50 protein-coding genes (1 of these 50 cut by a window edge) are annotated in these 56,659 nt (G+C 67.6%); 18 read left to right on the top strand and 32 right to left on the bottom strand.

The window, feature by feature from the left end:
- On the top strand, positions 1-551 hold the end of the coding sequence (gene hpnH, locus QNJ30_10675; GenBank protein MDJ0943922.1) for an adenosyl-hopene transferase HpnH. Its footprint begins 622 nt before the window's first position; only the last 551 of its 1,173 coding nucleotides appear in the window; the start codon falls outside the window, past its left edge; its stop codon occupies positions 549-551.
- Here the strand turns inward: hpnH and QNJ30_10670 are convergent.
- The 8 genes from QNJ30_10670 to QNJ30_10635 form a co-directional block, all read right to left on the bottom strand.
- Complete coding sequence (locus QNJ30_10670; protein MDJ0943921.1) at positions 504-1,202, bottom strand: hypothetical protein; 699 nt, start codon at positions 1,200-1,202, stop codon at positions 504-506. The genes hpnH and QNJ30_10670 overlap by 48 nt on opposite strands.
- Positions 1,199-3,133, bottom strand: coding sequence for a squalene--hopene cyclase (shc, locus tag QNJ30_10665; GenBank protein MDJ0943920.1), 1,935 nt, complete (start codon positions 3,131-3,133; stop codon positions 1,199-1,201). Before shc ends, QNJ30_10670 begins: the two co-directional genes overlap by 4 nt.
- A 99-nt stretch (positions 3,134-3,232) precedes the next feature.
- Positions 3,233-4,546, bottom strand: a complete 1,314-nt coding sequence (gene hpnE, locus QNJ30_10660) for a hydroxysqualene dehydroxylase HpnE (GenBank protein MDJ0943919.1) — start codon at positions 4,544-4,546, stop codon at positions 3,233-3,235.
- On the bottom strand, positions 4,547-5,416 hold the full coding sequence (gene hpnD / locus QNJ30_10655; protein ID MDJ0943918.1) for a presqualene diphosphate synthase HpnD: 870 nt from the start codon (positions 5,414-5,416) through the stop codon (positions 4,547-4,549). It lies immediately after the preceding gene.
- A 32-nt stretch (positions 5,417-5,448) separates the two neighbouring features.
- Positions 5,449-6,348 carry a squalene synthase HpnC gene (hpnC, locus tag QNJ30_10650; GenBank protein MDJ0943917.1) on the bottom strand — a complete coding sequence of 300 codons (900 nt, stop codon included), beginning with the start codon at positions 6,346-6,348 and terminating at the stop codon, positions 5,449-5,451.
- Positions 6,349-6,358: 10 nt separating this feature from the next.
- On the bottom strand, positions 6,359-7,567 hold the full coding sequence (locus QNJ30_10645; protein ID MDJ0943916.1) for a glycosyltransferase: 1,209 nt from the start codon (positions 7,565-7,567) through the stop codon (positions 6,359-6,361).
- Positions 7,568-7,620: 53 nt separating this feature from the next.
- Positions 7,621-8,265 carry an HD family hydrolase gene (locus QNJ30_10640; GenBank protein ID MDJ0943915.1) on the bottom strand — a complete coding sequence of 215 codons (645 nt, stop codon included), beginning with the start codon at positions 8,263-8,265 and terminating at the stop codon, positions 7,621-7,623.
- An 18-nt stretch (positions 8,266-8,283) separates the two neighbouring features.
- Positions 8,284-9,039 carry an HAD family hydrolase gene (locus QNJ30_10635; GenBank protein MDJ0943914.1) on the bottom strand — a complete coding sequence of 252 codons (756 nt, stop codon included), beginning with the start codon at positions 9,037-9,039 and terminating at the stop codon, positions 8,284-8,286.
- A 195-nt stretch (positions 9,040-9,234) separates the two neighbouring features.
- On the opposite strand from QNJ30_10635, the gene QNJ30_10630 reads away from it, so the two are divergent.
- The 4 genes from QNJ30_10630 (at position 9,235) to QNJ30_10615 (ending at position 13,500) form a co-directional block, all read left to right on the top strand.
- Positions 9,235-10,194: a sulfotransferase domain-containing protein gene (locus QNJ30_10630; GenBank protein MDJ0943913.1), complete on the top strand. Its 960-nt coding sequence runs from the start codon at positions 9,235-9,237 to the stop codon at positions 10,192-10,194.
- Between the two features lie 63 nt (positions 10,195-10,257).
- Complete coding sequence (locus QNJ30_10625; GenBank protein MDJ0943912.1) at positions 10,258-11,400, top strand: ELM1/GtrOC1 family putative glycosyltransferase; 1,143 nt, start codon at positions 10,258-10,260, stop codon at positions 11,398-11,400.
- A gap of 146 nt (positions 11,401-11,546) precedes the next feature.
- Positions 11,547-12,494, top strand: coding sequence for a sulfotransferase domain-containing protein (locus QNJ30_10620; protein MDJ0943911.1), 948 nt, complete (start codon positions 11,547-11,549; stop codon positions 12,492-12,494).
- 154 nt (positions 12,495-12,648) lie between these two features.
- Positions 12,649-13,500, top strand: a complete 852-nt coding sequence (locus tag QNJ30_10615) for a hypothetical protein (protein MDJ0943910.1) — start codon at positions 12,649-12,651, stop codon at positions 13,498-13,500.
- Here the strand turns inward: QNJ30_10615 and QNJ30_10610 are convergent.
- Positions 13,464-14,366 carry a sulfotransferase domain-containing protein gene (locus QNJ30_10610; GenBank protein ID MDJ0943909.1) on the bottom strand — a complete coding sequence of 301 codons (903 nt, stop codon included), beginning with the start codon at positions 14,364-14,366 and terminating at the stop codon, positions 13,464-13,466. The genes QNJ30_10615 and QNJ30_10610 overlap by 37 nt on opposite strands.
- 704 nt (positions 14,367-15,070) lie before the next feature.
- Between QNJ30_10610 and QNJ30_10605 the strand changes: the two genes are divergently transcribed.
- A complete protein-coding gene (locus tag QNJ30_10605) occupies positions 15,071-15,742 on the top strand; it encodes a 2OG-Fe(II) oxygenase (protein ID MDJ0943908.1) in 672 nt (223 codons plus the stop codon).
- Between the two features lie 161 nt (positions 15,743-15,903).
- Here QNJ30_10605 and QNJ30_10600 read toward each other — a convergent pair whose 3' ends face one another.
- From QNJ30_10600 to QNJ30_10540, 13 genes are all read right to left on the bottom strand, one after another.
- The gene (locus QNJ30_10600) at positions 15,904-16,386 is read right to left on the bottom strand and encodes a GFA family protein (GenBank protein ID MDJ0943907.1); all 483 of its coding nucleotides are present in this window, start codon (positions 16,384-16,386) and stop codon (positions 15,904-15,906) included.
- Between the two features lie 43 nt (positions 16,387-16,429).
- A complete protein-coding gene (msrB, locus tag QNJ30_10595; GenBank protein MDJ0943906.1) occupies positions 16,430-16,858 on the bottom strand; it encodes a peptide-methionine (R)-S-oxide reductase MsrB in 429 nt (142 codons plus the stop codon).
- A gap of 64 nt (positions 16,859-16,922) precedes the next feature.
- Positions 16,923-17,273, bottom strand: coding sequence for a hypothetical protein (locus QNJ30_10590; GenBank protein MDJ0943905.1), 351 nt, complete (start codon positions 17,271-17,273; stop codon positions 16,923-16,925).
- Between the two features lie 51 nt (positions 17,274-17,324).
- The gene (gene uvrB, locus QNJ30_10585) at positions 17,325-19,463 is read right to left on the bottom strand and encodes an excinuclease ABC subunit UvrB (protein MDJ0943904.1); all 2,139 of its coding nucleotides are present in this window, start codon (positions 19,461-19,463) and stop codon (positions 17,325-17,327) included.
- 88 nt (positions 19,464-19,551) lie between these two features.
- Entirely contained in the window at positions 19,552-21,189 is a 1,638-nt protein-coding gene (locus QNJ30_10580) for a PAS-domain containing protein (protein MDJ0943903.1), read from the bottom strand.
- 860 nt (positions 21,190-22,049) lie between these two features.
- Positions 22,050-23,618 carry a GMC family oxidoreductase gene (locus QNJ30_10575; protein MDJ0943902.1) on the bottom strand — a complete coding sequence of 523 codons (1,569 nt, stop codon included), beginning with the start codon at positions 23,616-23,618 and terminating at the stop codon, positions 22,050-22,052.
- 18 nt (positions 23,619-23,636) lie between these two features.
- Complete coding sequence (locus QNJ30_10570) at positions 23,637-24,191, bottom strand: twin-arginine translocation signal domain-containing protein (protein MDJ0943901.1); 555 nt, start codon at positions 24,189-24,191, stop codon at positions 23,637-23,639.
- Between the two features lie 63 nt (positions 24,192-24,254).
- A complete protein-coding gene (locus QNJ30_10565) occupies positions 24,255-24,650 on the bottom strand; it encodes a VOC family protein (protein MDJ0943900.1) in 396 nt (131 codons plus the stop codon).
- Between the two features lie 130 nt (positions 24,651-24,780).
- Positions 24,781-25,092, bottom strand: a complete 312-nt coding sequence (locus tag QNJ30_10560) for a ribbon-helix-helix domain-containing protein (GenBank protein MDJ0943899.1) — start codon at positions 25,090-25,092, stop codon at positions 24,781-24,783.
- A gap of 113 nt (positions 25,093-25,205) precedes the next feature.
- The gene (locus QNJ30_10555) at positions 25,206-25,826 is read right to left on the bottom strand and encodes a class D sortase (GenBank protein ID MDJ0943898.1); all 621 of its coding nucleotides are present in this window, start codon (positions 25,824-25,826) and stop codon (positions 25,206-25,208) included.
- Positions 25,816-26,064: a hypothetical protein gene (locus QNJ30_10550; GenBank protein MDJ0943897.1), complete on the bottom strand. Its 249-nt coding sequence runs from the start codon at positions 26,062-26,064 to the stop codon at positions 25,816-25,818. The genes QNJ30_10555 and QNJ30_10550 overlap by 11 nt, the downstream gene beginning before the upstream one ends.
- Before the next feature lie 373 nt (positions 26,065-26,437).
- Entirely contained in the window at positions 26,438-27,364 is a 927-nt protein-coding gene (locus QNJ30_10545) for a cation diffusion facilitator family transporter (protein ID MDJ0943896.1), read from the bottom strand.
- Between the two features lie 218 nt (positions 27,365-27,582).
- Positions 27,583-28,578, bottom strand: coding sequence for an SPFH domain-containing protein (locus tag QNJ30_10540; protein ID MDJ0943895.1), 996 nt, complete (start codon positions 28,576-28,578; stop codon positions 27,583-27,585).
- A 180-nt stretch (positions 28,579-28,758) separates the two neighbouring features.
- On the opposite strand from QNJ30_10540, the gene cueR reads away from it, so the two are divergent.
- Together cueR and QNJ30_10530 are read left to right on the top strand one after the other, a co-directional pair.
- Positions 28,759-29,154 (top strand): Cu(I)-responsive transcriptional regulator, encoded by a 396-nt coding sequence (gene cueR / locus QNJ30_10535; GenBank protein MDJ0943894.1) that lies wholly within the window; start codon positions 28,759-28,761, stop codon positions 29,152-29,154.
- The gene (locus tag QNJ30_10530; GenBank protein ID MDJ0943893.1) at positions 29,147-31,432 is read left to right on the top strand and encodes a copper-translocating P-type ATPase; all 2,286 of its coding nucleotides are present in this window, start codon (positions 29,147-29,149) and stop codon (positions 31,430-31,432) included. The genes cueR and QNJ30_10530 overlap by 8 nt, the downstream gene beginning before the upstream one ends.
- Before the next feature lie 24 nt (positions 31,433-31,456).
- Here the strand turns inward: QNJ30_10530 and QNJ30_10525 are convergent, their stop codons facing one another.
- Entirely contained in the window at positions 31,457-32,011 is a 555-nt protein-coding gene (locus QNJ30_10525) for a hypothetical protein (protein ID MDJ0943892.1), read from the bottom strand.
- 203 nt (positions 32,012-32,214) lie between these two features.
- Here QNJ30_10525 and QNJ30_10520 point away from each other — a divergent pair, with 203 nt between their 5' ends.
- The 5 genes from QNJ30_10520 to msrP all read left to right on the top strand — a co-directional run bounded on the left by QNJ30_10520 (position 32,215) and on the right by msrP (position 38,443).
- Complete coding sequence (locus QNJ30_10520; GenBank protein MDJ0943891.1) at positions 32,215-33,420, top strand: aspartate transaminase; 1,206 nt, start codon at positions 32,215-32,217, stop codon at positions 33,418-33,420.
- A 330-nt stretch (positions 33,421-33,750) separates the two neighbouring features.
- A complete protein-coding gene (locus QNJ30_10515) occupies positions 33,751-35,793 on the top strand; it encodes an elongation factor G (protein ID MDJ0943890.1) in 2,043 nt (680 codons plus the stop codon).
- Between the two features lie 17 nt (positions 35,794-35,810).
- Complete coding sequence (locus QNJ30_10510; protein MDJ0943889.1) at positions 35,811-36,641, top strand: hydratase; 831 nt, start codon at positions 35,811-35,813, stop codon at positions 36,639-36,641.
- A 153-nt stretch (positions 36,642-36,794) separates the two neighbouring features.
- Positions 36,795-37,268: a Dps family protein gene (locus QNJ30_10505; GenBank protein ID MDJ0943888.1), complete on the top strand. Its 474-nt coding sequence runs from the start codon at positions 36,795-36,797 to the stop codon at positions 37,266-37,268.
- A gap of 146 nt (positions 37,269-37,414) precedes the next feature.
- Entirely contained in the window at positions 37,415-38,443 is a 1,029-nt protein-coding gene (msrP, locus tag QNJ30_10500) for a protein-methionine-sulfoxide reductase catalytic subunit MsrP (protein ID MDJ0943887.1), read from the top strand.
- Positions 38,444-38,507: 64 nt separating this feature from the next.
- On the opposite strand, the gene QNJ30_10495 is transcribed toward msrP, so the two are convergent.
- The 4 genes from QNJ30_10495 to QNJ30_10480 all read right to left on the bottom strand — a co-directional run bounded on the left by QNJ30_10495 (position 38,508) and on the right by QNJ30_10480 (position 42,479).
- Complete coding sequence (locus QNJ30_10495; GenBank protein MDJ0943886.1) at positions 38,508-40,145, bottom strand: hypothetical protein; 1,638 nt, start codon at positions 40,143-40,145, stop codon at positions 38,508-38,510.
- 99 nt (positions 40,146-40,244) lie between these two features.
- Positions 40,245-40,976 (bottom strand): class I SAM-dependent methyltransferase, encoded by a 732-nt coding sequence (locus tag QNJ30_10490; GenBank protein MDJ0943885.1) that lies wholly within the window; start codon positions 40,974-40,976, stop codon positions 40,245-40,247.
- Positions 40,901-41,950, bottom strand: coding sequence for a glycosyltransferase family 2 protein (locus tag QNJ30_10485; protein ID MDJ0943884.1), 1,050 nt, complete (start codon positions 41,948-41,950; stop codon positions 40,901-40,903). Before QNJ30_10485 ends, QNJ30_10490 begins: the two co-directional genes overlap by 76 nt.
- Before the next feature lie 121 nt (positions 41,951-42,071).
- Positions 42,072-42,479, bottom strand: a complete 408-nt coding sequence (locus QNJ30_10480) for a GtrA family protein (protein MDJ0943883.1) — start codon at positions 42,477-42,479, stop codon at positions 42,072-42,074.
- A gap of 234 nt (positions 42,480-42,713) precedes the next feature.
- Between QNJ30_10480 and QNJ30_10475 the strand changes: the two genes are divergently transcribed.
- Complete coding sequence (locus QNJ30_10475; GenBank protein MDJ0943882.1) at positions 42,714-43,700, top strand: glycosyltransferase family 2 protein; 987 nt, start codon at positions 42,714-42,716, stop codon at positions 43,698-43,700.
- A gap of 399 nt (positions 43,701-44,099) precedes the next feature.
- Here the strand turns inward: QNJ30_10475 and QNJ30_10470 are convergent, their stop codons facing one another.
- Together QNJ30_10470 and trxB are read right to left on the bottom strand one after the other, a co-directional pair.
- Entirely contained in the window at positions 44,100-44,990 is an 891-nt protein-coding gene (locus QNJ30_10470; GenBank protein ID MDJ0943881.1) for a LysR family transcriptional regulator, read from the bottom strand.
- Positions 44,991-45,048: 58 nt separating this feature from the next.
- The gene (gene trxB / locus QNJ30_10465) at positions 45,049-46,017 is read right to left on the bottom strand and encodes a thioredoxin-disulfide reductase (protein ID MDJ0943880.1); all 969 of its coding nucleotides are present in this window, start codon (positions 46,015-46,017) and stop codon (positions 45,049-45,051) included.
- A 187-nt stretch (positions 46,018-46,204) separates the two neighbouring features.
- Between trxB and QNJ30_10460 the strand changes: the two genes are divergently transcribed.
- A complete protein-coding gene (locus tag QNJ30_10460; protein ID MDJ0943879.1) occupies positions 46,205-46,687 on the top strand; it encodes an Lrp/AsnC family transcriptional regulator in 483 nt (160 codons plus the stop codon).
- A 58-nt stretch (positions 46,688-46,745) separates the two neighbouring features.
- Here QNJ30_10460 and greA read toward each other — a convergent pair whose 3' ends face one another.
- From greA to carA, 3 genes are all read right to left on the bottom strand, one after another.
- Positions 46,746-47,222, bottom strand: coding sequence for a transcription elongation factor GreA (greA, locus tag QNJ30_10455; protein MDJ0943878.1), 477 nt, complete (start codon positions 47,220-47,222; stop codon positions 46,746-46,748).
- An 87-nt stretch (positions 47,223-47,309) separates the two neighbouring features.
- Entirely contained in the window at positions 47,310-50,573 is a 3,264-nt protein-coding gene (gene carB, locus QNJ30_10450; protein MDJ0943877.1) for a carbamoyl-phosphate synthase large subunit, read from the bottom strand.
- On the bottom strand, positions 50,566-51,753 hold the full coding sequence (gene carA, locus QNJ30_10445; protein ID MDJ0943876.1) for a glutamine-hydrolyzing carbamoyl-phosphate synthase small subunit: 1,188 nt from the start codon (positions 51,751-51,753) through the stop codon (positions 50,566-50,568). The genes carB and carA overlap by 8 nt, the downstream gene beginning before the upstream one ends.
- Before the next feature lie 232 nt (positions 51,754-51,985).
- Between carA and QNJ30_10440 the strand changes: the two genes are divergently transcribed.
- The 3 genes from QNJ30_10440 to rpoD form a co-directional block, all read left to right on the top strand.
- Entirely contained in the window at positions 51,986-52,441 is a 456-nt protein-coding gene (locus QNJ30_10440) for a GatB/YqeY domain-containing protein (protein ID MDJ0943875.1), read from the top strand.
- A gap of 331 nt (positions 52,442-52,772) precedes the next feature.
- Positions 52,773-54,668 carry a DNA primase gene (gene dnaG, locus QNJ30_10435; protein ID MDJ0943874.1) on the top strand — a complete coding sequence of 632 codons (1,896 nt, stop codon included), beginning with the start codon at positions 52,773-52,775 and terminating at the stop codon, positions 54,666-54,668.
- Positions 54,669-54,748: 80 nt separating this feature from the next.
- Positions 54,749-56,659: RNA polymerase sigma factor RpoD (rpoD, locus tag QNJ30_10430; protein ID MDJ0943873.1), on the top strand; the 1,911-nt coding region annotated here is incomplete at its 3' end.

The raw sequence follows: 56,659 nt of genomic DNA, 5'->3' as shown, positions 1-56,659 counted from the left end.
CGGACCAGGAGCATTTCCTGACTCGCGAGCGGACCAAGAACCTCTTCCGCGACGTCTTCCGACGCGGCGAGGGCAAGAACTGGGACTTCAGCCAGTCGACCCTGTTCCTCGACTTCCTGGCCGGCAACCAAACCTACGAGTGCACGCCCTGGGGCAACCCGACCCGCAACATCTTCGGCTGGCAGCGGCCCTGCTACCTGCTCAACGAGGGCTATGCCGCCTCCTTCACGGAGCTGATGGAGTCGACCGACTGGGACGGCTACGGGACCGGCAACTACGAGAAGTGCGCCAACTGCATGGTCCACTGCGGTTACGAGGCGACGGCGGTGACCGACACCCTCAACAACCCGCTCAAGGCCTGGAAGCTGTCTCGCAAGGGCATCGACACCGAGGGCCCGATGGCGCCGGAGATCCCGCTCGACAAGCAGCGGCCGGCGGAGTTCGTCTTCGATGCCCTGGTCCGCGAGGCGGTCGAGGAGATCCACGCCCCCGCGGCGGGGTCTTCAGAGCGGCAGCCCGAGCCGCGGGCAAAGGCGGACAGCGCGGCCTAGGGCGTTCAGCGCGCGCCGGGTCTCGGCACCGAGCCGGATCGCCGCTGGGATTTCCCAGGGCCGGCGGCAGAGGGCCACGACTGCGGTCCCAAGCCTGACCCGGCCGTCGGGACCGGTGGCCGCCATGGCCCAGGACGGCAGGGCCCGTCCGGCGGGATCGGCGATGCTCCGCAGCACCAGGAAGGGCAGCCCGGCCGCCAGGGCGGCAGTCGCCACCGCATGGCTCTCCATGTCCACCGCCAGGGCGCCATGGCGCGCGAAGAGGGCAGCTTTCGCGTCGGGCGTGGTCACCGTCTCCGCGCTTCCCAGAAGGGGCTCCGCGAGGGCCGTGAGGCCTTGTTCCTCAAGGCAGGCACCGAGATTGTCACGCCACCGCGGGTCGGTCTCGGCCTGTTGGCCATCCGGGCAGATCACGGTCGGGGGCAGGATCAAGGCACCCGGGCGAAGTGCCGGTGACAGCGCGCCGGCGATGCCGAAGGACAAGAGCGCCCCGGCGCCCTCGGCGATCAGCCGTAGGGCGGATTCGGCGGCGCGGTCGCTGTCGGCGCCCGAGATCGCCAGCAGGGAAGCCGGCCCTTCGCCCAGCGGCTCGGCAGGAGCGATGATCTCGGCCTCTGCGGCGAGGCCGACGACCACGCCCAGCCGGGTCACATGCCGTACCTGACGCTGCGCTCGTTGGCCTGGCGGAGGTTGCGGTAGCGGGCCAGGGCCCAGAGCGGGAAGTAGGCGCTGTAGCCGTCGTAGCGGATGTAAAAGACCCGCGGGAAGCCGGTGCCCGTGTAGTGGTCTTCCTGCCACTTCGCACCCTCGCGCGGCAGGTTCAGCAGGTAGTTGACGCCGCGCTCGACCGCTGGGCTGTCGACCTCACCTGCGGCCATCAGGGCGAGCAGGGCCCAGGAGGTCTGCGACGGCGTGCTGGCCTTGACCTCCTTGCGTCGCTCGAGCCAGTAAGTCGCGCAGTCCTCGCCCCAGCCGCCGTCTTCCCGCTGCACGGTTTCGAGATATTCGACCGCCTTGCGGATGTGCGGGGCCTGCATGTCCTCGCCGGCGATGTTGAAGGCGCAGAGCGCCGACCAGGTGCCGTAGACGTAGTTGATGCCCCAGCGGCCGTACCAGGAGCCGTCCTCCTCCTGCTCGCTGCGCAGGTACGCTAGGCCGCGGGCGACAACCGGATGGTTCCGGTCGTAGCCGAGCTGGCACAGCATCGAGATGCAGCGCGCGGTGACGTCCACCGTCGGCGGATCGAGCAAGGCGCCGTGGTCGGCGAAGGGGATGTAGTTCAGATAGTCGCAGGTGTTGTCGGCGTCGAAAGAGCCCCAGCCGCCGTTGCGGCTCTGCATGCCTTCGATCCAGACCGCGGCCCGCTCGACGGCGGCGTGGTGATTGGGGGTCTTGGCCCGGTCCAGGGCGGCGACCACGACCGCGGTGTCGTCGACATCGGGATAGTGGTCGTTGCGGTACTCGAAGGCCCAGCCGCTGGGCGCTAGGTCGGGACGCTGCCAGGCCCAGTCGCCCTTGACCTCGGTGATCTCGCGGTCCAGCAGCCACTGGTAGGCCTTGCGCATGGCGCCGCCGTCCGGGTCTTCGCCGGCCTCGAGCAGGGCGTGGGCGGCCAGGCAGGTGTCCCAGATCGGCGAGAGGCAGGGCTGGCAATAGGCCTCGTCCTCGCGCACCACCAGCATCTTCTCGATGGCGTCGCGGGCAGTCGCGAAGTCGGCGTCGTCGCGCGGATAGCCCAGGGCCTCGAAGGCCATGACCGCGTTGGCCATAGCCGGGAAGATGCCGCCCAGGCCGTCCTCGCCGTTGAGCCGCGGCTTGATGAAGTCGACGGCCTTGTCGATGGCCAGCGCGCGGCTTTTCTTCGGGAATAGGGGCTCGACCGCGCGCAGCACCTTGTCGATCCCGACGAAGACCGAGCCCAGCGCCTTGCCGGTGGCGTTCATCTTGTAGTCCTCGTCCTCCGGGTCCTGGAGGAAGAGCTCGCGGATGTCGACGCCCTTGGGGTTCTTGGCCTTGGGCTTCAGGGCCATCAGCACCAGCAGCGGCGCGATCACCGTCCGCGACCAGTAGGACACCTTCGAGAGGTGGAAGGGGAACCACTGCGGCAGCAGCATGATCTCGACCGGCATGACCGGCACCGCCCGCCAAGGCACCTGGCCGAAGAGCGCCAGGGTGATGCGGGTGAAGACGTTGGCCTTGGCCGCCCCGCCCCGGGCCAGGAGCGCCTCACGCGCCCGCACCATGTGCGGCGTCTCGGGGTCGTCGCCGGCCAACTTCAGAGCGTAGTAGGCTTTGACCGTGGCGGAGACGTCCAGGTCGCCGTCGAAGAACAGCGGCCAACCGCCGTGTTCACCCTGAATGCGACGCAGATAGACGGCGATCTTCGCCTGCAACGCTTCGTCGACGCTTCCGAGGAAATGCTGCAACAGCAGATATTCCGACGGAATGGTCGCGTCCGCCTCGAACTCGAAGATCCAGTGGCCGTCGTCGCGTTGCCGCTTCAACAGCTCTTCCTTGGCGTCTTCGATGACTGATTCGAGGTTTGGGGATTCCGGTTCGATGACTCGGGCGTGGGAATCCATTGTGTGTCGACTTCCCCACTTTGTTCCTGGTAACTGCCCGCCGCGCGAGAAGGTAGAGCAGGCCGCGTTTCAGTGCAATAGCGTGAATTGGCAAGATTCTTAAGGGTTTGCAAGTTTTTTTGCTGCGGCTTGCCCCGAGCGGATGGCGCCTTCGATGGTTGCGGGGAAGCCGGTGTCGGTCCAATCCCCTGCGAGAAAGGCATTGCGCCAGCGCGTGGTGGGGCCCGGTCGGTGCGCCGCGGCCTCGGGTGTCTGGGCGAAGGTGGCGCGCTTTTCCTTGATGATGCGAATCGGCGGGACCTCGGCCGGGTCGAGCTCCAGCGCCTTGGCGGTGTCCTGCCAAAGGCGCGCGGCCACGGTCTCGTTGGGCAGCCCGGCGAGCTCTTCGGCGGCGCTCACGGTCAGGCTGACCACGTCGCCGCGCAGGAAGAGCCACTGCGCCGTGCCGCCGATCAGGCCGAGCACCGGCCCGCCTTCGGGCAGGCCGACCGGATGCGGCAGGCGGATGTGGCCGTTGACGATCGGGCGCGTCTCCAGCGGCGCGTCGAGCTCCGGCAGCAAGGCCTTGGCGCCGGGCGCGGGCAGGGCGATCACGAGAGAGTCCTGGGGACCGAGGCTGAGCCGCTGCGTCCCGAAGTCGAGCGCCGTGACGCGCACGCCGTCATCCTCGATCGAACGGAGCCGCCGGTTGAACAGGATCTCGGCGCCGCGGGCCCGGAGATGGGCCAGGGCGGGCGCGACGAAGCTGTCGGAGAGTCCCTGCTTCGCGATCAGCGGTCGGCAGGCCGCCGCGCCGCGGGCGAAGGTCTCCATCACCACAGCCCGCAGCAGCCGCGCCGAGGCCTCCTCGGGGGCGGTGTTCAGGGCGGCGACCGTCAGCGGCTCCCAGAAGCGCTCCCACAGCGGGCCCTCGGCGGCGATGCGGTCGGTCACCGTGTCCCGGTCATTGGCACGGAGGATCGCCAGGCCCCTGAGATAGTCGCCGAGGCGGCTGCCCGGAACGCGCCGCCGGGCGGAGAGGATCCACCAGGGCAGCGGCCCGTCGTTCGGGCGCAGGGTCCAGCGCTCGCCGCTGCGCAGGTCGAGGAAGGGAAAGACCGCCTCCGCCGGCCCGACCAGGCTGTCGCCGGCGCCGATGGTGTCGAGGAAGCCCAGCGCCGCCCGGTTGGCCGAGAGCAGGAGGTGGTTGCCGTTGTCGATCGGCCGATCGAGGCTCTGGTCGAAGAGCGAACGGCAGCGCCCGCCGGCCTGCCCGGCGGCGTCGTAGAGGCTGACCGCGCGGCCCCGCTCGGCCAGGGCGACTGCGCAGGCGAGGCCGGCCAAGCCGGCGCCGACGACGTGGCAGCGGCCGCCGGCGTCGGCTCCGGGGGCTTGCGCCAAAGGCGCGGTCGCCGTGGCGGTCGCGGCCATCATCTAGAGCATGCCATGGCGGACGGCGATCCAGAGCTTTTCCAGCTTCGGGACCTTGACCGGCACCTCGGGCGACGTCCAGCCGCGCGCCTCCAGCTTCTGGAGGATGCGGTCGTAGACCTCCATCATCAGGATCGCCGGCTTCAGGTGCTGCCGGTCGCAGCGGGCGATCAGGGCGCGGGAGCGCTCGAAACGCTCGCGCGCCGTGCGGGACAGCTCGGCCGCGACCGCCGGCAGCGCCGGATGGTGAAGCACCTCGGCGGGGTCGCGCGAGGCGATCCCGTGCTTGTCCAGCAGCTCGCGCGGCAGGTAGAGCCGGCCGCGCGCCGCGTCCTCGGCGATGTCGCGCAGGATGTTGGTCAGCTGCAGCGCCTCGCCCAAGGTGACGGCCAGCTCCTCGGCCTCGCGCTCCAGGGCGCCGAAGACCTTGATCGACAGCATACCGACCGCGCCGGCAACCCGCCGGCAGTAGCAGCGGAGGTCTTCCAGGCTTGGGCCGTTCAGGCCTTCGCCCACGTCCATCTCCATGCCGTCGATCAGGGCGATGAACTCCTGGCGGGGCAGGGCGAAGCTGCGCACCGGCTCGAGCAGCGCGAGGGCGGTCGGGTAGGTCGGGTGGCCGGCGTAGAGTCGCTCGATCTCTTCGCGCCAGGCGGCGAGGCGGGCGTGCTTCTCGTCTTCGGGGCCTTCCTCGTCGGCGATGTCGTCGACCTCGCGGCAGAAGGCGTAGATCGCGAACATGCCCCGGCGCCGCGCCTCCGGCAGGATGCGCATGCCCCAGAGGAAGGAGGTCGCGGACTCCTCGACGACCTGGCGCGCGTGGGCGCGCGCAGCCTCCAAATCGGTGCTGGTCAAGGTATCGGCCTTGGGCATGCCTTCGGACCCCCGGAGCGGCGTCCCCTGAACTACCCGCGCTCGCCTGCCGGCTGCAAGCGTTTTGCGCTGGGGCGCAGCCGGCCGAGGATCTCGCCGAGGGCGCCACGCAGGCCGCACCAAAGAAAGGCCGGCTTGCTCAGCTCGACGCGCTCGGCCACCGGATCGCGCTGCCGCAACTGGACGGTCAGCGCCTCGGCGATGCGGACGATGACCGCCGACTCCATCCCGAGGTGCAGGCTGTCCAGGCGGGCGGGCAGCTCGCTGGCCTGCCGGACCAGGATCTCGGTGCCGTCCAGGCAGCGGTCGATGACCCGGCGCAGCCCCGGGCTCGCGGCGTCGCCGTCCAAGGCCTCGACCGTCACCCCGGCCTCGGCCATCCAGTCCCCCGGCAGGTAGACGCGGTCAAGGTTCAGGTAGTCGTCCTGGCAGTCCTGCAGGTGGTTGAGCACCTGCAAGGCGCTGCAGAGCGCATCGGAGGCGGGATAGCCCTCCGGGCTTTCGCCATGCAGATCGAGCAGATAGCGCCCGACCGGATTCGCCGAGCGGTCGCAGTAGTCCAGGAGGTCGGCCCAGTCGTCGTAGCGCAGCTTGACCGCGTCCTGCTGGAAGGCGGAGATCAGGTCCAGGCAGTGCTTGGTGGTGATGTCGGTCTCGAGCAGGCTCTGGCGCATGCGTTCCGCCGTCGCCAGGGCGGGCACGCCGGACTCGCGGCCCTCGATCGCGGCGGCCATGCGGTCGAGGCGCGCGACCTTGTCCTCCGGCGCGAGCTCCGGGTTGTCGGCGATGTCGTCGATGGCCCGGGCGTAGGCGTAGAAGACCGCGATGTGCGGGCGCAGGTGCCGGGGCAGCAGGAAGGAGCCGACCGGGAAGTTCTCGTCGCCGGCGCCCTTGCCCGAGGGCGTTTCGACCTGGCCTGGGGAATCGGTCATGGCGCGCAGCTTAACCGGCGTTGCCGCCCCGTTCCAGCGCCGCGCCGCCTGCGACCCGGCCCTTCCAGGCGCCGCCGCGGCCGCGCCAATGGGCCAGCGCCGAATCCAGGGTCATGGCCGCGTAGAGCAGACCCGCGAGCGGCAGCAAGAGAGCGAATGCCGGTGGCTGCCGGTAGAGCCGAAGGGTCGGCAGGAAGGCGCCGGCCATCAACGCCCAGGCGAAGAGGCTCAGCGCCGCCGGCAGAAGGGCGGCGTGCCAGGGGAAGCTCAAGACGATCGTCGGCGCCAGGGCGTAGAGCAAGGCCATGCCGAGCAGGGTGCCGAGCAGCAGCAGAGGCGAATGCCGAAGCTGGGTGTAGGCCGAACGCGCGACCATGCGCCAGACCCCGCCCAGACCTTCGTAGGGACGCAGGCTCTCGGCCGTGTCGGTCAGGGCGAGGAACAGCCGGCCGCCGCCGGGGCGGCCCCGGTCGGCGACGGCGCGCGCCAGGGTGCAGTCGTCGATCAGCGCGTCCTTGATCTCCGCGAAGCCGCCCGCCGCGGCGAGCGCTTGCCGCCGCAGCAGAACGCAGCCGCCGGCGGCGCCCGCGACCTTGCGCCGGTGGTCGTTGATCCAGGCGAAGGGGTAGAGCTTCTGGAAGAAGAACACGAAGGCCGGGATCAGCAGCCGGGCCCAGAAGCCCTCGCTGCGCAGGAGCACCATCTGCGAGACCTGGTCGAGGTCCTCCGCCTCGGCCTTGGCGACCAGGCGGCGCAGGTTCAGCGGGTCGTGGGCGATGTCGGCGTCGGTCAACCAGACGTAGGGCGCCTCGGGCGTCAGCGCGTCGGCCTGGCGCAGGCCCTCCGACAGGGCCCAGGGCTTGCCCAGCCAGCCGGCCGGCAGGTCTCGGGCCTGCCGGACTTGAAGGCGCTCGGGGTTGGTCGTTGCGCGGGCCGCCGCGCTCGCGGCCTCGGCCGTGCCGTCCTCGCTGTGGTCGTCGACCAGGATGACCGAGAGGGCGCCGGGATAATCCTGGCGCAGCAAGGAGGCCATGGCCTGGCCGATGACCTCGGCCTCGTTACGCGCCGGCACGATGGCCACGACCGCGGGCCAGTCGGCAAGCTTGCCCGGCGCCCCGTCCAGGCGCTCGCGCCCGCGCCAGAAGCCGCCGTGGAAGTGCAGCAAATAGAGCCAGGCGAGCGGCGGCAGGAGCGAGGCGATCAGCAAGATATCGGCCATGGCGGTGACAGATAACCGTGGCCGCCGCCGCGGTCCAGCGCCTTTGGGCCGCGTCAGGTCGCCTTGGCGGCCGGGTCGTCCAGCTGCGCAAAGCGCGACAGGAAACGGGCCTTGGCCTCGGAGGGCGGCCAGGGCTCAAGCCGGACGCGGTCGAGCCCGAGGTCCTCGTAGCCGCGCGGCCGGCCGAAGATGCGCCTGGCCTCGGTCTCGCCGAAGCCCGCCAGCTGGGTCGCTTCCAGGTAGGCGGCGGCGCGGTCCGCGCGCTTGATCGCGGCGGTCAGCACCTTGGGCAGCGCGGCCGGCAGGCCGAAGCGCAGGTGCACCGCGGTCAGCAGGCGCTGTTCCAGCGCCTTGTAGCCCGGCCCGACCGAAGCCTTGAAGGGCGTGATCAGGTCGCCGACCACGTACTCGGGGGCGTCGTGCAACAAGGCGGCCCGGCAGGCCGGAGGCTCGGCAGCCGGGCGAAGCCGCCGGAAGATCTCCTCGACGACCAGGCTGTGCTGGGCGACCGAAAAGGCCCAGTCGCCCGAGGTCTGGCCATTCCAGCGCGCGACCCGCGACAGGCCGTGGGCGATGTCCTCGATCTCGACGTCGAGGGGCGAGGGATCGAGCAGATCGAGCCGCCGGCCCGAGAGCATGCGCTGCCAGGCGCGCGGCGCCTTGTCGGCCCCTGGCTTGGATGTCCTACGGCGCGGCATGGCGGCCAGCATCCGGCGTCAGAACCTGGCCGCGAGATCATCGATGACCTCGGGCAGGTCCGCGACCTCTCTGCAGACCGCGTCGGCCATCGTGTCCGCGCTGCCGCGATCGACCACCGCGGTGAAGAGCACCGCTCTCATCCCGAGCGCCTTGGCGCCCCTGACGTCTTCGCGCTCGCGGTCGCCGACGTGGAGCATCTCCTCCGGCTCGACGCCCAGCTGGTCGGCCGCGGCCTCGAAGATCGCCCGGTCCGGTTTCGCGCGGCCGACCTCGTCGGAGAAGGCGAAACCCGTGAAGAAATCCTCGAGACCCTGGGAGGCCAGCAGGCGGCGCAGGGTCCCGGCCGGCGAGACCAGGGTGTCGGAAACCACGCAGAGCCGGTAGCGCAGGGCGAGGCCGCCCAGCACCTCGGCGATGCCCTCCACGGCGTCGGGCGGGACCGCGATCTCCATCTCCTCGTGCGCCTTCACGATCTCCGAGAGGGCCTCGGCGGGCAGCTCGCGGCCCAGGGCGTCCAGGACCCGGCGCAGCCGCCCGCCGACGGTCCAGGTGACGAGGTCCTCCTGCCAGGCCTTGTCGAAGGCTGCATCGGCGTCGTCGTAGGCCGCAGCCACCGCCTCGGGGGTGATGGGCGCCAGGTCGTTGAGCGCCTGCCAGACAAGGTGCCGCCGCTCCGCCGGCTTGGGGCGCAGGCCCCGGGCCGCGCGCTTGGGCTCGTCGGAGCCGTCCCGGACCAGGGTGTTCCAGAGATCGAAGCTCACCGCCTTCAGCATCGCGTCCCCCGCTCGGTTCCGGTGGAGGTTAGGGAGCGCCGCCGCCGGGGGCAAGCAGGCGGCGCGGGGCTGCCCTCATCCCGTTGCAAGGCCCGGACCGATTGAGTAGAAGTCTGGATCCAGTCTCCGGAAAAGCGATCGATTCGGCGCGCCGGGCAACGGCCCGCCCCCGATACCGTCGCGATGCGAGTTGTGATGCTTCAGATCAGTGATGCGATCAAGAAATGGCTCGTGCTGGCGCCGACCGCGGCCCTCCCGAGGGCTTGGCGCGTGCCGGCGCGCGCGCGGCTCCTCGCCGACCACGAACTGGCGAAGGCCGAGCGGGCGCAGCTGATCATCATCGCGCACCCCAAGAGCGGCAACACCTGGCTCAAGGTCATGCTCTCGCGCCTCTATCAGGTGCGCTACGGCCTGCCCGATTCCTTCCTCCACAAGTCGGACGAATACTCGCGCCGGAATCCAGCGATCCCACGGCTGTCGGCGACCAACGGCTGCTACAGCTACGAAGGGATCGTCGGCAAGGCGCTCGACGCCGACGCCTCCGACAATCCGCTCCGCCACAAGGCGGTCCTGTTTCTGGCCCGCAACCCCTGCGATATCGCGGTCTCCTGGTACTTCCAGTTCACCAAGCGCCAGTCGGCCCACAAGCAGGAGCTGATCAACCACGCCATCGAGCATCCGATCGACCGCCACACGATCTCGATGTGGGACTTCGTGCGGCACAGCGACATCGGCCTGCCCTTCCTGATCGACTACCTGAACACCTGGGAGCGCAATCTGTCCCAGCTCGAGACCGGCCTGATGGTTCGCTATGAGGACCTGCGGGCCGAGCCGGTCGCGACCCTCAAGCGGATCGTCGACCTTATGGGCGAGCCCTTCGAGGAGCCCGAGATCGAGGAGGCCGTGCGCTTTGGCTCCTTCGACAACCTGCGGCAGCTGGAAAGCAAGGGCTTCTTCAGCCAGGGCGGCCTGACCCTCCGCAATCCGAAGGACCCCGAGAGCTTCAAGGTTCGCCGCGCCAAGGTGAACGGCTACAGGGACTACTTCACGCCGGAGCAGGCCGCCGAGCTGGAAGCCCTGATGGTCGCGCGCCTGTCGCCGTCCTTCGGCTACCAGCCGCCCCCGGAGACGGAGGCGGGTCGACTGGCGGTGTGATGGCCGGCCCGCGGCGTCCGCTGTCACGCTCCAATCCGGCAAAGGCGGTGGGGTCCTGAGCCGATGGCTGCCCTAGGGGATCCCGCAGAAGGCCAGGCCGCCGAGACCCGGAACCAGCCGAGCGTCTGGCTGGTCCTGGGCGACAAGAAGGGCGACAACGGCCAGGTCGAGACCCTGGCCGGGGCGCTGGGCTGGGACTGCGAACGCAAGCACCTGCGGATGCGCGAGCCCTACGTGCTCGGCAAGCCGCGGGTCGTGCCCTCGCTTCATCACATCGATCCCTCGCGCTCCGATCCGCTCGAGCCGCCCTGGCCCGACCTGGTGATCACGATCGGCCGTCGGCCGTCCATGGCGGCGCTCTGGATTCGCGAGCAGTCCGGCGGGCATACGAAGATCGTGCTGGTCGGCAAGCCGTCCTGCGCCATCGAGCGCCTGGACCTGATCATCGCGAGCAGCGAGGCCCACCTGCCGCCGCTGCCCAACGTCATGTCGGTCGGCCTGCCGCTGATGCAGGTCGACGAGGACGCCGTGGCCGCCGCCGGGACGGCGTGGCGCCCGCGCTTCGCCGAGCTGCCGCGGCCGCTGATCGGGATCATGGTCGGCGGCCCGACCAGTCCCTTCGCCTTCGATGCCTCGGTCGTGAACGGTCTGGTCAAGGTCGCCGAGGAAATCGTGCGGGACCGGGGCGGCACGCCCTACATCACGACGAGCCGCCGCACGACGCCGAGCCTGGTGGCCGAGCTCAAGGCCAAGCTGCCGCCCGAAGCCCGGCTCTTCGAGTGGTCGCCCGAGGCCGTCGAGAACCCCTATCTCGGGCTCCTGGACCTGGCGGACGGCTTCGTCGTGACCGGGGACAGCGTCTCGATGATGGTCGAGATCGTGCGCCTGCGGAAGCCGCTGGCGATCTTCCCGCTGCCGACGGGGCGGCTCGGCGCGCTGGACCAGGCGCGACGGTCCTTCGCGCGCTGGATCTTCTCGCCATCGCGGGACTCCGCGGGAAGCGGCCTCCGGATCGCGCTGGCCAGGGTTCTCTACCGCCTCGGGCTCTTGACCCAGACGCGCGACTTCCGGGCGTTTCATCGCATGCTGATCGATCGCGGTCTGGCCGTGCGCTTGGGCGAGGGCCTGCGGCCGCCCCAGGGGGATCTCGCCGACAACCTGGCCACCGCGGTCGCGCGGATCAAGGCCCTGATGGGGTGTCGCTGACCGCTTGGCAGCTCTCGCGCCGCCCCTGACCCCGAAGCGGCCCAAATCCCGGCCACCGGGTGCCGATCCAGCCCCGGGCTTGCAAGCCCGCCAATTTGTTGGTAGCTGCAACTCCCAATTCGCATCATCGTGCTGGATGAACCGTCATGCGCTCTTTCCTTTCGAGCCTGATGAAGAAGCTCACGCGTCTTCTCGTCCGGGCGGTCACCTTCTATCTGCCCAAGGACCGGAAGATCGAGGTCGAGCGCTGGATCCGCGGGCGCGATCAGTACAAGAAGCTGCGCCGGGCCGACTGCGTGATCGTGTCCTTCGGAAAGAGCGGGCGCACCTGGCTCCGGGTCATGTTGTCGCGGCTCTACCAGGTCAAGCACGGCCTGTCAGAGCGGCACCTGATCGGCTTCGACAACCTGCACTACAAGAACCCTGCGATTCCGAAGATGTTCTTCACCCACGACAACTACCTGAAGGACTATACCGGCAACGACGACAACAAAGCCGACTACTACGGAAGAAAGATCGTTCTGCTGGTGCGCAATCCGGCCGATGTCGCGGTTTCCCAGTACTTCCAGTGGCGCTACCGCATGCGCCCGCGCAAGAAGTCGATCAACGCCTATCCCTCGCACGGCGAGGAGGTGCCGATCTTCGACTTCGTGGCCCGGAAAGAGGCCGGACTGTCCAAGGTGATCGACTTCATGAACGGCTGGGCAAAGGAGTTCGAGCGCCTCGAGGACGTCCTGGTCGTGCGCTACGAGGACATGCGCGCCCAGCCCGAGGCGACCTTGGCGCGGGTCGCCGAGTTTATCGGCACGCCCGGCACGCCCGAGGAAATCCGCGACGCCGTCGAGTTTGCCTCCGTGGACAACATGCGCAAGATGGAGCAGCGCCGGGTGTTCTGGTTGAGCGGCGGGCGTATGCTGGCCAAGGACCGCAGCGACCCGAACACCTACAAGGTCCGCCGCGCCAAGGTCGGCGGCTACCGGGATTACTTCAGCGATGACGAGGTCAACGAGATCGAGGCCACCATCCGCTCGCGCCTCTCGCCGGTCTTCGGCTACACTGAGCCCGATGACCCGCGGCGCGCGGAGAGCGCCTGACGTGTCCACGTCGGTCGACGGCGCCGGCTCGTGCCGGACGGAGACCGCGCCGCTTCCGGCACATGCGGGCCCTGTGCCGACGTTATCACCATCCGCAGCCTAAAGGGGGCCGCTCGTGAAGCCCTGTGTCTTCATTCAGACGAATCACCGCCAGATGATCGGCGCGTTGGTCTCGGAGTATTCCCTGCGGCGCAACAGCGCCCACAACGACGAGTTCGACGTCCGGATCATGCATCACAAGGACCACCCCTTTTTCCAGGCGAAGGAGGGCGAAGTCTACCTGAGGGATGGCCTGAAGCGGCGCTGGCGCAACGACGACCTGCAGTCCTTCACCCCGCTGCGCTTCCTGCCGCCGGAGTTGATGGGCTATCAGGGGCGCGCCGTGGTCATCGATCCGGACGTCTTCGCCGTGGGCGACATCTACGAGCTGCTGACCCGGGACATGGAGGGCAAGGCCGTGGTCTGCCGTTCGCGCGGCGGCGCCAAGGGCCTGGCCAGCAGCGTGATGCTGCTGGACTGCGCCAAGCTGACCCATTGGCGCTGCGAAGAGCAGTTCAACGAGATGTTCGCCTTCGAGCGGGACTACATGGACTGGATCTGCTTGAAGCTGGAGCCGCGCGAGGGGATCGGCCTGTTCGAGAACCGCTGGAACGATTTCGACACCCTGACGCCGGAGACCAGGCTTCTCCACAACACCAAGCGCTGGACGCAGCCCTGGAAGACCGGTCTACCGGTGGACTTCGTCCCGGCCGAAAAGACCCAGCGCTTCCAGCCGCTGGGCTGGGTCCGGCGGGCGCGGCGCAAGCTCTTCGGCCCCTATGCCCTGCTGGGCCGCTACCGCCGGCACCGCGACCCCAGTCAGGAACGCTTTTTCTTCGGGCTGCTGAGGGAGTGTCTGGAGAAAGGCGTGGTCTCGGAAGCGCTGCTGCGCGAGGAAATGCAGCGCAACCACCTGCGCCACGACGCGCTTCAGGTCCTGGAGCGCACGCCCTCGCTGGCCGCATAGTCCGACGCCAGCGGCTCCGGCTGCGCCGTCCCGCTCGCTTCGGTGTAGCCGAAGATCCCGGCGAGATTCTCTTCCACGAAGCGATCGAGCGCCTCGACCTGGGCGTCGTCGAAATAGTCGCGATAGCCTCCCACCTTGGCACGCCGCACCTTGTAGGAGTTGGGATTGCCCCGGTCGCCGGGCAGCAACCTGTTGCCGCTAAAGCGGAAGAGTTTCTTCTCCTCGAGCGTCTTCATGTTCTCGAAAGCCGCGAAGGACACGGCCTCCTTGATCTCGTCCGATAAGCCCGCCGTGCCCATGAACGCCAGGATTTCGCCCAGTACCGCTTCGGGGTCCTTGCGCATGTCCTCGTAGCGCACGACCAGCACGGAGCTCATCTTCGGCAGCTCCTTTGCCCAGAGGTTGCAGAACTCCACGATCCGGCGAAGTCCGGCATCGTGGTTCATGACGAAATCGAAGATCGAGACTTCGTCGCCGTGGGGCGGGTAGGCGTTGAGCTCCTTCTTGGGCGGGTCCATCCGATACTTCCACTGGAAGTACTGCGATACCGCCACGTCTCTCGGATCGCGTACGAGCAAGACCGTCTTCTTGTCGTAGAAGTCGCTCAGGCTGTCCCAGCGCGATGTGTAGTCCCTCAGGTAGTTGCCGTGGGTGAAGAAGATTTTCGGAATATCCGGGTTCTGGGCGTTCAGATTGTCGAACTCCAGGAAGCTGCTGTCCGTCAGGCCGTGCCTGGTCTGATAGAATCTGGAGACCATCAGGCGCAGCCAGGTGCGGCCGCTCTTGCCCCATGACACGAAGACGCAGTCCGCGAGCCTCAGCTTGCGGTACTCCTCGCGCCCTCTCAACCAACGTTCGACGGACACGCGTGTCCCTCGTCCCAGGAAGAACAGGACATATCGCGCGATGTAGGGGCTGACTTCGCCGAAACTGCGCCGCAAGGCTTCTTGAACCCGTTTGCCAGAACTACAGAAAGCGGGACTCGAAGGTCCGTCCCGGCCAGGACGGATGATGAGAGAAGACAAAAAACACGCTCTGTCAACCCGGTTAACCCGATCCGCTGGCGCGTTCCCGGTGCATCGGCCTAGGCTGGACCTTCGCCCGGGCGGGCCGGTCCGGCCGGCCGGCGCTCAATCCCATCCTTGGATCCCGCCCGCGTCCGACGGCCGGCCGCAGGTGGCCCGGGTCCGGTCCCGGCGAGCCGGTGCCCGCGAGAAGGGGACGGGAAAGGCCGCTCTCCGCGTCGAGGCCGCCTCGGCGGGCCGTACTTCTCTCGGCTCGATCGCCGGCCGGACGGCCAAAACCAAGTCGTCGCTTGCGCCGCAGAGATAACTCATCTCCGCGCAGTCTTTCGACCGCCTGTGTCGAAGCTGGTACGAAAGGGCCTGGGTACTTCGCAGTTTGTGTCTTCTTTCGATTACTTTTCGGCCGAAGACTGCACGAATTGGATAGCGCGGACCGCATCGTATCCTATAAAAACGGACTTGATCGTTTGCTGTCGTAGGGGCAGAAGGGGGCAAACGTGTCGCGAGAGGCGAGATTGTATAGATACATCCAATAGGATATGCCTATGGCCAGCTTGTCGACGGCCGCTGTCTGCTCTGCGGAATCCGAAGCGAAAGTTTTCGATTTCGCGGCCCTGGAGGCCGCGAGCCTTCAGCACGACCCCTTCGACTTCCTCGTCGTGCCGCATTTTTTGACTCCCTTGGCTCTGGCTGCCGCGAACCGGGATTTTCCAAGGATCACCGGGCCGGGAAACCTGTCGCCGGAAAGCCTCACCTATGGTGCTGGCTTCCGACGCCTGCTCGAGGGGCTCGAGGGCCGCGAGTTCGCCGAACGCCTGGGCCAGAAGTTCGGCCTGGACATTGCGGACAGCCCGACGACCCTAACGATACGCGCCTACTCAGAGGCGAGCGACGGCAATATCCATACAGACCACCGAAGCAAGATCATCACCGTTCTGGTCTACTTCAACACGAACTGGTCGCATCAGGGCGGCCGCTTGCGCCTCTTGGGCTCCAAGACGGACATCGAAGACTACGCCGCCGAGGTGCCGCCCATCGGTGGCACCCTGGTCGCGTTCCGGCGCGAGGACCACTCCTTCCACGGCTACAAGAGGTTCGTCGGCGAGCGGCGCGCCATCCAGATGAGCTGGCTGCATCAAAGCCGGTCGGCGCAGTACAAGCAGCGCTTCGACCGCTTTTGCACCCGTTCGATCAAGCGCTTTCTGCGGATGATCTAGCCCAAGCCCGAAAACACCCAAAGCAAGAGAGCCCGGAGCGAAGTCGGCTCGGACCGAAACGGTCGGTGCCGTGACGGATGCTCCTGGCCGTTTGCGTTGATCCAATGCGCAGACGGTGCCGTCGCCGCTTCGGGATTGCGCGAGCGCAGGGCCCCGGCGGGTCACCCTTGGAGGCGCCGCCGCCTTTCCAGGCTCTCGGGGGGCCAGTGTTCGCTGCGGCGATAGTAGTCCTCGACGGCCGGGGTGTCCGGAGGCAGCAGGACCCAGGGCTGCTTCGAGGCCGTGAAGATATGGATGTCCGGCGGCAGGTGGTCGGGCTCGTCCAGGGTGCCGACGCGCAGGAAGCGGATCGCCTCGCCGGCGCCGGCATAGGTGCTCCAGAGCGCGATCCGGCAGCTCGGGCAGCGGCTGATCTTCTGTCCCTTGCCGCTCTCCGAGGGCGTGTCGACGACCTCCGGCGCGCCCTCCAGCAGCTCGATCCGCTCGGCCTCGACCAGCGCATTGAGGACGAAGGCCGATCCGGTCTCCCGCTGGCACCAGCGGCAGTGGCAGCAGTGCACGAACAAGGGCTCGGAGGTCAGGCGATAGCGGACCGCGCCGCAGGTGCAGCCGCCTTCGAGCGGATAGGCCGACTGGTCCGGCATCCCCATTCTCCTTCGGATCGCTGTCCGGGACCTTCGCCCGCGGCTATTCGGGATCGCCCCCGTCCTTGGGCACCAGGTTCAGCGACGCGGAGTTGATGCAGTAGCGCTGGCCGGTCGGCTCCGGGCCGTCGGGGAAGACGTGACCGAGGTGGGCGTCGCAGCGGGCGCAGTGAACCTCGGTGCGGACCATGAAGAAGGAGCGGTCCTCCTCTTCCTCCACCGCTTCGGCATCGATCGGCTGCCAGTAGGACGGCCAGCCGGTCCCGGAATCGAACTTGTGTGCGGAATCGAACAGAGGCGCGCCGCAGCAGATGCAGGTGTAGGTCCCCGGCGTCTTGTCGGCGTGATACCTCCCGGTAAAGGCCCGCTCTGTGCCCTTGCGCCGGGTCACGTGGAACTGCTCGCGGCTCAGCTGCTGTTTCCACTCGCTGTCCGACTTGCGGATCTTGTCCCTGCTGTCGCTATCGGTCATGGCTCTCCTGCTCCCCGGGGTCGAGACGGCGCGATCCGCCCGAAGACCGAGACCTTAGCGGTCCTCACTCGGCCAGGAAATAGGCCGCCGTCTCCGGGTCGACTTCGCGGATCAGGGCCTCCACCTTGGCGGCCCTGGCCTCGCAGGCGTCGAGGGACTCGAAGGCGGCCAGCCTTTCCGCCGTGTCGAGTTCCTCCTGGTTGAAGCGCCGGTAGCCGGCGCGCTGCAGGGGCCCACAGTCCCTCTGCAAGGCGGCCTCGGCCTCGTAGAGCGCCTCGACCTCGTCGCCGCCCTCCGCCTCGACGGCCTGCACCGCCTCCGCCAGAGCGGCCGTGATTCGGTTCTGATACAGGTAGACCGCCTCGGCCCGGTCCCGCGTCGCGCAGGCGCTCAGGCCCGCCAAGGCGGAGGCCACGAGAAGAATGGCCCTTCGACACCCCATGCCGCAGCCTAGCACGCCCCCGGTTCAGGGGCCGCGCCGCTTGCGCCGGTACTTGCCCTTGCCGCTCTTGGACTTGGCGTCGGCGCGGGCGACGCGGCCGGCGAAGGAGTCGTCGGTGGGCAGCTCCAGGTCCTGCTGCTCCAGTCGTCGGATCTCGTCGCGCAGGCGCGCCGCCTCCTCGAACTCCAGGTCGGCGGCGGCGCCGCGCATGCGCTCCTCGAGCTCGGCGATGTAGGCCTTGAGGTTGTGGCCGATCAGGTGATTGCGCGCCTCGTCGCCCGTCTTCACGGTGACGTGGTCGCCCTCGTAGACGCTGTCCAGGATGTTGGCGATGTCCTTGCGGACACTTTCCGGGGTGATGCCGTGGGCGGCGTTGTAGGCCTGCTGCTTCTCGCGCCGGCGGTTGGTCTCGTCCAGGGCGTACTTCAGGGAGTCGGTCATGACGTCGGCGTAGAGGATGACCCGGCCGTCGACGTTGCGCGCCGCCCGGCCGATGGTCTGGATCAGCGAGGTGCCGGAGCGCAGGTAGCCCTCCTTGTCGGCGTCGAGGATGCAGACCAGGGCGCATTCCGGGATGTCCAGGCCCTCGCGCAGCAGGTTGATGCCGACCAGGACGTCGAACGCACCCAGGCGCAGGTCGCGGATGATCTCGATCCGCTCCAGGGTGTCGACGTCGGAGTGGATGTAGCGGACCCGGATCCCGGCCTCGTGCAGGTACTCGGTCAGGTCCTCGGCCATGCGCTTGGTCAGGGTGGTGACCAGGACCCGGCCGCCGGCCGAGACCACCTCGCGGCATTCGCTCATCAGGTCGTCGACCTGGCTCTCTGTCGGGCGGACGATGCAGACCGGGTCGATCAGCCCGGTCGGGCGGATGACCTGCTCGACGAAGACCCCGCCGGTGCGCTCGAGCTCCCACTTGCCGGGGGTCGCCGAGACCAGGACCGTGGGCGGGCGCATGACGTCCCACTCCTCGAACTTCAGCGGCCGGTTGTCAATGCAGGAGGGCAGGCGGAAGCCGTACTCGGCCAGGGTCGACTTGCGGGCGTAGTCGCCGCGGAACATGCCGTTGAGCTGGGGCACCGTGACGTGGCTCTCGTCGACGAAGAGAAGGGCGTCCTCCGGCAGGTACTCGAACAAGGTCGGCGGCGGCTCTCCAGGATTCCGGCCGGTCAGGTAGCGGGAGTAGTTCTCGATCCCGGCACAAGACCCGGTCGCCTCCATCATCTCCAGGTCGAAGGTCGTGCGCTGCTCCAGGCGCTCGGCCTCCAGCAGCTTGCCGGTCGAGCGCAGCTCCTCCAGGCGGATCTTCAGATCCTCCTTGATCATTTTGCCGGCCTGCTGAAGGGTCGGCCGCGGGATCACATAGTGGCTGTTGGCGTAGACCCGGACCGCCTCCAGGCTGTCGGTCTTCTCGCCGGTCAGGGGATCGAACTCGAAAATCGCCTCGACCTCGTCGCCGAAGAGCGAGACCCGCCAGGCCCGGTCCTCGTAATGCGCCGGGAAGATCTCCAGGGTGTCGCCGCGGACCCGGAAGGTGCCGCGCTGGAATGCGGTGTCGTTGCGCTTGTACTGCAGCTCGACCAGCGCCTTCTGCAGGTCGGAGCGGTTCAGGGTCTGGCCGGCCTTCACGTCGACGACCATCTTGGAGTAGGTCTCGGGCGAGCCGATGCCGTAGATGCAGGAGACCGAGGCGACGATCACCACGTCGCGGCGCTCGAAGAGGGCACGGGTCGCGGAGTGGCGCATGCGGTCGATCTGCTCGTTGATCGAGCTTTCCTTCTCGATGTAGGTGTCGCTGCGCGGGACGTAGGCCTCGGGCTGGTAGTAGTCGTAGTAGGAGACGAAGTACTCCACCGCGTTGTCAGGGAAGAAGGTCTTCATCTCGCCGTAGAGCTGGGCGGCCAGGGTCTTGTTCGGCGCCAGGATCAGGCTGGGCCGGTTCATGGTGGCGATGACGTGGGCCATGGTGAAGGTCTTGCCGCTGCCGGTCACCCCCAGCAGGACCTGCTCGCGTTCCTTGTTCTCCAGGCCCTCCAGCAGCTCGGCGATGGCCTGGGGCTGGTCGCCCGAGGGCTTGAACTCGGACTGCAGCAGGAAGCGGCCGGCCTGGGCGTCGGCGACCACGGCCTTGGTCGGAAAGGGGGCGAGGGACTGATCGGCCATGCCCTCCTATATGCCCCCGGAGCGCCCGGGACGCCAGAGCCCAGGTGACAGGATCTGTCAGGAGAGCCTGCGTGCCGGCCGCCCGACGTCAACCGGCGGCGCGGGGCGAGGCCTGGGCGCGGACCAGCCGGCGGCAGGCCGGCAGGCGGAGGGTCGCCGTCGTGCCTTCGCCCTTGCTGCTCGCGATTTCGAGGCTGCCGCCGTGGAGCTTGATCATGGAGTTGCAGAGGGTGAGGCCGATGCCGCTGCCGCCCTGACTGCGGGTCAGGCTCGACTGGGCCTGCCGGAAGGGCTCCACTGCGATGTCGAGCTCGTGCGGGGTCATGCCGATGCCGGTGTCGGCGACGTCGATCACGATCTCGCCCGAGTCCGCCACGCGGCCGCTGAGGCGGACGCTGCCGCCGCTCGGCGTGAACTTGATCGCATTGGAGATCAGGTTGTGGAGGACTTGGCGCAGGCGCACCTGATCCACCCAGATCTCGATCTCGCCGGCCTCCGACTCGATGTCCAGGCTCACGCCCGCGCTTGCCGCCTTGTCCTCGAAGGCCCGGCGGCAGAGGTCCAGCAGGGCGCCCAGGTTCATCTCGGTCTCCCGCAGGTCGACCTGACCGGTCTCAAGGCGCGACAGGTCGATCAGGTCCTCGATGATCCCGAGAAGCTGGTGCCCGCTGTCGTTCACGTCCTTGGCGTACTCGCGGTAGACCGGCGTGCCGATCGGGCCGGCCTGCTCTTTGATCAGAATGTCCGAGAAACCGATGATGGCGTTCAGCGGCGTGCGCAGCTCGTGCGACATGTTGGCGAGGAACTCGCTCTTGATGCGGTTCGCGGTCTCGGCCTGGAGCTTGGCCTCGTGGAGTTCGGCCTCCCGCTGCTTCAGCTCGGTGATGTCGATGAAGATCGCCAGGGTACGGCCACTGTTGCCGCGATACTTTCGGGCCAGCAACCACCGGCCGTCGGTGAAGCGGCTTTCGGAATCGGACTCCAGGCTGCGGAATATTCTCAAACGCCCCTGAATCCAGGCTTCCCGGTCCTCCAGGGACTCGGTGTTCTGCCCGCGCTCGGCGGCGGCACGGACGAGATCCTCGAAACGGACACCGTACTTGATGACGTCGTGAATCAAGGGGAACATGTTCTCGTACTTCTTGTTCCACATGATCAGGCGGTCCTCTTCGTCGAAGAGGGCGAAGCCCTCGTGCATCGATTCGAGAACCTCCGACAGGCCCCGCTCGGCCATGATCAGGTCGGCTTCGCGCTGCTTCTGTTCGGTGACATCGGAGATGATCCCGGCCATATGGCCGCTGCGCGTCCGGCGCTCGCAGATCCGCAGCCAGCGGCCGTCGGCCGTCTGTTGCTCGATGACCGCGTTGCCCTTCTTGCGCTCGGCGAGACGCTCGGCGAGCCAGGCTTCCTCACGCCCGGCGGCTTCCGGGTATTCCCGGTTCGCGAGCCCATTCCGCAGGATGTCGGGAAAGCTCGTGCCTGTCCGGAAGGCGCTCCCGCTTTGCGGGTGGAGCTGCCGTAGCTGGTCGTTGCAGAGCACCAGGCGGTCGTCCGGATCGAAAAGGGCAAAGCCCTCCGGGAGGCACTCGACGGACTCCCGCAGCAGCCGTGCCAGCTTCAGATCCTCGGCATCTGGATTGCCGCGGGCCGAGTCCAGCCGCCACAGCCGCCACAACAGGACGGCGCAAGCCACGGCCAAGGTCGAGCTGAGAATCCACCCGCCCATCGGCTAGCCCGCGGTATCCCGGGTTAAGACCTGCCGCGCGCCCCGGCTCGGGGGCCGGCGAGGGCCGCGGTCGGGGAGGGCGTTCCGGTAAGGGTGGCGCGTTCTAGACAAGGCTCTGGCGGTCCATCCTGGATCTCGCTAAGGGGGCCGGGCGCGCTCAGCCGAGCGGGCCCTCGCGCGACGGTCTTGCCCCGCTGCCGGGACCGGCCGCGGCGCTCGTCCCTTCGCCTCCGACTCGGCCAAGACAATAGGAATTGCGTCCGAGATCCCGAGGCCCGCCAAGACGCTGGCGGAAATGGCCAGGAACGGGGGTCCGCATAAAGATCCTCTTCGCTTCGTGCCCGCCAGGATGTCGCCGCAAACCGGGCGCTCAAGAGATCGTGGGTGGTTTGAGTAAAGATTCGTTTAATTGCAATCGCCTGCTGGTGGGCGTGAAGGTCTTGAAAAGACGATTGTTTTCGCACCGGATTATTACTTTATGTCTAGTTCGGAGGGGAGGTTCCGAGCTGGTGGCCCTGGCGCCCTTTATGCCGAAAGAGACAAGCGCCTGAAGCCGGGCCGCCGCGTCCTCACATCGGCCGTCGCGGTTCTGTCCGAAGCCCCGCGGCGCTCCCGTCTCTGCACCTTCAAGTCGCGGATCTTCCGACCAGATTTAACCTTGGCGCGCGCTCGCGGTTCGCCACCGGCCAGGCCCCGGCACCGGGCCGGGCTCGCAAGCGGGACTGCGCCTTTTGGCCTATCGGGTTGCGATGACCCGGGGCCGCGCCGCTCCGTCACGCGAGCTCTCGACATGCGCCGGAAAGAAGGTGGCCCCGAGCGGCTTTGCTCGGGGCCGAGTCACGGCTCGGGAAAGTAAATCGTCAGATCTCGCCTTTGGACATGAGTTCGGCGATGTGGTCCGCCTGGCGAATCGCCAGGGTGACGATGGTCAGGGTGGGGTTCTCCGCGCCGCCGGTGGTGAACTGGCTGCCGTCCGAGATGAAGAGGTTGCCGACATCGTGGGCCCGCCCGAACTTGTCGCAGACGCCGTCGCCCGGCTTCTCGCTCATCCGGCAGGTGCCAAGGTTATGGGTCGAGGGATAGGGCGGCACCTCGAGGACCCGGGTCGCGCCGACGGCCTCGTAGACCGCGCCGCCCTGCTTGTAGGCGTGGTTGCGCATGGCGAGGTCGTTGGCATGGTCGTCGAAGTGGACGTTCGGTACCGGCAGGCCGTACTGGTCCTTCTCGCTGTCGTGCAAGCTGATGGCGTTGCTCTCCTGCGGCATGTCTTCGCCGACCAGCCACATCCCGGCCATGTGGTCGTAGGCCTCCATGGCGCTGGTGAAGTCGCGGCCCCAGGCGCCGGGGTTGAGGAAGGCGGCCATGAAGGGGATGCCGAGGGCCAGGGTCTCCATCTCGTAGCCGCCGACGAAGCCGCGCGCCGGATCGTTGATCGACTCGTCGGTGATGATCCCGGCCATGGTCGTGCCGCGGTACATGTTCACCGGCTTGTCGAAGGTCGCGTAGACCGACCCGGTCATGTGCCGCATGTAGTTCTTGCCGACCTGGCCGGAGGCGTTGGCGAGGCCGTCGGGGAACTTGCCGCCGGCCGAGTTGAGCAGCAGGCGCGGCGTCTCGATCGAGTTGCCGGCGACCGCGACCCCACGGGCCTTTTGCTCCTGCTGATTGCCCTCGGCATCGGCGTAGACCACGCCGGTCACCTTGCCGTCGTCGTCGTGCAGGATCTGCAGGACCTGGGCTTGCGGGCGCAGATCCAGGTTGCCGGTCTTCTCCGCCTTAGGGATCTCCGCATAGAGGGTCGACCACTTGGCGCCCGACTTGCAGCCCTGGAAGCAGAAGCCGATCTGCTGGCAGGAGGCGCGGCCGTCGCGCGGTCGGCTGTTGATCGCCATTTGCCCGGTGTGGCAGTCCTTGTAGCCGAGCCGCTTGGCCCCGGCGTACATGATCTTGAAGTTGTTGCTGCCGGGAAGGCCGGGGATGTCGTTGGTGCGAGTCACGCCCATCTTGTCTTCGGCCTTGGCGTAGTAGGGCTCCATCTCCTCGAGGCTCAGCGGCCAGTCGAGGAGCGTGGTGCCGGCGATCTCGCCGTAGGTGGTCTTGGCCTTGAACTCGTGCGCCTGGAAGCGCAGCGAGGCGCCGGCCCAGTGCACGGTCGAGCCGCCGACGGTCTTGCAGATCCAGGCCGGCAGGCCCGCGAAGTCCTTGGCCACCCGCCAGCTGCCGGAGGTGGTGCGCTTGTCGAGCCAGGACAGCTGGCCGAAGGAATCCCATTCGTCGTTCTGGAAGTCGTCGATCGCGTAGCGCTTGCCGGCCTCGAGCAGGACCACCTTGACGCCCTTCTGGCATAGCTCGTTGGCGAGCGTGCCGCCGCCGGCGCCCGAGCCCACGACGACGAAGACGGAATCGTCATTCAGATCAAAATTCGCCATGGTTTGCGTCCTCCCCGTTCAGGCCTTCGAGGGGCTGGCGTCTTCGGGCGGGTTCTCGACCCAGTTCAGGTCGTCGAAGCCGCGGTCGATATAGCCGCCGAACTCGTAGGACGCGCCCTCGTAGCCGAAGTGCCGCCAGGCCAGCTTGTTGTTGTAGAGCGCGACCACGGCGGTGCCGCGAACCTTCTGGAAGAAGGGCGTCGCCTCCCGTTCCGTCAGCACCTTCATCTGGTGGCCGTCGGAAAGCTCGATCCACTTGATGCCCATGGCGGCATCGAGCTCGGCCACGCCGTCCTTCAGCAGCTTGGCGGTCTCGGCACTGCCCTTGGCCTCGGCGTCCAGCGCCTCGACGACGCCGGCGTAGTAGATGTCGCCGAGGGCGTCGTGGGGATAGAGCTGCCGGCTCATTCTCAACAGGGTCTCTCCGCTGTGCCCATCGAGGGCGCTCAACTGAAGCGCCCAGGCGCCGTCGGGCGCCATGAGCACGGCGCCGCCGGCAAGCGCCGCGGTGCCCGCCGCCGCCAGCCCGCTGCTTTGCAGGAACTGGCGCCGGTTCATTCCCTTGCCACTCATCGTCTTGCCTCTCCTGACTTTTCTTGTCGTTCTCATTTGTTGTCGTGCCTTGCGGCCGCGCCGTCACTGGTAGCGGCCATGCCTTTGCAGCACCTCGATCTTGTAGCCATCGGGGTCCTGCAAAAAGAAGAAGCGGGCCATCAGCGCGCCTTCCCGATGGAATTCCTTGATGTCCAGAGGTTCGAGGCCGAGCGCGCGCAAACGGTCGTGCTCGGCGTCCAGGTCGTCGACGCAGACCGCGAGGTGGCCGTAGCCGTCGGCATGGCCATAGGGCTCTTCGCGCCCCTTGTTGAGGGTCAGCTCGATCTCGAAATCGTTCTCGGCATTGCGCAGATAGACCAGCGCGAAACCGTCGAAGTCGAAGTGGTCCGCCACTTCCAGGCCGAAGGCTCTGCCGTAGAAGTCGATCGAACGATCCAGGTCCAGAACCCGGACCATCGTATGAATGGCCTTTGCCATGGACTGCCTCCCGACGGCGGGCGCACCCGCTTCTTTAGAAGCAGTCTAACTCCGCCCGGGACGGCCGTGGTGTTAAGCCCTTACTACACCCGCGCGATGGCCGGGGCCGCCGTTTGCCCGAAAGCCGGTTCTACTCCGCCGCGGTCAGGGCCTGCGGCGGCAGCTCGGGCATTCTGCCGGCTTCGGTTTCCTGCTTGTAGATCATGCAGGTCACGCGCAGCAGCGACGCGAAGTTCTGGACCTCGCCGTGGATCTCGATCACCTCGTCGTAGAGCGTGGAGAGGAAACGCGGAGTCGTCATGTCTTGGCTTTCGGCGATTTCGTCGAGGATCTGCCAGAATTTCCTCTCGAGCCGGATGCTGGTCGAGCGGCCGGCCAAGCGCAGCGAGCGCAACTCGTTCTTGTATTGCTCAGGATCCTGCCGGGCAAAGATCTCGCACATTCTCAGGCTACCTCCGCTGTGGGCGTCTGCGCCCTCTTCTTTGTCGCTGAATTCAGCGGACTATAGCACAGGAAGTGCCAGCCCGAGGAGAAGAACCGACGTCTTCGGAGTCCCTAGTGGCGCAAGGCGACCTCGGTGACCGCTTCGGCCGTGACGACGTAGCGCCAGGGCGAGTTGGTCTCCGCCGGCCCGAAGGGCCAGTCGGTAACCAGCGACAGGACCGGCCAGCCGGATCCGGGCGCCAGCTGTGCCTCGCGGGAATCGAGGACTTCGGCGTCCGTGACCCGGTAGCGCCGCCAGTCGCCGTCGCTGCGCTGGACCCAAAGCAGGGTTCCAGGTTCCAGGTCCTTCAGGAAATCGAAGTGGCGGTCGAGATCTCCGGTCAGGATGGAGTGGCCGGCCTCGCCGGGCGGCACGGTGCCCTCGATATGCCCGGGACCAAGGGCGAGGGTCCGGGCCGAGGCGCCCGACAGAACGATGAGGTCGACCTCCAGGGCCGGCACCTCGAGGCGGGCGACCGGATGCATGCCCGCACCGGGCCAGGGATCGAAAGTCCTGCCCTCGGAAAGGCGGGCCGCCCAGGCGCTCTCGAGCAGGGCATGGGCGACGCCCGTCTTGGCGAAGATCCATCCGGTCCCGCCCGAGAGCCAGGCCCCGAGGCCCAGAAGAGCGAGGCTGAGCGCGCCGAGGACGGCAAGGCCCCGGCGCGCCCTGCGGGTCTTGCTAGAAGTCATATCCGCTGCGGCGCTGCGGCAGGACCGCGTGCTCGTCCTGGGGCGCCTCCTGAGCCGCCACCGGGGCGACCGCCAGGGCCGAGCGCATCCCGCCCGGCGAGATCAGGATCGCGGCGGCCAGAAACATGATCGTCAGGCCGAAGGTGACCATCAGGGTCACGGCGCTCATTCGCGCGAGCGCGACCGCGGCGCGGGGAAACAGGATTGTGGTTGGGATCTGTGTGTCCTGGCTCGACATGGCTATCCCGATGCTCCCTTGCTCGTTGCGTTGCCTTGCGGAACGGCTCTCCCGAGGTCTCTGCCTGCCAGTTGAGCGCGGGAATGCGGCGGGGATTTTGCCTGATTGCGGCGGCCGGTGAGTTTAAAGGCGGCGATTTTGTGGCGGCGGGAACCGCAGCGGGACCGGGTTTGGCCGGCTAACCCTATGACTTGGCTTCATTATGAGCCGCCTTGACCGTCATGGGCTTGCCTCGGGAGCGGCCCCGGTGCCCTGATTCCGAAGCACACAGGCGCGGGTCTCCTAGCCAGAGGGGCCCGATCTTATTGAGTTCAGTGTGATTTGGCCTCCGAAGTCCGGCACCGGAGCCGGGCCGGATGTCGAAGCCACCACGCTAGGCCATGCGCTGGTGGCCGCGCCAGGACTGGGCCTCGATGAAGATCCGGCGCACCTTCGGTTCGGCGCGCTTGATCTGCGCCTCCATCTCGGTGATCGCGCGCTCGACGTCGGCGGAATCCTCGCTGTCCTTGAAGTCGAGGCTGAGGTTCAGAAGGATGTCGTCGGGCCCGAGATGCATGGAGAGCACCTCGTTGGTGCGCTGAATCCCGGACTGGCGGGCGATGACCTGGCGAACCGAGGCCTCGACCTGGGGATCGGCGGCCTCGCCGATCAGGAGCGGCTTGGTTTCCCAGATCAGAAAGATCGCGGTCGCGGCCAGGATGCAGCCGATGACCACCGAGCCGACCCCGTCCAGGACCGGCATGTCCAGCGCCTGGCCCATCGCGATCGCCGCCATGGCGACGATCAGCCCGAGCATGGCCGCGGAGTCCTCGAGCAGCACGGTGAAGATCGCGGGGTCCTTGCTGCGGCGGATCGCCTGGAAGAAGCCGAGCGCGCCGCGTCGACGGTTGAACTCCTTGAAGGCGACCCAGCAGGCGCCGGCCTCGAAGACCATCGCCAGGCCGAGCACGACGTAGTTGATGACCGGATTCGTGATTTCGTGCGGGTGCTGGATCTTGGCGACGCCTTCGTAGATCGACACGCCGGCGCCCAGACCGAAGATCAGGATCGCCACCACGAAGGCCCAGAAGTAGAGCTCCTGGCCGTGGCCGAAGGGATGCTGGGCATCCGCCGGCCGTTTCGAGCGCTTCAGGCCGTAGAGCAGCAGGCCCTGGTTGCCCGTGTCTACCGAGGAATGGATCGCCTCGCTGAACATCGCCGAGGAGCCGGTGAACCAGGCCGCGGTGAACTTGGTCACCGCGATCAGCAGGTTGCCGGCAAGGGCGGCGAGGATGACTTTCGTCGAGGACGCGCTTGCCACGGGACCTCCAAGTTCTTGCGAATCCAAAGCCTTTGCGGCGCTATGCTTGCCGGGAAACGGCCGGCAAGGGAAGAGCGTTCCGAGCCGGCGCGAAACGTGGCTTCGTCCCGTCCAAGCCGATCATGGAAACCCGGGACCCGGATCTCGGCCCCGTCCGGTCGGTTCGTGGAGCGCTGCCGTCGACGCCGTGAAGCCGGGCAGGCCGCCGCCCGAGCGGATCAATGCCCGTTGGGCGGCACAGCGATCGAGGGCTGGGCGCCGTTCATCACCACGACCTGGACCTGGCCGCTCTCGACCGCCTTCATCATCGCCTCGGCCCGGGTCTTGTCCGCGATCGCGCCCAGGACCTCGCGGATCTGGCTCGGGCTGAAGCCCTGGGGCAGCTCGGCGAAGAGGTTGTTGACGCCGCGGCCTTCGTTCTGGCGGCGCCGGGCCTCCTCCTCGGCGATCTGGGTCAGGGTCTTCTGGCGCTCCAGGTCCTCCTCGGCGGCGATTTTCTCGGCGACCGCATTCAGGACCTTGTGCGGCGGCAGGACCTTGCGCAGCTGGACCGGCTGGATCGTGAAGGTCTGGCGCGCCTCTTCCTCCGGGAAGCCGGCGGCGATGAGATCGCGCTCGACCAGTTCGCGGAAGCGCGCCTCGATCCGCGCCGCCAGCTTGTCCCGCGATACGGTCGCCGCGTCGCGCCAGCTGAAGCCCGCGACGGCGTCGCGCACGGCGGAGCGGGCCGCCGGGATGACCAGCTGGTAGGCGACGACCCGCTGCGGGCCGATCCGCTGGAAGATCTTCCAGGCGATGGGGCCGTTCAGGCGCAGCGGAAAGCCGATGTCGACCGTGAGCGGCGTGCTGTCGGCGGAGACCGAGACGATCTCGGCGCCGGCGCTGCCGTGGCGTCCGTTGCCGTTGGTCTCGGAGCCCCGGAAGTCGAACATCGTCCGGCGGATCGAGAACTCCTCCAGACTGTAGAAGGGGTTCACCACGTGCAGGCCCTCGTCGTAGACGCCCGGCTGGACCGCGCCGAAGAGGGTCGCGACGCCGACGTGGCCCGGCGGCACGATGCGGATGGCGGTGGCGATCACCAGCCCGGCGGCGACGGTGAAGAAGATCCCGGATCCGACCATGGCGCCGGCACGATGGCGGGCGCCGGCCTTGGCCAGGACGAGGAGGGCCGCCAGCAGGGACAGGACGGCGAGGATCAAGAGGAAGAAGGCCATGGGTGCGTGCTCCCGGACCTGCGGGGGTTGCGTGCCGTCGGGAGGTTCTCCCGGGCTTTGCCCCCTTTTAGGGACCCCGCGCTACGGATCCCTTAACGGGCCGGGCGGGTCGGGCTTGACCTTCCAGTCACTGGAAGCCCTATTTATAGCCAGCGCATCCAGTTTTTCGAGGACGGAGCCATGAACATCGGCGAGGCCGCGGCGCTTTCCGGTCTGCCGGCCAAGACCATCCGCTACTACGAGGAGGCGGGCCTGGTGATGCCGGCCGCGCGCGGTGACAACGGTTATCGGCGCTATTCGGAGAAGGATATCCACCGCCTGCGCTTCCTGCAGCGGGCGCGCAGTCTGGGCTTTTCTATCCAGGAATGCCGCGAGCTGCTTTCGCTCTACGAGGACCAGGGCCGCGCCAGTGCCGACGTCAAGGCGATCGCCCGGCAGCACCTTCAGGACATCGAGCGCAAGATCTCCGAGCTGGAAAGCCTGCGCGCGGTGCTCGGCGATCTGGTCGCCAAGTGCCACGGCGATCACCGGCCCGACTGCCCGATCCTCCAGGACCTCGCCGGCAGCGATGGCTGAAGCCGCGCCGCAGGCCTGCTGCCACGGCGCCGCGGCACCGCGGCCGCCCGTGCCGGCCGGTGCCGGCCCCTACATCTGCCCGATGTGTCCGGGGGTCGAGAGCGCGACGCCGGCGAGCTGCCCCAAGTGCGGCATGGCCCTGGAACCGGCGGCGCCGGTCGCGGCCAGCCGGGTCGAGTATACCTGCCCGATGCATCCCGAGGTCCTGCGGGACGGCCCCGGCGACTGTCCGGTCTGCGGCATGGCGCTGGAGCCCAGGGTGGTGCCGCTGGAGCCGGCGGCGAACCCAGAGCTGATCGACATGACCCGGCGCTTCTGGCTCGGCGCCGCCCTGACCCTGCCGCTGGTGCTCCTGGCCATGGGCCACATGCTGCCGGCGCTCGCCGCGGTCATCCCGGCGCAGGCCTCCGCCTGGTTGCAGCTGCTGCTGGCAACGCCGGTCGTGCTCTGGGCCGGCTGGCCCTTCTTCCAGCGCGGCTGGGCCTCCCTGGTCAGCCGCAACCTCAACATGTTCACCCTGATCGCGCTGGGCACCGGCGCGGCCTACGCCTTCAGCGTCGTCGCCGCTTTGGCGCCCGGCGTCTTTCCTGCGGCCTTCCGCGACGCCCAGGGCGCGGTCGGAGTCTACTTCGAGGCGGCCGCGGTCATCGTCGTGCTGGTGCTGCTGGGCCAGGTGCTGGAGCTGCGCGCCCGCGAGCGGACCGGCGGCGCGCTGCGCGCCTTGCTCGACCTGGCGCCGAGGACGGCCTTGCGGGTCGCGCCGGACGGGCGGGACGAGGAGCTGCCGCTGGAGCTGGTCCAGGTCGGCGATCTGCTGCGCGTGCGCCCGGGCGAGAAGGTGCCGGTGGACGGCAAGATCGTCGAAGGTGCCGGCGCGGTCGACGAGTCCATGGTCACCGGAGAATCGATGCCGGTCGAAAAGGGCCCCGGCGCCAAGGTCATCGGCGGCACCCTCAACGGCAGCGGCAGCTTCGTCCTGCGCGCCGAGCACGTCGGCAGCGAGACTCTCCTGGCGCGGATCGTCCAGATGGTCGCCCAGGCCCAGCGCTCGCGGGCGCCGATCCAGCGGGTCGCCGACCGGGTCGCCGCCGTCTTCGTGCCGGCGGTGGTCGCGGTGGCGGTGCTGGCCTTCGGGCTCTGGGCGCTCCTCGGGCCGCCGCCGAGCCTGGCCTACGCCCTGGTCGCGGCGGTCTCGGTGCTGATCATCGCCTGTCCCTGCGCGCTCGGCCTGGCGACGCCGATGTCGATCATGGTCGGCACCGGCCGCGGCGCCCAGGCCGGCGTGCTGATCAAGGAGGCCGCGGCCCTGGAGCGGCTGGAGGCGGTCGACACCCTGGTCGTCGACAAGACCGGCACCCTGACCGAGGGCCGGCCGGTGGTCCAAGCGGTCGAGCCGCTGGGGGGCCACAGCGAGGCCGAAGTGCTGTGCCTGGCGGCCAGCCTGGAGCGGGGCAGCGAGCATCCCCTGGCGCGGGCGATCCTGGACGCTGCCCAAGCCCGCGGCCTGGCCCTGGAGGCGGCGGAGGACTTCCACGCGGAGGCCGGCCAGGGCGTGCGGGGCCGTGTGGCGGGCCGCCGGGTCGCGCTGGGCAACGGCCGGCTCCTGGCGCAGTTCGGCCTCGAGGCCGGGGCCGCCGAGCGCGCCGAGGCCCTGCGCGCCGAGGGCCAGACCGTGATCTATCTCGTGGTCGAGGAGGCCCTGGCCGGCCTGATCGGCGTCGCCGACCCGGTCAAGGCGACCACGCCGGCGGCCTTGGAGGCCCTGCGCGCCGAGGGCCTGCGCGTGGTCATGCTGACCGGCGACAACCGGACCACGGCCGAGGCCGTAGCCCGCCGCCTGGGCATCGCGGAGGTCGAGGCCGAGGTCCTGCCCGCCGGCAAGGCGGCGGTCGTCGAAGGGCTCAAGGCCCAGGGCGCGGTTGTCGCCATGGCCGGCGACGGGGTTAACGACGCGCCGGCCCTGGCCGCGGCCGACGTCGGCATCGCGATGGGCAGCGGCACCGACATCGCGATCGAAAGCGCCGGCGTGACCCTGGTCCGGGGCGATCTGGCCGGCATCCTCCGGGCGCGGAGGCTGTCGCGGGCGACCCTGGGCAACATCCGACAGAATCTCTTCTTCGCCTTCGTCTACAACGCGCTCGGCGTGCCCCTGGCGGCCGGGGCGCTCTACCCGGTCTTCGGCCTCCTGCTCAGCCCGATGGTCGCGGCGGCGGCCATGAGCCTGAGCTCGGTCTCGGTGATCGCCAACGCCTTGAGGCTGCGCCGCGCCCCACTCTGAAGGCCGACCGCTCCGGCGCCGGCGTCAGTTCGAGACCTTGACCAGCCGGCCCTTGACCGAGCGCTGCGGCAGGTCCTCGGTGATCGAGACGAAGTCCAGCTCCATGCCGCGGCCGGTCAGGGTCCGCTTGTAGACCTGCAGGGTGTAGAGGCCCCGCTGGTCGATGGTCAGGGAGTTGACGCGCAGGGTCTGCCCCTCGATGCGGGCCCAGACGTAGCCGCCCTCGCTGTGCGGATTCTCCCGTCCCAGGGCCTGAAAGACCCCGGGCTTGTCGCTCGGCGCAAAGTCGATGGAAGCGTTGCGGCGCCGGACCTCTTTGCCCTCTTCCTCAGGGTAGATGATCGTGGTCCAGTTCAGGTTGAATCCGTTGCCCTTGGGCCCGATCACGATGTCCAGGTCGCGGCTGGTGAAGCCAAGGAAGGCCCCGGGGGGCTCTTCCGCGATCGCATTGCCCTTCCATTTGCCGTAGAAGGCGTCGAAGGTGATGTCGTCCGCGGCCTCTGCATCGCCGGGCGCGGCCAGGACCGCCAGGCTCGAAACCGCAAGGCCGAGGCACAGAATGAGTAAGGCGCGTCGCAACTGGAATCCTCCCTGATCCATGTTCTCGCGGGCCGCCGGGCGGCGTCCCCCGGTCGAGGCGACACTCTTCCAAAGTTCGAGCCGTCGCACAATCGCGCTGCCCGCGCTGCCGGGGTTTTGCCCTCGGGGCTTTGCCGTTGCCAAGGCCGGTCCGCCCCGGCTAGGTTCCCGAAGGTCTCAGGCCTTGGCGGAGGGAGCGGGAAATGGCGCAGATTGCGAAGCGACTGTCACGGATCAAGCCTTCCCCGACCATCGCGGTCACCCAGAAGGCCCGCGAGCTCAAGGCCGCCGGCCGCGACGTCATCGGCCTGGGCGCCGGCGAGCCGGACTTCGACACCCCGGACAACATCAAGCAGGCGGCCATCGCCGCCATCGAACGCGGCGAGACCAAGTATACGGCGGTCGACGGCACCCCCGAGCTCAAGGCGGCGATCGCCGAGAAGTTCAAGCGCGACAACGGCCTGGACTACAAGCCCGAGCAGATCACCGTCGGCACCGGCGGCAAGCAGGTGCTCTACAACGCCCTGATGGCGACCCTGGATCCCGGCGACGAGGTCGTGATTCCGGCGCCCTTCTGGGTCTCCTATCCGGACATGGTCCTGCTGGCCGAGGGCGAGCCGGTTGCCGTGCCCTGCTCCCAGAACAACGGCTTCAAGCTGCGCGCCGAGGACCTGGAGAACGCGATCACCGCCAAGACCAAGTGGCTGATCCTCAACAGCCCCTCGAACCCGACCGGCGCGGCCTACGGTCACGACGAGATGAAGGCCGTGACCGAGGTCCTCAAGGCCCATCCCCAGGTCTGGGTCATGACCGACGACATGTACGAGCACCTGGTCTACGACGGCTTCGAGTTCGTCACCCCGGCCCAGGTCGAGCCGGAGCTCTACGACCGCACCCTGACGGTCAACGGCGTCTCCAAGGCCTACGCCATGACCGGCTGGCGGATCGGCTTCGCCGGCGGGCCGGCCGAGCTGATCAAGGCCATGGCCAAGATGCAATCGCAGAGCACCTCCAACCCCTCCTCGGTCAGCCAGGCGGCGGCGGTCGAGGCCCTGTCGGGCCCGCAGGACTACATCGCCGAGCGTAACGCGGTCTTCAAGGAGCGACGCGACCTGGTCGTGGAGCTGCTCAACACCTGCCCGGGGCTGCAGTGCCACAAGCCGGAGGGCGCCTTCTACGTCTATCCCTCCTGCGCCGGGACCATCGGCAAGAAGACCCCGGCCGGAACGGCGATCAAGTCGGACGGCGACTTCGTCACCTATCTCCTGGAAGCCGAGGGCGTGGCGGCGGTCCAGGGCGAGGCCTTCGGCCTTTCGCCCTACTTCCGGATCTCCTACGCCACCTCGACCGAGGCCCTGCGCGAGGCCTGCGCCCGCCTCAAGCGCGCCTGCGAGGCTTTAACCGACTAGGCCCCGGGCTGTTGCGGATCCAGCCTCGCCCGCCATTGACATCCACTGTCATGCCCGGACTTGATCCGGGCATCCATCGAGCCGCCGACACCATGGATGGCCGGGTCGCGCGAAGCGCCGCGCGTACGCGCCCCGGCCACGACAGATGGTGAGAAGACACGTGCTGGTCTTAACCACTAGACACCCTGGCCAGGCCCGGATTCGCCCTACAGCTGCCCGAATCCGGGGCTTTTCTATTGCAAGGCCGGTGTCCTCTCCGGGAACATTGGGCTAAGCTGTTCGCAGGGAACAACAAGCCGCCAAAGGGCGGATAGCGACAGGGAGGAAAGCATGACCACGAAGCCGGTCTCGGGACCACGCTGCGCCGCGCTCGTCGGCACCTACACCAGCGGCAAGACGACCCTGATGGAGGCGCTGCTCCACCATGCTGGCGCCATCGGCCGCAAGGGCACGGTGCGCGAAGGCAACACCGTCGGCGATTCCAGCGTCGAGGCCCGCGAGCGGCAGATGTCGGTCGAGTTCAACGTGGCGCACTGCGACTACCTGGGCGAGCCCTGGACCCTGCTCGATTGCCCGGGCTCGATCGAGCTGGCGCAGGAGTCCTACAACGCCCTGATGGGCGCCGACGTCGCCGTGGTGGTCGCCGACCCCGAGGAGAGCCGTGCCCTGACCCTGGCGCCGCTGTTCAAGTTCCTGGACGACCACGACATCCCGCACATGCTGTTCATCAACAAGATGGACAAGGCGACCTCCCGGATCCGCGACGTTCTCTCGGCGCTGCAGAGCGTGTCCTCCAAGCCCCTGGTGCTGCGCCAGGTGCCGATCCGCGAGGGCGACCAGATCAGCGGCTTCGTCGACCTGGCGAGCGAGCGGGCCTACAAGTACAAGGAGAACGCCACCTCCGACCTGGTCCAGATGCCGGACGCCGTGAAGGACCGCGAGTCCGAGGCCCGGCAGGAGATGCTGGAATCCCTCGCCGACTTCGACGACACCCTGCTCGAGCAGCTGCTGGAGGACGTGGTCCCGCCTAGCGAAGAGATCTATGGCCAGTTGACCAAGGACCTGCAGGACGACCTGATCGTCCCGGTCCTGCTCGGCGCGGCCGAGCCCGGCAACGGCATCACGCGGCTCTGGAAGGCCCTGCGCCACGAGACGCCCGAGGCGAGCAAGACCGCCGAGCGCCTCGGCATACCGCTGGGCGGCGAGGGGTTCACCGCGACCGTGATTAAGACCTTCTACCAGGCTCACACCGGCAAGCTCAGCCTGGCCCGGATCTGGGACGGCGCGCTCGCCGAGGGGACCGCGATCGCCGGCGAGCGGCCCTCGGGGCTGTTCCGGCTGATGGGCGGGCACAGCGAGAAGGTGAGCCAGGCGGGTGTCGGCGACGTGGTCGGGCTCGGCCGGATGGAGGACCTGCAGATCGGCGACCTCGTGACCGCCAAGGGCCGCAATCCGGACTCGGGCATGGCCTGGCCGGCACCGATGAAGCCGGTCTTCTCCATGGCCGTCGCGCCGGTCAACCGGCAGGACGACGTCAAGCTGACCAGCGGCATCGGCCGCCTGATCGAAGAGGACCCCTCTCTGGTCCTCGAGCACAACCCGGACACCCACCAGATGCTGCTCTGGGGGCAGGGCGAGATCCACCTGCGGGTGGCCGCCGAGCGGCTGAAGAGCAAGTCCCACGTCGAGGTCACCCTCTCGCCGCCCTTGACCGCCTACAAGGAGACCATCCGCAGGAGCATCAAGCAGCATTCCCGCTTCAAGCGGCAGTCGGGCGGGCACGGCCAGTTCGGCGACGTTCACGTCGAGATCAAGCCGCTGCCGCGGGGCAGCGGCTTCGAGTTCAGCGATTCCATCGTCGGCGGCAGCGTGCCCAAGCAGTACATCCCCTCGGTCGAGACCGGGGTGAAGGAGTACCTCGGCAGCGGGCCGCTCGGCTTCCCGGTGGTCGACGTCGCGGTCAACCTCTACGACGGCCAGTACCACTCGGTGGACAGCTCCGACCAGGCCTTCAAGACCGCCGGCCGCCTGGCGATGTCCGAGGGCATGCCGCAGTGCGACCCGGTGCTGCTGGAGCCGATCTTCCTGGTCAAGATCTCGGTGCCCAGCGACTTCACCTCGCGGGTCCACGGCCTAATCAGCGGACGGCGCGGGCAGATCCTCGGCTTCGACGGCAAGCAGGGCTGGCAGGGCTGGGACGTCGTGCAGGCTCACATGCCGCAGTCCGAGATCCACGACCTCATCGTCGAGCTGCGCTCGCTCACCCTCGGCGTCGGAACCTACGAGTTCGCCTTCGACCATCTCCAGGAACTGATCGGCAAGCTGGCGGACAGGGTGATCTCCGAACGCCAGAGCGATCAAGCGGCCCACTGAACCCGGACGGCGCGGGCATGAACTCGGACGACCCGGGGCGTGGTGGGGAGCGGAAAGAGATCAGCGACCACGCCCGGATGGCGGCCGAGCTTCTGAAGCAGGCCAGACAGACCGGCCGGGCCCTCGAAGACGGCCTGCCGGAACAGCTGCGGCCTGCGACCCTGGACGAGGGCTACGAGGTGCAGGCGGCCCTGCTTCGGGCCTGGGGCGCGGTGCCGCGGGGCTACAAGATCGGCTGCACCAGCGAGCTGGCACAGCGGGCCCTGGGGGTCGCCGAGCCCTTCGCCGGACGGGCCTTGGAGCGCGGTCTGTTGGAGAGCCCGGCGGTCTTCGCCCCGGCGGACTACATCTTTCACTTCCTGGAGCCCGAGTTCGCCTTTCGTCTCCGCGCAGCCCTGCCGCCGCGCTCCGAGCCCTACGGACGGGACGAGGTCGCGGCGGCCGTCGACCTGGCCTACCCGGCGATCGAGGTGGTCACCAGCAGCTACGGGGCGGCCTGGTCGGAGGTCGGCGCGGTCCAGCTGGTGGCCGACAACGCGGCTCACGCCCTGCTTGTCCTCGGCCCGGGCAGCGCCGCTTGGCGCGAGCTCGACCTTGCCGCCCAGCGGGTCGAGCTGCGCATCGACGGTGACATAGCGACCGAAGGGCAGGGCGCCAACGCTCTGGGCCATCCCCTGGAGGCGCTGACCTGGCTCGCCAACGACCGGGCCCGGCGCGGCGGCGGGCTGCTGGCCGGGGAGGTCGTCAGCACCGGCGTTGTGACCGGGCTCCGGGATCTGCAACCCGGGCAGAGGGCGCTGGCCGACTTCGGCCCGCTCGGAAGCGTGGAGCTGCAGGCCGTGGCATGACGAGCATTCGCCTGGTTGGTTGCAAAGCTCGGTCCAAGGGCTTCGTCATTAGATTACAATGATTCCAATGTAGGTTGTATCCGACCGGCTTCGCGACCATATATGGTCTCGTGTCCGGAAAAGTGGACAGCGATTTCCAGCAAGGGGGTGACAATGAGCATTCCGATCGATACCGGTATCCCGGCCGACAGCCGCGAGAACATTGCGGAGGGTCTGTCCAAGGTCCTGGCGGACAGCTACACACTGTATCTCAAGACGCACAACTTCCATTGGAACGTCACCGGGCCGATGTTTCAGACCCTGCACATTATGTTCGAGGAGCAGTACACGGAACTTGCCACCGCGGTTGACGAGGTCGCCGAGCGGATCCGGGCCCTGGGCGCCTACGCGCCGGGCAGCTATGCCGCCTACGCCAGGCTCAGCGCGGTCGAGGAGTCGGAAAACGTGCCCAAGGCCGAGGACATGATCCGCGAGCTGGTCAAGGGCCATGAGACCGTCGCCAAGACCGCCCGCTCGGTCTTCCCGGCTGCCGAGGAGGGCAGCGACGAGGTCACCGCCGACCTGCTGACCCAGCGCATGACCGTGCACGAGAAGACCGCCTGGATGCTGCGCAGCCTGCTCGAGTAGAGACGGTTTGGGCGGTTTGCGGATTCAGCTTCGGTTTACCTTAACAGCTTCCCGGTCACCTCGCGTTTCACTCGCGGATCGTTGAATTGCGCCGCGCCTGGAAAGCGACTAGCTCTGTCGCAGCCCCAAAAAGGGAGACGTGCCGAATGCTCATCAGGATCAAGCGTGGCTGGGAGCTGCCCGAGAGCGCAGCGACCCCCGAGGAGGTCTTCCGCAACCGTCGGCGGATCATCAAGGCGGCGGCGGCCGGGCCGATCGTAATCGGCGCCAGCGGTCTCTTGGCGGCCTGCGGGGAGGACGAGCAGGTCGCGGCCGAGGCGGCTTCTGAGACGGGCGGTGCGGTTTCGAGCGCCCAGGCGGCCGAGACCGATCCTTCGGCGGGCCTTTATCCCTTCCAGCGCAACCTCCGCTACAAGATCGTCGGCGAGCCGACTCCCGAGGAGATCGCCACCACCTACAACAACTACTACGAGTTCGGCTCCTCCAAGAACATCTGGCGCAAGGCCCAGGCCCTGCCGATCCGGCCCTGGACGGTGGCCATCGACGGCCTGGTCGAAAAGCCCTTCGAGATCGGCATCGACGACCTGCTGGCCAAGATGCCGCTGCAGGAGCGGCTCTACCGGCACCGCTGCGTTGAAGCCTGGTCCATGGCCGTGCCCTGGAGCGGCTTCCCGCTCAAATCCCTGGTCGAGCTGGCCAAGCCCCTGGCGGCGGCCAAGTACGTCAAGCTGGTCAGCTTCCACAACCCGGAGGTCGCCAGCGGCCAGAGCGCGCCCTGGTATCCCTGGCCCTACGTCGAGGGCGTCACCATCGAGGAGGCGACGCACGACCTGGCCTTCCTGGTCACCGGCATGTACGGCAAGCCCGGGCCGAAACAGAACGGCGCCCCCCTGCGCATCGCGCTGCCCTGGAAGTACGGCTTCAAGTCGTCCAAGGGCCTGGTCCGCTTCGAGTTCACCGACAAGCGCCCGGTCAGCTTCTGGGAGGAGATCCAGCCCAAGGAGTACGGGTTCTGGGCCAACGTGAACCCGGAGGTCTCCCACCCGCGCTGGAGCCAGGCCATGGAGACCGACATCGCGACCCAGCAGAAGGTCCCGACCGTGCTCTACAACGGCTACGGCGAAGAGGTCGCGAGCCTCTACGAAGGCCTGGAGGGCGAGAAGCTCTTCATGTGAGGGCTCGGCCGCGCCGCTCGCCGAGCCGTCGGCCCGCGCGACTTCGGGTGGCGATCCGTGCTGACTATGGACCGCCGGCCAGCGAGTTCGTTTGCCTGCGCTTGAATATGAGGAAACCGCCGATGCGGTCGACCGGGTCGTAGGCGGCCCAGAGTTCCCGAAATCTCGGATCGCTCGAGAAATAACCGACATAGTCGAAGGGAAGACCACCAAAGTAGGCCTTGTCCTCTCGATCGTCCAAGATGATCAGATCGGGTCGGCTCTTGGTCAGGTCTTCGAGGACGGTCTCTCGGAATGCGCTCTCGAACGCGCTCACTCTCGCGCTTTCCGCCGGGTCGAGAGCTTCGGGATCGGCCTGCTTCCTGATGATGCCTGGCAACATCCACAGCGTCGAGTAGCGCGATCCCCAGCGGGCGCGGCCGTAGTTGACCGCTGGAAAGCCTGCCGAAACATTAGTCGAAAGGCCGTAGATCATTCCTTCCGGCGCGTGTTGCTCGATGATCGGCACCAGGGCTTCAGCAAAGGAGCTCGCGCCACCTTCCCGATATATCTGCTTCGCGGTGACAGAAGCCACGACAAGCATGCAAAGCATCGCGACAATGCTGGCCGTCGCATGTTGCGAAGGGCGATCTGTCGATTTCATCGCCGAGTCGAGGATTCCGGCAACGAGGAGGCAGAGGGTACAGAAAGCAGCGGCCAGAGCGGGAACTACGTGGTAGTGCCAGCCCTTCATCTGGACGATATAGGCGCAAAGGAAAGCGGCGGCGGCGATCGCGAAGATATCGCCCAAACAAGGATTGGTCTGCCGTTTCCTGTAGGCGAGGTGCATGATCAGCGCCAAGGCGATGAGAAGGGTTTCCTGCGTGACCAAGACCGACCGCCAGGGACTCCGGAACGCGCCATCGTAGAGCGCGAGGACCACCGGCAGCACGTCAGTCAAGTATTCCGGTGTGGCGACGACCACGAAGAGCGCATAGCCAAGGCCGGTCAAGACCATTGCCACCGCTTCAGGCCGCATGATCGCGGTCAGGCTTCGCGTCCGGACCAAGACGTAGATCTCCACCAGGAGGGGCAGGAGCAGGAAGTAGGGTTTCAGCACGAAACCCAGCGCCGCCATGGTGCCCGCAAGGAGCGAGGCAAAGCCTCCGGGGCGATGGCCGGCCGACCGAAGAGCCGACAGGACGAGGTAGGGCAGGCAGAAGATCAGGAGGAAGTGCTCGCGCTGACCGAAGTCAGGCCCCGGGAGCAGCAGGAGCGAGAGGAGGGCACCGAGCACGACGCTCCGCCGAGTGAGCGAGTCGATTTCAGGCAGTCTCGAGATCTGGTGCGCGATGAGTCCGATGGATGCGCCGGAGAGCAGGAATACATAGGTCAGCAAGACATCGACCTCGAAGAGCCCGGTGGTCCGGGCGAAGAGCACCACCGGGAGCTTGAGGAAGAGCGCAAGGGGCGGATTGACCTCGAAAAAGATGTCCTGGTACAGGCGCCCCGTGCCGTCGAGGAGCTGATTGGCAGATGCCAGCATCCATCCGACGTCGTGACTGATCAGGCGGTAGGAGAGGTACCACGGAGCGGCGGCCACGAGCGCCGTCACCAGCAGCATCCCCAAGCGACGGTCGAGAAAGGCTTCGTGCAGGGTTCGTACGAGGAGGTTCATACCGCGCTGCTGAGTTGCAACCGGCGGGCCGGCTTCAAAGGCCAAGGAGAATCCCAGGTCGGGATTAACGGCGCATTAAGGGCTGCGGTCCGGCCCTCGCCTCGCGGTCACTGCGAGGGCGCAGCCGCATGATGAGCCCAATGCTCAGTTCCGCTTCCGGGCCAAGGCCATCAATGACACGCCGAAGGGCAAGGACACGAAGGGCAGGAGGTGGGCTTCGGACTCGAAAACTCGACGCAGGAGAGCGTTCAATCGAGGGGAGGGCATGGCGTCGTCCGACCCCTTGCGACCGAGAATCGAGTTGGCAAACCTCAGCGTGGCGACGGCAGGGAAAAGGAACGTGTTGAAGTAGGTCACACGGGAAAGATCAAAGCCGGATTCCGTCATCAATGCCGCGAGTTGTCCTCGAGTGTATCGGCGCTTGTGATGATGAACCTCGTCGTGATGGCTCCAAAGAAACTGGTAAGCGGGAACCGTGACGAAGAGGTGGCCTCCGGGCCTCAGCTGGTTCCAAAGCTCCTTCAGGCTAGCACGGTCATCATCGATGTGCTCCAAGACATCCAAGGCCACGACCAGATCGAAGCGGCCGAGTTCAAAGGGTATTGCGTCAGGCAGCCATCCCGACCGGAGGTCGAACTTTCCCTTGCGCAGCGCAAGACTTCTAGCCTCGTCGTTCGGCTCAAATCCGAAGACCTGGCCAAAGCGGCTGAGCAGCGCGAGATTGCCGCCGGTGCCGCAGCCGGCATCGAGGATCTTCGCAGACGGGGGCAAGTCGAGCTCTTGAGACAGGCGTTGGGCGATCAATCCGCGCCGGGCAACGAACCACCAGTGCTCATCTTCGAGTTCCGCCATTCGCTGGCAGGCTTGGATGTCCATTCCTCAATCTCGCTGGAGTTCTCAGCAAAGCCGTGGCTTTCGCTGACCAGGTAGAGGGGGCGTTGCTTGACCTCGATGTAGGTCCGGCCGAGGTATTCGCCGATCACACCCAAGCCGATCAGGTTCAGGCCACCCAGCATCAGGACGACGACCATGAGCGAGGCGTAGCCGGGGACGTCGATGCCGATCACCAGGGTTCTGACGATGAGGAAGGTGGCGTATCCGAAGGCAAGGAGCGACACGACGAGGCCGAGATAGCTCCAAATTCGAAGCGGCAGGGTGCTGGAGGCGGTTATGCCGTCCAACGCGAAGTTCCACAGCTTCCAATAGCGCCATTTGGACGAACCGAAAGCCCGCTCCTCGCGCTCGTAGCTGATTCCGGTCTGTCGGAAACCGACCCAGGTGAACAGGCCCTTCATGAAGCGGTTGCGCTCCGGCAGACGGGCTAAGGCCTCGGCCACGCGGCGGTCGATCAGCCGGTAGTCACCGGTGTTGTAGGGGATGCTCACGTCGGCGAGCCGGTTGTAGATCCTATAGAACCAACCGGCCGTCAGCCGCTTGGCCAGGGTGTCGCTTGTGCGCGACTGCCTGACCGCATAGACGACGTCATAGCCCTCCAGCCATTTGGCGAAGAGCTTCGGCAGGATTTCCGGTGGGTCCTGCAGGTCCGCGTCCATGGGCACAATCGCCGCGCCCTGGGCGTGGTCGAGGCCGGCGGAGAGAGCGGTTTCCTTGCCGAAATTCCTCGAAAGGCGGAGGATCTTGATGGCCGGGTTTCGTTTGCGGTGCCGCAGCAGGGTGCGGACCGTATCATCCCGGCTGCCGTCGTCTATGCAGATGATCTCATAGGCGGCGCCCAGCGGATCGACAATGCGTGCCGCAATCGGCTCGATCCGGTCGAAGAAGCTGTCCAGGCCCTCTTCCTCATTGTACATCGGTACAACGATTGAAAGTCTCACCGGCTCCGCCCTCATGGCGTCTAGACCGCTCCTGCGTGTGCGCCTCTGACGAAAATCGTCACTGGGTCAGGGGGCGTGTTAGCAGTGCAAGATTAAGAAGGGCTTTAGTCCCGAGGGCGAGCGCTGGCCACCTCGGTCAAAGGTCCGCGGGCTTCCCGGGGGCAGCGGCGGAGAACACCCATTTCCGGCTCAGGATATAGGACATCAGGGGCACGGTCGTGACGACAATGGCCAGCGCGATGCCGTAGTGCAGCCTCAGGACCTCGACCACGACGAACATGATGGTCTGGCTGCTCGTGAAGCCGAAAGCCTGGGTGAAGACGAAGCGGGGCAGGCGGCGGCCGTGATGCCCCTCGGCCGCGAAGGTCCAGTGGAAGTTTCCGAGATAGGACACGGGCAGCGCCGTCAGGAAGGCGAGCACGTTCGCCCAGACCGGCTCCAGGCCCAGAACCTCGACGAGGAACACCACCATGCCGGCATGGACGACCGTGGCGGCGGCGCCGACGACGCCGAAGCGGAACATCTCTCCAAGAGTCTGCTTCATCTTGCGCCGTCTGCCGTGACCGATCCCAAAAAGACTTCGCCTGGCCCGGCCAGCCTAAGTGCCGTCCGGTACCGTTCCGTTAATCACGGGCCCAAGGGCCGCCTCGCGAGGCGGTAACAAGCGTGCTGGCTTCATAGTCAAGTTTGCAATATTACTTAACCAATATCTAACTTTATCGATTTTTCATAGTTTATCGCGCTAATGCTTTGGCCGGGGAATTTGTGGGAGGCCAAGGTGTCCCAGTCTAGTACATTGAATATACTAGAGGCCGACATCGCCGTGGTGGTGCCTTGCTACAACGAGGAAGCCGCGATCGCCAAGGTGGTCGAGGACTTCCGGGATGCCTTGCCGGGCGCCGAGATCTACGTCTACGACAACAACTCCACGGACCGCACCGGCGAGGCCGCCGCGGCGGCCGGCGCGATCGTCAGGCGCGAGCCGCTGGCGGGCAAGGGCAACGTGGTGCGACGGATGTTCGCGGACGTCGAGGCGGACATCTACATCATGGTCGACGGCGACGACACCTACGACGCCGGCGCGGCGCCGGCCATGGTGGACCGGCTGATCGAGGAACAGCTAGACCTCGTCAACGGCCAGCGCGTGACCAGCATCAAGAAGGCCTATCGGCCCGGGCATCGTTTCGGCAACCTGCTGCTGACCGGCCTGGTCGCGGCGATATTCGGAAAGCGGATCGACGACATGCTCTCCGGCTACAAGGTCATGTCGCGGCGTTTCGTGAAGTCGATCCCCCTGCTGAGCTCCGGCTTCGAGATCGAGACCGAACTGGCCGTGCACGCCCTGGAGCTGCGCATGCCCATCGCCGAGATGCCGGTTGCCTACAAGGACCGGCCCGAGGGCTCCGAGAGCAAGCTCAACACCATCAAGGACGGAGTCAGGATCCTCCGGACGATCCTGCAGCTCGTCAAGGAAGAGCGCCCGCTCAGCTTCTTCACCGCCTGCGGGGTTCTGCTGGCGGCGACGGCCTTGGGGCTTTCCCTGCCGGTCTTCCTCGAGTATTTCGAGACCGGTCTCGTCCCGCGCCTGCCGACGGCCGTGCTCTCGACCGGAATCATGCTCCTGGGCTTCCTGAGCTTCGCCTGCGGCCTGATTCTCGACACCGTGACCCGGGGCCGGCGCGAAGCCAGGCGGATGAACTACCTCAATCAGCCGGTGTTCCAGCCCCGCGTCCACAAGCTGCTGGAAAAGCGCCTGGCCGGCTAGAGGCCTGCGGCCGAGGCCGGATTCCCGGATCGAGGAGAGAGGCCGTCGGGCCTCCCGCTTGACCGAAGGCTCCCTGCCGTGCAGAACCTCAATCCAACCTTCGGCGCCGCAAAAAAAAGCCGGGCCACGCAGGCCCGGCAAGTCGAACAGGGAGGCTTCACGTCTGGGAGACGTGAAATGGGTCCGAAGACCCAGTGCCCCGGGCAGGCGCCCGAAGCAGGATGATGTTGCGCTGCAACATCGCTCGCTTAATTAGATATAAGCTTTCGGCCGGGATTCCACCTGTAAATTCGTCAGTGGAGACATGCATTCGATGCATGACTGGCCGCCGGAGAAAAGTTCTCTGAATATCAATTAATTGGCCGCCGGCTTTGCGGCCCCCGGGCGGTCCCGGCCGCCTCAGAATTTCGCTTCAGCCACCTCGCGCAGCAGGAAGTCCCGGAACACCGCGATCCGCTTGGAATGGCGCAGCTCCTCCGGATAGACGAAATAGGCGTCGATCTGTGGGCCTTCCATCTCCGGCAGCACGGGCACCAAATCGGGGAAGCCCTGGGCCATGAACTCCGGCAGGGCGCCCAGGCCGCCGCCGCTCTGGACCACCCGCAGGATGGCATAGACGTTGTTGATCGTCAGGGTCGGCGCCCGCAGGTCGTTGTTGCCACGGCCCAGCTGCATCAGCCAGTTGACGCCGGGCACCGGCGGCCGGGCGTCCTCGCCGTAGACGACGATGCGGTGGCCGTCGATGTCGGCCGGGGTCTTGGGCATCCCGAAGCGCTTCAGGTAGGCCGAGGCGGCGTAGAGGTGCATGTGGGTGGTGAAGAGGTGGCGCTGGATCAGGTCGCCCTGGCGGGGCGGCGACAGGCGGATCGCGATGTCGGCCTCGCGCATCGAGAGGTCGAGCTCGGCGTCGGTCAGGATCAGATGCAGCTCGATCTCCGGGAAGATCTCGATGAACTCGGTCATCCGCGGCGACAGCCAGGTCGAGCCCAGGGCCACGGTGGTCGTGACCTTCAGCGGGCCGCTCGGCCGGTCCTTGCTCTCGGTGAGCTGGGCCTCGACCATGGCCAGCTTGCCGAAGACCTCGTGCGCGGTGCGGTAGAGCAGCTCGCCCTGCTCGGTCAGGATCAGGCCGCGGGCGTGGCGGTGGAAGAGCGCCACCTTGAGGCTCTCCTCGAGCGCAGAAATCTGGCGGCTGACCGCCGACTGGCTAAGGTTCAGGACCTCCCCGGCATGGGTGAAGCTGCCGGCCTCCGCAACGGCGTGGAAGATCCTCAGCTTGTCCCAGTCCATCATCTCCGCGGGATCGCTTTCGCTTGCGGCGCCGTCGTGGTCCGGCAGGCCGGGCGGCCTACTCGGCGGCCTGGGCCGCGCTCGCCTCCTGCTCGGCCAGGAAGCGCTCGGCCTCCAGCGCCGCCATGCAGCCCATGCCGGCGGCGGTGACCGCCTGGCGATAGACCTTGTCGCGCACGTCGCCGGCGGCGTAGACCCCGGGGACCTCCGTCGCCGTGGAATCCGGCGCGGTCAGGATGTAGCCCTCGTCGTCCATCTCGACCTGGCCGCGGAACAGCTTGGTCGCGGGATCGTGGCCGATGGCGACGAAAACGCCGTCGGCGGGAAGCTCGCCGGTCTCGCCGGTCTTGACGTTGCGGACCCGGATGCCGGTCACCCCGGGCGGCTCCGAGTCGCCGAGCACCTCCTCGACCACGTGGTCCCAGAGCATCTCGATCTTGGGGTTGGCGAAGAGACGGTCCTGAAGGATCTTCTCGGCGCGCAGCTGGTCCCGACGGTGCACCACCGTGACCTTGCGGGCGAAGTTGGTCAGGAAGATTGCCTCCTCGACCGCCGTGTTGCCGCCGCCGACGACCACCACGTCCTTGTCGCGGTAGAAGAAGCCGTCGCAGGTCGCGCACGCCGAGACCCCGAAGCCCCGGAAGCGGGTCTCGCTCTCCAGGCCCAGCCAGCGGGCCTGGGCGCCGGTGGCGATGATCAGGCTGTCCGCCGTATAGACCGTGCTGCTGTCGCCGGTGCAGACCAGCGGGCGCTGCGCCAGGTCGACCTCGACGATGGTGTCGGCGATGATGTCGGTGCCGACGTTGCGGGCCTGGGCCTCCATCTGCTCCATCAGCCAGGGCCCCTGGATCGCCTCGGCGAAGCCCGGGTAGTTCTCGACGTCGGTGGTGATCGACAGCTGGCCGCCCGGTTCCATGCCGCGCAGCAGGCGCGGCTTGAGGTTGGCGCGGGCGGCGTAGACCGCCGCGGTGCAGCCGGCCGGGCCGGAGCCGAGGATCAGGACCTTGCTGTGGGTTCGTTCTGCCATGCCGCGATTCGTCCGAATGATGAGGTGGCGCGCGCCCTTAAAATAGGTCCCGGGGGGCGGCGAGGCAACGCAGCAGCCTTCGCGTCGCGCCGAGCCTCGGGTGCGGGTCCGACGCGGCAGTTCCAAGCTTGCGGCCGGCCCGCGCATCGGTAACATTGTTGCGCGACAGGGAGGAGGCCGAGCGACGATGCGGCGGGTGAAGCTGGACGAGATCGATCTGCGGATTCTTCGGGACCTTCAGAACGACGGCCGAATCACCAATGTCGAGCTGGCGCGGCGCGCGGGAATATCGGCGCCGCCCTGCCTGCGTCGTGTGCGCGCTCTGGAGGAGTCGGGCTACATCCGCGGCTATCACGCCGAGCTCGACACCGAAGCTCTGGGCTTCGAGGTCACCTTCTTCGTCCTGGTCGGCCTCGACAGCCAGTCCGAAGCGGTCCTGAACGAGTTTCAGGCCCTGGTCACCGACTGGGCCGAAGTACGGGAATGCCACATGGTCCGCGGCGCCGGTGACTTCGTGCTCAAGATCGTGGCGCGCAACACCGCACACGAGAACGAGTTGACGGAACAGCTGACCGCCGCCCCGCACGTGACCACCGTGCAAACGATCCAAGTCATCCGGACCTCGAAGTACCGGCCCGGCGTGCCGATTCGGCCGAACGGTCGGATCTGATCCTCAGATCGGGCGATCCGAAGGGCCGCCGGGCGCCGCGCGGCGACGACTCCGCGATTCAGCGGAAGCGGACCTTCAGGATTTCGTAGCCCTTGACGCCTTTCGGGGTGGTGACCTCGACCGAATCGCCGACGGTCTTGCCGATGATCGAGCGGGCGATGGGCGAGGTGATGCCGAGGAGTCCCTGCTTGACGTCGGCCTCGTCCTCACCGACCAGCTGATAGGTCATCTCCTCGTCGGTGTCCTCGTCGACCAGGGTGACCGTGGCGCCGAACTTGACGACCTTGCCGGACAGCTTGGACACGTCGATGACCTGGGCCCGGGCCATCTTGTCCTCGAGCTCGCCCACGCGGCCTTCGATGAAGCTCTGGCGTTCACGCGCCGCGTGGTATTCGGCGTTCTCGGAGAGGTCGCCATGCTCCCGGGCCTCGGCGATCGCCGTGATCACCTCCGGCCGGGCGACGTTTTTGAGATGCTTGAGCTCCGCCTCCAGTCTGGCGAAGCCGTCTGCGGTCATGGGAATCTTTTCGGTCATGGCTGGCAACCCTGCGCCAACTCCATTGTCATAAGCCATTGAAAATGATGGTGAAACGTTGTCTGAATCAAGAACAACGACGCTTCATCATGCGGACGATCCATTAAAATAGGACTGCAGCGGCGCGACTTCAAGCTGGCCGGCGGTAAGCGCCCCGATCGCCTCGGTCGCGGCCTCCGCCCCGGCCACCGTGGTGAAGTAGGGGATCTCATTGGTCAGGGCGGTCCGGCGCAGGGTGAAGCTGTCGGCCATGGCCAGGGCGCCCTCGGTGGTGTTGAAGACCAGCTGGACCTTCCCCGAGAGCATGGCGTCGACGATGTGGGGTCGGCCCTCGCGCACCTTGTTGACGCTGCGAACCAGGAGGCCCCGGTTGCGGAAGTAGTCTGCCGTCCCGCCGGTCGCGACGATCTCGAAGCCGAGCGCGATCAGGCGGCGGGCCAGGGGTAGCATCGCCTCCTTGTCGCCGTCTTTGACCGAGATGAAGACGCAGCCGCCCTCTGGCAGGTGGTGGCCGGCGCCGACCTGGGCCTTGGCGAAGGCCCGGCCGAAGTCCCGGTCCAGGCCCATGACCTCGCCGGTCGATCGCATCTCGGGACCCAGGATCACGTCGACGCCGGGGAAACGGGCGAAGGGGAAGACCGCCTCCTTGATCGCGACGTGGTCGTTGCGCTCCGGCGTGGTGTGGAACTCGCCCAGCTTGGCGCCGGCCATGACCCGAGCCGCGATCTTGGCGATCGGGATGCCGACGGCCTTGGCGACGAAAGGAACGGTGCGCGAGGCTCGGGGATTGACCTCCAGGATGTAGATCTCCTTGCCCAGGACCGCGAACTGGACGTTCATCAGGCCGACCACCTTGAGGGCGGCCGCCAGCTTGCGGGTCTGCGCCTCGATCTCCCGGATCACCTCGTCGGAGAGGGAATGCGGCGGCAGGGAGCAGGCCGAGTCGCCGGAGTGGATCCCGGCTTCCTCGATGTGCTCCATGATGCCCGCGACCACCACGGACTCGCCGTCCGAGACGGCGTCGACGTCGACCTCGATGGCGTCGCGCAGGTAGCCGTCGATCAGCACTGGGTTACGGCCTGAGACCTTGACCGCGGTGGTGATGTAGCGGGCCAGGTCGGCCGCATTGTGGACGATCTCCATGGCCCGGCCGCCGAGCACGTAGGAGGGCCGCAGCAGGACCGGATAGCCGATCCGCTCCGCTGCCGCCTTGGCCTCCTCGGCCGAGGTCGCGGTGCCGTTCGGCGGCTGGCGCAGGCCGAGATCGGCGAGCAGGGCCTGGAAGCGCTGCCGGTCCTCGGCCAGGTCGATGGCGTCGGGAGAGGTGCCGAGGATCGGGATCCCGGCCGCCTCCAGGGCGTGGGCCAGCTTCAGCGGGGTCTGGCCGCCGAACTGCACGATCACCCCCAGAAGCCGGCCCTTGTCCTGCTCGACTCGCGCGACCTCGATCACGTCCTCGGCAGTCAGCGGCTCGAAGTAGAGCCGGTCCGAGGTGTCGTAGTCGGTCGAGACCGTCTCCGGGTTGCAGTTGACCATGATGGTCTCGATCCCGGCCTCGGCCAGGGCGTAGGCGGCGTGGACGCAGCAGTAGTCGAACTCGATCCCCTGGCCGATCCGGTTCGGCCCGCCGCCCAGGATCATGACCTTGTCGCGCGCGCTGGGATCGGCCTCGCACTCCGCGCGGTCGGGCCCGGCGGTCTCGTAGGCCGAGTACATGTAGGGCGTGGCCGAGGGGAACTCGCCGGCGCAGGTGTCGATCCGCTTGAAGACCGGCGCCAGCCCGGCCTCGCGGCGGCGCCGGGTGACCGCGGCCTCGTCCAGGCCGGCGAGCGCGGCCAGGCGGGCGTCCGAGAAGCCGAGCTGCTTGAGGTAGAGCAGCCGGCCCGGCGCCTCGGGCAGGCCGTCCCGGCGCAGCACGGCCTCGGCCTCGACGATCTCGCGCACCTGGGCGAGGAACCAGGGATCGAAGTGGCAGGTCGCCTGGATCTCCTCCAGGCTCAGGCCATGGCGGAAGGCCTGGGCGATGGTCAGCAGACGGTCCGGAGTCGGCTTGGCGAGCGCGGTCCGCACCGCGTCCTCGTCGACGGCGCCGTCCGGGCCCAGGGCGCCCGGAATCTCGATCTCGTTCAGGCCGGTCAGGCCGGTCTCCATCGAGCGCAGCGCCTTCTGCAGGGACTCCGGGAAGCTGCGCCCGATGGCCATGGCCTCGCCGACCGACTTCATCGCCGTGGTCAGCAGCGGCTCGGCGCCGGGGAACTTCTCGAAGGTGAAGCGCGGCATCTTGGTCACGACGTAGTCGATCGAGGGCTCGAAGGAGGCCGGCGTGACCCGGGTGATGTCGTTGTCCAGCTCGTCCAGGGTGTAGCCCACCGCCAGGCGCGCCGCGACCTTGGCGATGGGGAAGCCGGTCGCCTTGGAGGCCAGGGCCGAGGAGCGCGAGACCCGCGGGTTCATCTCGATGACCACCAGCCGGCCGTCTTCCGGGTTGACCGCGAACTGGACGTTGGAGCCGCCGGTGTCGACGCCGATCTCGCGCAGGCAGGCGATCGAGGCGTCGCGCATCAGCTGGTATTCCTTGTCGGTCAGGGTCAGGGCCGGCGCCACGGTGACCGAGTCGCCGGTGTGGACGCCCATGGGATCGACGTTCTCGATGGAGCAGACGATGATGCAGTTGTCGGCGCGATCGCGCACGACCTCCATCTCGTACTCCTTCCAGCCCAGGACCGACTGCTCGATCAGAACCTCGCCGACCGGCGAGGCGCGCAGGCCGTTGCCCACGATCTCCTCGAACTCCGCCCGGTTGTAGGCGATCCCGCCGCCGGTGCCGCCGAGGGTGAAGGAGGGCCGTATGATCGCCGGCAGGCCGACCACCTGCAGGGCCTCGCGGGCGGCCTCCAGGCTGTCGACCAGACGCGAGGCCGGGCAGGCCAAGCCGATCTTCTCCATGGCCTCGCGGAACAGCAGGCGGTCCTCGGCCTTGGCGATGACCTCGGCGCGGGCGCCGATCAGCTCGACGCCCTGCGCCTTCAGGACGCCGGTCTCGTCCAGCTTGAGGCCGGTGTTGAGCGCGGTCTGCCCGCCCATGGTCGGCAGCAGGGCGTCGGGGCGCTCCTTCTCGACGATCCGGGCGACCATCTCTGGCGTGATCGGCTCGACGTAGGTGGCGTGGGCGAGGCCCGGGTCGGTCATGATGGTCGCCGGGTTGGAATTGACCAGGACCACCCGGTAGCCCTCGTCCTTCAGCGCCTTGCAGGCCTGCGCCCCGGAATAGTCGAACTCGCAGGCCTGGCCGATCACGATCGGCCCGGCCCCGATGATCAGGATCGATTCGATGTCGCTGCGCTTAGGCATGCTCGGCCATCAGCGCCACGAAGCGCTCGAAGAGGTGGTGACTGTCGTGGGGGCCGGGGGAGGCCTCGGGGTGGTACTGGACCGAGAAGACCGGGCGGCCCTCCAGGCGCAGGCCCTCGTTGCTGCCGTCGAAGAGCGAGACGTGGGTCTGCGCGACGCCAGGCGGCAGGGAGTCGCTCTCAACCGCGAAACCGTGGTTCTGGCTGGTGATCTCGACGCGGCCGGTCGCGAGGTCCTTGACCGGGTGGTTGGCGCCGCGGTGGCCCAGGTGCATCTTGCCGGTGCGCGCGCCCAGGGCCAGGGCCAGGATCTGGTGGCCCAGGCAGATGCCGAAGACCGGCAGGCCGCTGTCCAGCAGCTCCTTGACGATCGGCACCGCGTAGGCCCCGGTCGCCGCCGGGTCGCCCGGGCCGTTCGACAGGAAGATGCCGTCCGGCTCGTGGGCCAGGATCTCCAGCGCGGGCAGGTCGGCCGGCACCACCGTAACCCGGCAGCCGAGGCCGGCGAGGTTGCGCAGGATGTTGCGCTTGGCCCCGTAGTCGACCGCGACCACGTGGAAGCGCGGCTCGGCCAGGCGGCCGTAGCCGGCGCCAAGGGCCCAGGGCGTCTCCTCCCAGCGATAGGTCTGGCGGCAGGTGACCTCCTTGGCCAGGTCCATGCCCTCCAGGCCCGGCCAGTCCCTGGCGCGGGCCTCCAGCGCCGCGAGGTCGAAGCCGCCTTTCGGATCGTGCAGCAGGCAGCCCTTCGGCGCACCGCGGTCCCGGATCCGTCGGGTCAGGCGCCGGGTGTCGACTCCCGCGACGCCGATCAGGTTCATCGACTTCAGCCAGGCTTCCAGGTGCCGGGTCGCCCGCCAGTTGGACGGCGCCGTCGGGTCGCAGCGCAGCACCAGGCCGCGGGCCGCCGGAGTCGTCGTCTCGATGTCCTCCGGGTTGGCGCCGACGTTACCAATGTGCGGGAAGGTGAAGGTGATGATCTCGCCGGCGTAGGAGGGATCGGTCAGGATCTCCTGGTAACCGGTGATCGAGGTGTTGAAGCAGACCTCGCCGACCGCGTGGCCCTCGGCGCCCAGTCCGTAGCCCCGGAAGACGCTGCCGTCTTCGAGCACCAGCACCGCGCTCGCAGGAGCCATTTGCCCGGGCCGTTCGGCCAGGGCGGTCGTCGAGCCGGCCTCCGTCATGTTTTGGCAGATCCTTCCGAGGCAGGGAGCGCCGGCCTTTGGCGGAATCTTCGCCGGCCGGCCTGGCAATTGGCCTTCGGAACCTCTACTTAAGCAAAAGCCGTGCCGCGGTCAAGCGGAAGCTTGCAAATCTTTCTTTTTCAAATCAGTATGTTAGGGAATATCTCTGGTTTGCCATTTCCAGGGATTTCGGCTAACGTCACCGCCCCTCGCACCAGCGGGAGATCTGCCCATGCTGCGCACCCGCCTCAACGACGCCTTGAAAGACGCCATGAAAGCCAAGGATCAGTGCGCCACGGCGACCTTGCGCCTGATCCTGGCCGCCTTGAAGGACCGGGATATCGCGTCGCGCGGCAACGGCGCGAGCGAGGCTGTCAGCGACGATCAGATCCTCGAGCTCCTGCAGAAGATGATCCGCCAGCGCAAGGAATCGATCCAGGCCTTCAAGAAGGGCGAACGGCCCGATCTCGTCGAGAAGGAAGAGCTGGAAATCAAGGTTATCGAGCGATTCCTGCCCAAGCCGCTCTCCGAAGAGGAAGCCAAGGCGGCGATCGAGGGCGTGATCAGCGAGCTCCAGGCCAGCACGATCAAGGACATGGGCAAGGTTATGGGGGCGCTCAAGCAGCGCTATCCCGGCCGCATGGACTTCGGCAAGGCCAGCGCCGCGGTCAAGCAGGCCCTGGCCTAGGGCACTATCCGATCAGATGGAATCGCTCTGCGATCCATCTGGCCGGATGTAATGCTCGAACTTCAAGGTATTAGCGCACTACTCCCGGCCCGACGCGAAGGCGTCTGATCGGGAAGTGCGCTAGACGAAGCCGCATTTCACCCACAGGCCTTCGGCCCGCAGCGGAATTGAGCCAGGGCCCGGCCGTTCAGGATCTTCACCGGCCATCCACAGACTTACCCGCCGGCAACCCACAGGACGATCCACCGCTTTCGACCTTGCGGCGGCCCTGGGCCTGTCGAATCGACTAGCGCTTTGATATGCTTGCGCGCCCCTCGCAACCGGCTGGCCAATGTCGATTCCCACCCAGTTCCTCGACGAGATCCGTGCGCGCCTGTCCCTGGCCGAGGTCGTCGGCCGGCGGGTCCGCCTGACCAAGCGTGGGCGGGAGCACAGCGGCCTCTGCCCCTTCCACAACGAAAAGTCGCCCTCCTTCACGGTGAGCGAGGACAAGGGCTTCTTCCACTGTTTCGGCTGCGGCGCCCACGGCGACGTCATCGGCTTCGTGATGCGCAGCGAGGGCCTCTCCTTCCCCGAGGCGGTCGAGCGCCTGGCCGGCGAGGCCGGGCTTCAAGTGCCTGTCGCCAGCCCGGAGGAGCGCCAGCGCCAGCGCCGCCAGGCCGACGTCTTCGAGGCCCTGGAACGGGCGACCGCCTGGTTCGAGGCGCAGCTCAAGGCTGCGGCGGGCGCTGAGGCGCGGCGCTACCTGGAGGACCGCGGCCTCAAGCCCGAGACCGTCGCCGCCTTCCGCCTCGGCTTCGCGCCGAACCGGCGCGGCGCCCTTGCCGCCGCGCTCAAGGCCGAAGGCGTGGGCGAGGCGCTGCTGGCCGAGGCCGGCCTCATCAAGCGGGTCGAGGGCGAGTCCCAGCCGCGCGACTACTTCTTCAGCCGGATCATCTTTCCGATCACCGACCGCCGCGGCCGGACCATCGCCTTCGGCGGCCGGGCGATGAACCCGCAGGCCAAGGCCAAGTACCTCAACTCGCCGGACGGCCCGGTCTTCCACAAGGGCCGGGTGCTGTTCAACCTGGCCCGGGCGCGCCGCGCCGCCCACGACACCGGCGAGATCATCGTCGCCGAGGGCTACATGGACGTCATCGCCCTGGCCCAGGCCGGCTTCCCGGCGGCCGTGGCGCCGCTCGGGACCGCGGTCACCGAGGCCCAGATCGAGACTCTCTGGCGCCTGGCGCCCGAGCCGGTGCTCTGCCTGGACGGCGACGCCGCCGGCCAGCGGGCCGGCCTGCGGGTCGCCGAGCGCGCCCTGCCGCTGCTGCGGCCGGGCTTCAGCCTCGGCTTCGCGGTCCTGCCCGAGGGCGAGGACCCCGACAGCCTGGTCGCCCGCGAGGGTCCGGAGGCCTTCCGCGCCGTGCTGGCGGCGGCCCGGCCGCTCTCGGAGCTGCTCTGGCGCCGGGAGACCGAGGGCCGGCCCCTCGACACCCCCGAGCGCCAGGCCGGGCTGGCCGCCCGCCTGGGCAAGAGCCTGGAGGCGATCCGCCACGACGAGCTGAAGGCCGCCTATCGCGAGGACTTCGCCCGGCGCTTCGAGGCGGCCTTCGGCTACGACCCCTGGGCGCCGCCGGGCCGCCGCTGGCGGCGGTCTGCGCCGGGCTCGGGCCGCAGGTCGCGAGCCTCCGGTCCGGCGGCGGCCCCGAAGCTGCCGCTGCCCGGCAGCCTGAAGGACCTGAGCGCGCTCAAGGCCCGGCAGGCGCAGCAGCTTTTGGCGACCCTCGTTAACCATCCGTCAATCCTCGCCGAAGTAGGTGAGGAAGTGGCCGAGGTCAGGTTCTCGTCCCGCGATCTGGAGGACTTCCGGGTCGCCTTGCTTGATTTCGCGGCGGCGCAGCCGGAACTTGACAGCGATGCCGTGAAATGCCACCTGTCGAAACAGGGATTTTCCGCGGTCTTGGATCGCCTTTTGCACAGAAATGTTTACCGTTTGGCCCACTTTGCGGGGCCCGACTCGTCGCACGACGAGGCGCGGGCGGCGGTCGCACATATTCTCGGTCTTTACCGGGATCGTGAGGCCAGGCGGGAAGGCTTGAAGGCGCAGCGGGAACTGGCGGAACAACCGGATGCGGAAGCCCTGGCCCGTTTTCAGGCGCAACAGCGGCTGCTTCACGAGAGCGAGTCGCAAAGAGCCGAGCTCGAGCGTCGGGACGGGATAGCAAGCGGGGACTTTAACAATTGACGGGTGCTCCCCGGCGGCCGGGCCGGCCTCCGGAGGACCGGAAAACCGACGCGCCCGTCGGAAGCGCGGGAATGGGCTGAATGGCGAGCAAGGCAAGCGAAGCGGTCGCTGAGACCACGGAAGCACGCGAGGAGGGCGGCGAAGGCCCGCTCATGGACGCCACCAGGGCGGCCGTCAAGAAGATGATGCAGAAGGCGCGCGAGCGCGGCTACATCACCTATGACGAGCTGAACCAGGTGTTGCCCCAGGACCAGGTGTCTTCCGAGCAGATCGAGGACGTCATGGCGCAGCTCTCGGAGCAGGGAATCACCCTGATCGAGAGCGAGGAGCCGGACGACAACGACAACGAAGAAGAGAGCGACGCCAAGCCGACCGGCAACCTCAACGACGAGGACATCGGCCGCACCGACGATCCGGTGCGCATGTATCTGCGCGAGATGGGCTCGGTCGAGCTGCTGTCGCGCGAGGGCGAGATCGCGATCGCCAAGCGGATCGAGGCCGGCCGGGAGAAGATGATCTCCGGCATCTGCGAGAGCCCGCTGACCATCATCGCCCTCTTGTCCTGGGCCGACGCCCTGATGGACGGCCGGATCCTGCTGCGCGACATCATCGACCTCGACGCGACCTACGGCGGCGGGCCGGAGGGCGAAGCGATCGCCGCCGATGGCGAGGCCGGCGAAGACGGCGAGGGGGGCGAAGAGGCCACGGACAAGAACGCCGAGGACGGCGAGGAAGAAGGCGAGGAGGACGACGGCGGCGTCGACGAAGAGAACAACATGTCTCTTGCCGCCATGGAGGCGGCGCTGCTGCCCCAGGTCCTGGAGAACTTCGCCGCCGTCGCCGGCACCTACCGCAAGCTCTCGAAGGTCCAGGAACAGCGCCTGGCGATCATGCGCAAGGGCGAGAAGGTCGTCACCCGCACGGAGAACCGCTACGTCAAGCTGCGCGACGAGCTCTTCGAGCTGATCAAGACCGTGCACTTCAACAACGCGCGGATCGAGCAGCTGGTCGAGCAGCTCTACCACCTCAACAAGCAGCTGATCGGCTTCGAGGGCCGGCTGCTGCGCATGGCCGAGAAGTGCGGCGTCGATCGCGGCGAGTTCCTGAAGTACTACTACGGCCGCGAGCTGGACCCGCGCTGGGTGTCCCGGGTCAAGCGGCTGTCCGGCAAGGGTTGGGAGAAGTTCGCCGAGCGCCACGGCGACGAGGTCAAGGAGATCCGCAAGGAGATCGCCCAGATCAGCGAGGACAGCGGCCTGCCGATCAGCGAGTTCCGGCGCATCGTCACCACGGTCAAGACCGGCGAGCGCGAGGCCAGCAAGGCCAAGACCGAAATGGTCGAGGCCAACCTGCGCCTGGTGATCTCCATCGCCAAGAAATACACCAACCGCGGCCTACAGTTCCTGGACCTGATCCAGGAGGGCAACATCGGCCTGATGAAGGCGGTCGACAAGTTCGAGTATCGCCGCGGCTACAAGTTCTCGACCTACGCCACCTGGTGGATCCGCCAGGCGATCACCCGCTCGATCGCCGACCAGGCGCGGACCATCCGCATTCCGGTGCACATGATCGAGACCATCAACAAGCTGGTCCGTACCAGCCGCCAGATGCTGCACGAGATCGGCCGCGAGCCGACCCCGGAGGAGCTGGCCAAGCGCCTGGTCATGCCGCTGGAGAAGGTCCGCAAGGTGCTCAAGATCGCCAAGGAGCCGATCTCGCTGGAGACCCCGATCGGCGACGAGGAGGATTCCCACCTCGGCGACTTCATCGAGGACAAGAACGCGGTCATCCCGCTCGACGCGGCGATCCAGGCCAACCTGCGCGAGACCACGACCCGGGTCCTGGCCTCCTTGACGCCGCGCGAGGAGCGGGTGCTGCGCATGCGCTTCGGCATCGGCATGAACACCGACCACACCCTGGAGGAGGTCGGCCAGCAGTTCTCGGTCACCCGCGAGCGCATCCGCCAGATCGAGGCCAAGGCCCTCCGCAAG

The organism is Kiloniellales bacterium (genome assembly GCA_030066685.1).
GTDB lineage: Bacteria > Pseudomonadota > Alphaproteobacteria > Kiloniellales > JAKSBE01 > JAKSBE01.
Note: the sequence above shows the minus strand (reverse complement) of the source record. Positions and strands in the feature narration are given on the sequence as shown.

Coding starts and splice junctions, on each gene's coding strand:
- shc (MDJ0943920.1), bottom strand. CDS start 3,133: ATGGATTCCCACGCCCGAGTCATCGAACCGGAATCCCCAAACCTCGAA.
- hpnE (MDJ0943919.1), bottom strand. CDS start 4,546: ATGATGGCCGCGACCGCCACGGCGACCGCGCCTTTGGCGCAAGCCCCC.
- hpnD (MDJ0943918.1), bottom strand. CDS start 5,416: ATGCCCAAGGCCGATACCTTGACCAGCACCGATTTGGAGGCTGCGCGC.
- hpnC (MDJ0943917.1), bottom strand. CDS start 6,348: ATGACCGATTCCCCAGGCCAGGTCGAAACGCCCTCGGGCAAGGGCGCC.
- QNJ30_10645 (MDJ0943916.1), bottom strand. CDS start 7,567: ATGGCCGATATCTTGCTGATCGCCTCGCTCCTGCCGCCGCTCGCCTGG.
- QNJ30_10640 (MDJ0943915.1), bottom strand. CDS start 8,265: ATGCCGCGCCGTAGGACATCCAAGCCAGGGGCCGACAAGGCGCCGCGC.
- QNJ30_10635 (MDJ0943914.1), bottom strand. CDS start 9,039: ATGCTGAAGGCGGTGAGCTTCGATCTCTGGAACACCCTGGTCCGGGAC.
- QNJ30_10630 (MDJ0943913.1), top strand. CDS start 9,235: ATGCTTCAGATCAGTGATGCGATCAAGAAATGGCTCGTGCTGGCGCCG.
- QNJ30_10625 (MDJ0943912.1), top strand. CDS start 10,258: ATGGCTGCCCTAGGGGATCCCGCAGAAGGCCAGGCCGCCGAGACCCGG.
- QNJ30_10620 (MDJ0943911.1), top strand. CDS start 11,547: ATGCGCTCTTTCCTTTCGAGCCTGATGAAGAAGCTCACGCGTCTTCTC.
- QNJ30_10615 (MDJ0943910.1), top strand. CDS start 12,649: ATGATCGGCGCGTTGGTCTCGGAGTATTCCCTGCGGCGCAACAGCGCC.
- QNJ30_10605 (MDJ0943908.1), top strand. CDS start 15,071: ATGGCCAGCTTGTCGACGGCCGCTGTCTGCTCTGCGGAATCCGAAGCG.
- QNJ30_10600 (MDJ0943907.1), bottom strand. CDS start 16,386: ATGCCGGACCAGTCGGCCTATCCGCTCGAAGGCGGCTGCACCTGCGGC.
- msrB (MDJ0943906.1), bottom strand. CDS start 16,858: ATGACCGATAGCGACAGCAGGGACAAGATCCGCAAGTCGGACAGCGAG.
- uvrB (MDJ0943904.1), bottom strand. CDS start 19,463: ATGGCCGATCAGTCCCTCGCCCCCTTTCCGACCAAGGCCGTGGTCGCC.
- QNJ30_10580 (MDJ0943903.1), bottom strand. CDS start 21,189: ATGGGCGGGTGGATTCTCAGCTCGACCTTGGCCGTGGCTTGCGCCGTC.
- QNJ30_10575 (MDJ0943902.1), bottom strand. CDS start 23,618: ATGGCGAATTTTGATCTGAATGACGATTCCGTCTTCGTCGTCGTGGGC.
- QNJ30_10570 (MDJ0943901.1), bottom strand. CDS start 24,191: ATGAGTGGCAAGGGAATGAACCGGCGCCAGTTCCTGCAAAGCAGCGGG.
- QNJ30_10565 (MDJ0943900.1), bottom strand. CDS start 24,650: ATGGCAAAGGCCATTCATACGATGGTCCGGGTTCTGGACCTGGATCGT.
- QNJ30_10560 (MDJ0943899.1), bottom strand. CDS start 25,092: ATGTGCGAGATCTTTGCCCGGCAGGATCCTGAGCAATACAAGAACGAG.
- QNJ30_10555 (MDJ0943898.1), bottom strand. CDS start 25,826: ATGACTTCTAGCAAGACCCGCAGGGCGCGCCGGGGCCTTGCCGTCCTC.
- QNJ30_10550 (MDJ0943897.1), bottom strand. CDS start 26,064: ATGTCGAGCCAGGACACACAGATCCCAACCACAATCCTGTTTCCCCGC.
- QNJ30_10540 (MDJ0943895.1), bottom strand. CDS start 28,578: ATGGCCTTCTTCCTCTTGATCCTCGCCGTCCTGTCCCTGCTGGCGGCC.
- cueR (MDJ0943894.1), top strand. CDS start 28,759: ATGAACATCGGCGAGGCCGCGGCGCTTTCCGGTCTGCCGGCCAAGACC.
- QNJ30_10530 (MDJ0943893.1), top strand. CDS start 29,147: ATGGCTGAAGCCGCGCCGCAGGCCTGCTGCCACGGCGCCGCGGCACCG.
- QNJ30_10520 (MDJ0943891.1), top strand. CDS start 32,215: ATGGCGCAGATTGCGAAGCGACTGTCACGGATCAAGCCTTCCCCGACC.
- QNJ30_10515 (MDJ0943890.1), top strand. CDS start 33,751: ATGACCACGAAGCCGGTCTCGGGACCACGCTGCGCCGCGCTCGTCGGC.
- QNJ30_10510 (MDJ0943889.1), top strand. CDS start 35,811: ATGAACTCGGACGACCCGGGGCGTGGTGGGGAGCGGAAAGAGATCAGC.
- QNJ30_10505 (MDJ0943888.1), top strand. CDS start 36,795: ATGAGCATTCCGATCGATACCGGTATCCCGGCCGACAGCCGCGAGAAC.
- msrP (MDJ0943887.1), top strand. CDS start 37,415: ATGCTCATCAGGATCAAGCGTGGCTGGGAGCTGCCCGAGAGCGCAGCG.
- QNJ30_10490 (MDJ0943885.1), bottom strand. CDS start 40,976: ATGGACATCCAAGCCTGCCAGCGAATGGCGGAACTCGAAGATGAGCAC.
- QNJ30_10485 (MDJ0943884.1), bottom strand. CDS start 41,950: ATGAGGGCGGAGCCGGTGAGACTTTCAATCGTTGTACCGATGTACAAT.
- QNJ30_10480 (MDJ0943883.1), bottom strand. CDS start 42,479: ATGAAGCAGACTCTTGGAGAGATGTTCCGCTTCGGCGTCGTCGGCGCC.
- QNJ30_10470 (MDJ0943881.1), bottom strand. CDS start 44,990: ATGGACTGGGACAAGCTGAGGATCTTCCACGCCGTTGCGGAGGCCGGC.
- trxB (MDJ0943880.1), bottom strand. CDS start 46,017: ATGGCAGAACGAACCCACAGCAAGGTCCTGATCCTCGGCTCCGGCCCG.
- QNJ30_10460 (MDJ0943879.1), top strand. CDS start 46,205: ATGCGGCGGGTGAAGCTGGACGAGATCGATCTGCGGATTCTTCGGGAC.
- greA (MDJ0943878.1), bottom strand. CDS start 47,222: ATGACCGAAAAGATTCCCATGACCGCAGACGGCTTCGCCAGACTGGAG.
- carB (MDJ0943877.1), bottom strand. CDS start 50,573: ATGCCTAAGCGCAGCGACATCGAATCGATCCTGATCATCGGGGCCGGG.
- carA (MDJ0943876.1), bottom strand. CDS start 51,753: ATGACGGAGGCCGGCTCGACGACCGCCCTGGCCGAACGGCCCGGGCAA.
- QNJ30_10440 (MDJ0943875.1), top strand. CDS start 51,986: ATGCTGCGCACCCGCCTCAACGACGCCTTGAAAGACGCCATGAAAGCC.
- dnaG (MDJ0943874.1), top strand. CDS start 52,773: ATGTCGATTCCCACCCAGTTCCTCGACGAGATCCGTGCGCGCCTGTCC.